Annotated in this window: 53 protein-coding genes, 2 tRNA genes and 4 pseudogenes (2 of these 59 running past the window's edge); 21 read left to right on the forward strand and 38 right to left on the reverse strand. The window is 59.0% G+C overall.

What is annotated here, in order from left to right; genetic code table 11:
- The 22 genes and pseudogenes from KZX66_RS04290 to dapA all read right to left on the reverse strand — a co-directional run.
- Positions 1–948: pseudogene (locus tag KZX66_RS04290) on the reverse strand (ImcF-related family protein); it reaches 2,151 nt to the left of the window's first position.
- Between the two features lie 260 nt (positions 949–1,208).
- A complete protein-coding gene (locus KZX66_RS04295; protein WP_248076750.1) occupies positions 1,209–2,369 on the reverse strand; it encodes a hypothetical protein in 1,161 nt (386 codons plus the stop codon).
- A gap of 2 nt (positions 2,370–2,371) precedes the next feature.
- Positions 2,372–2,653, reverse strand: a complete 282-nt coding sequence (locus tag KZX66_RS04300; protein WP_348983787.1) for a PAAR domain-containing protein — start codon at positions 2,651–2,653, stop codon at positions 2,372–2,374.
- 79 nt (positions 2,654–2,732) lie between these two features.
- Positions 2,733–3,503 (reverse strand): hypothetical protein, encoded by a 771-nt coding sequence (locus KZX66_RS04305; protein ID WP_248076752.1) that lies wholly within the window; start codon positions 3,501–3,503, stop codon positions 2,733–2,735.
- Complete coding sequence (locus KZX66_RS04310; RefSeq protein ID WP_248076754.1) at positions 3,500–4,273, reverse strand: hypothetical protein; 774 nt, start codon at positions 4,271–4,273, stop codon at positions 3,500–3,502. Before KZX66_RS04310 ends, KZX66_RS04305 begins: the two co-directional genes overlap by 4 nt.
- The gene (locus KZX66_RS04315; RefSeq protein WP_248076756.1) at positions 4,270–5,043 is read right to left on the reverse strand and encodes a hypothetical protein; all 774 of its coding nucleotides are present in this window, start codon (positions 5,041–5,043) and stop codon (positions 4,270–4,272) included. Before KZX66_RS04315 ends, KZX66_RS04310 begins: the two co-directional genes overlap by 4 nt.
- Positions 5,040–5,846, reverse strand: coding sequence for a hypothetical protein (locus KZX66_RS04320; protein ID WP_248076758.1), 807 nt, complete (start codon positions 5,844–5,846; stop codon positions 5,040–5,042). Before KZX66_RS04320 ends, KZX66_RS04315 begins: the two co-directional genes overlap by 4 nt.
- Positions 5,839–7,875, reverse strand: coding sequence for a lipase family protein (locus tag KZX66_RS04325; protein WP_248076760.1), 2,037 nt, complete (start codon positions 7,873–7,875; stop codon positions 5,839–5,841). The genes KZX66_RS04320 and KZX66_RS04325 overlap by 8 nt, the downstream gene beginning before the upstream one ends.
- On the reverse strand, positions 7,872–8,423 hold the full coding sequence (locus tag KZX66_RS04330; protein ID WP_248076762.1) for a hypothetical protein: 552 nt from the start codon (positions 8,421–8,423) through the stop codon (positions 7,872–7,874). The genes KZX66_RS04325 and KZX66_RS04330 overlap by 4 nt, the downstream gene beginning before the upstream one ends.
- A gap of 1,111 nt (positions 8,424–9,534) precedes the next feature.
- Positions 9,535–11,786 (reverse strand): annotated as a pseudogene (vgrG, locus tag KZX66_RS04335) (type VI secretion system tip protein VgrG); the annotation flags it as partial.
- A gap of 2 nt (positions 11,787–11,788) precedes the next feature.
- Positions 11,789–14,458 (reverse strand): type VI secretion system ATPase TssH, encoded by a 2,670-nt coding sequence (gene tssH, locus KZX66_RS04340; RefSeq protein ID WP_248076764.1) that lies wholly within the window; start codon positions 14,456–14,458, stop codon positions 11,789–11,791.
- 154 nt (positions 14,459–14,612) lie between these two features.
- Complete coding sequence (locus tag KZX66_RS04345; RefSeq protein WP_248076766.1) at positions 14,613–15,104, reverse strand: Hcp family type VI secretion system effector; 492 nt, start codon at positions 15,102–15,104, stop codon at positions 14,613–14,615.
- Between the two features lie 23 nt (positions 15,105–15,127).
- The gene (locus KZX66_RS04350) at positions 15,128–16,846 is read right to left on the reverse strand and encodes an OmpA family protein (protein WP_248076768.1); all 1,719 of its coding nucleotides are present in this window, start codon (positions 16,844–16,846) and stop codon (positions 15,128–15,130) included.
- Positions 16,847–16,853: 7 nt separating this feature from the next.
- Positions 16,854–17,537, reverse strand: a complete 684-nt coding sequence (gene tssL / locus KZX66_RS04355) for a type VI secretion system protein TssL, short form (protein ID WP_248076770.1) — start codon at positions 17,535–17,537, stop codon at positions 16,854–16,856.
- Positions 17,534–18,889, reverse strand: coding sequence for a type VI secretion system baseplate subunit TssK (gene tssK, locus KZX66_RS04360; protein WP_248076772.1), 1,356 nt, complete (start codon positions 18,887–18,889; stop codon positions 17,534–17,536). Before tssK ends, tssL begins: the two co-directional genes overlap by 4 nt.
- 22 nt (positions 18,890–18,911) lie before the next feature.
- Positions 18,912–20,450 (reverse strand): type VI secretion system contractile sheath large subunit, encoded by a 1,539-nt coding sequence (gene tssC, locus KZX66_RS04365; RefSeq protein ID WP_248076775.1) that lies wholly within the window; start codon positions 20,448–20,450, stop codon positions 18,912–18,914.
- 33 nt (positions 20,451–20,483) lie between these two features.
- Positions 20,484–20,987 carry a type VI secretion system contractile sheath small subunit gene (gene tssB, locus KZX66_RS04370; protein ID WP_248076937.1) on the reverse strand — a complete coding sequence of 168 codons (504 nt, stop codon included), beginning with the start codon at positions 20,985–20,987 and terminating at the stop codon, positions 20,484–20,486.
- A gap of 784 nt (positions 20,988–21,771) precedes the next feature.
- Positions 21,772–21,861, reverse strand: a tRNA-Ser gene (locus KZX66_RS04375).
- 83 nt (positions 21,862–21,944) lie between these two features.
- The gene (gene purC / locus KZX66_RS04380) at positions 21,945–22,658 is read right to left on the reverse strand and encodes a phosphoribosylaminoimidazolesuccinocarboxamide synthase (protein WP_248076777.1); all 714 of its coding nucleotides are present in this window, start codon (positions 22,656–22,658) and stop codon (positions 21,945–21,947) included.
- A gap of 27 nt (positions 22,659–22,685) precedes the next feature.
- On the reverse strand, positions 22,686–23,444 hold the full coding sequence (locus KZX66_RS04385) for an MBL fold metallo-hydrolase (RefSeq protein WP_248076781.1): 759 nt from the start codon (positions 23,442–23,444) through the stop codon (positions 22,686–22,688).
- Between the two features lie 4 nt (positions 23,445–23,448).
- Entirely contained in the window at positions 23,449–24,564 is a 1,116-nt protein-coding gene (gene bamC / locus KZX66_RS04390) for an outer membrane protein assembly factor BamC (RefSeq protein WP_248076800.1), read from the reverse strand.
- Positions 24,565–24,581: 17 nt separating this feature from the next.
- Entirely contained in the window at positions 24,582–25,460 is an 879-nt protein-coding gene (gene dapA / locus KZX66_RS04395) for a 4-hydroxy-tetrahydrodipicolinate synthase (protein WP_248076802.1), read from the reverse strand.
- Between the two features lie 272 nt (positions 25,461–25,732).
- On the opposite strand from dapA, the gene KZX66_RS04400 reads away from it, so the two are divergent.
- Together KZX66_RS04400 and KZX66_RS04405 are read left to right on the forward strand one after the other, a co-directional pair.
- Positions 25,733–26,293, forward strand: coding sequence for a glycine cleavage system protein R (locus tag KZX66_RS04400; RefSeq protein ID WP_003172487.1), 561 nt, complete (start codon positions 25,733–25,735; stop codon positions 26,291–26,293).
- 10 nt (positions 26,294–26,303) lie between these two features.
- The gene (locus KZX66_RS04405; protein ID WP_248076804.1) at positions 26,304–26,777 is read left to right on the forward strand and encodes a peroxiredoxin; all 474 of its coding nucleotides are present in this window, start codon (positions 26,304–26,306) and stop codon (positions 26,775–26,777) included.
- Positions 26,778–26,817: 40 nt separating this feature from the next.
- Here the strand turns inward: KZX66_RS04405 and KZX66_RS04410 are convergent, their stop codons facing one another.
- Entirely contained in the window at positions 26,818–27,888 is a 1,071-nt protein-coding gene (locus tag KZX66_RS04410) for an AI-2E family transporter (RefSeq protein WP_248076806.1), read from the reverse strand.
- A gap of 30 nt (positions 27,889–27,918) precedes the next feature.
- Complete coding sequence (locus tag KZX66_RS04415; protein WP_010212198.1) at positions 27,919–28,158, reverse strand: sulfurtransferase TusA family protein; 240 nt, start codon at positions 28,156–28,158, stop codon at positions 27,919–27,921.
- A 95-nt stretch (positions 28,159–28,253) separates the two neighbouring features.
- Between KZX66_RS04415 and KZX66_RS04420 the strand changes: the two genes are divergently transcribed.
- Positions 28,254–29,687 (forward strand): M48 family metalloprotease, encoded by a 1,434-nt coding sequence (locus KZX66_RS04420; RefSeq protein ID WP_248076808.1) that lies wholly within the window; start codon positions 28,254–28,256, stop codon positions 29,685–29,687.
- Positions 29,688–29,754: 67 nt separating this feature from the next.
- On the opposite strand, the gene KZX66_RS04425 is transcribed toward KZX66_RS04420, so the two are convergent.
- The 4 genes from KZX66_RS04425 to rpoE all read right to left on the reverse strand — a co-directional run bounded on the left by KZX66_RS04425 (position 29,755) and on the right by rpoE (position 33,604).
- Positions 29,755–31,188 (reverse strand): DegQ family serine endoprotease, encoded by a 1,434-nt coding sequence (locus tag KZX66_RS04425; RefSeq protein ID WP_248076810.1) that lies wholly within the window; start codon positions 31,186–31,188, stop codon positions 29,755–29,757.
- Positions 31,189–31,423: 235 nt separating this feature from the next.
- Positions 31,424–32,386, reverse strand: coding sequence for a MucB/RseB C-terminal domain-containing protein (locus KZX66_RS04430; protein ID WP_248076812.1), 963 nt, complete (start codon positions 32,384–32,386; stop codon positions 31,424–31,426).
- A gap of 16 nt (positions 32,387–32,402) precedes the next feature.
- Complete coding sequence (locus tag KZX66_RS04435; protein WP_003172479.1) at positions 32,403–32,990, reverse strand: RseA family anti-sigma factor; 588 nt, start codon at positions 32,988–32,990, stop codon at positions 32,403–32,405.
- Between the two features lie 32 nt (positions 32,991–33,022).
- Positions 33,023–33,604, reverse strand: a complete 582-nt coding sequence (rpoE, locus tag KZX66_RS04440; protein WP_003172477.1) for an RNA polymerase sigma factor RpoE — start codon at positions 33,602–33,604, stop codon at positions 33,023–33,025.
- Positions 33,605–34,068: 464 nt separating this feature from the next.
- On the opposite strand from rpoE, the gene nadB reads away from it, so the two are divergent.
- Complete coding sequence (gene nadB, locus KZX66_RS04445) at positions 34,069–35,685, forward strand: L-aspartate oxidase (protein WP_248076815.1); 1,617 nt, start codon at positions 34,069–34,071, stop codon at positions 35,683–35,685.
- Here the strand turns inward: nadB and KZX66_RS04450 are convergent.
- Together KZX66_RS04450 and KZX66_RS04455 are read right to left on the reverse strand one after the other, a co-directional pair.
- Complete coding sequence (locus tag KZX66_RS04450; protein WP_248076817.1) at positions 35,654–36,100, reverse strand: protein YgfX; 447 nt, start codon at positions 36,098–36,100, stop codon at positions 35,654–35,656. The genes nadB and KZX66_RS04450 overlap by 32 nt on opposite strands.
- On the reverse strand, positions 36,084–36,338 hold the full coding sequence (locus tag KZX66_RS04455; RefSeq protein ID WP_017736358.1) for a succinate dehydrogenase assembly factor 2: 255 nt from the start codon (positions 36,336–36,338) through the stop codon (positions 36,084–36,086). The genes KZX66_RS04450 and KZX66_RS04455 overlap by 17 nt, the downstream gene beginning before the upstream one ends.
- Before the next feature lie 140 nt (positions 36,339–36,478).
- On the opposite strand from KZX66_RS04455, the gene KZX66_RS04460 reads away from it, so the two are divergent.
- A complete protein-coding gene (locus tag KZX66_RS04460) occupies positions 36,479–37,420 on the forward strand; it encodes a folate-binding protein YgfZ (protein ID WP_248076819.1) in 942 nt (313 codons plus the stop codon).
- 35 nt (positions 37,421–37,455) lie between these two features.
- Positions 37,456–38,277: an HDOD domain-containing protein gene (locus KZX66_RS04465; RefSeq protein ID WP_248076821.1), complete on the forward strand. Its 822-nt coding sequence runs from the start codon at positions 37,456–37,458 to the stop codon at positions 38,275–38,277.
- On the opposite strand, the gene KZX66_RS04470 is transcribed toward KZX66_RS04465, so the two are convergent.
- Positions 38,278–39,663: a sensor histidine kinase gene (locus tag KZX66_RS04470; RefSeq protein WP_248076823.1), complete on the reverse strand. Its 1,386-nt coding sequence runs from the start codon at positions 39,661–39,663 to the stop codon at positions 38,278–38,280.
- The gene (locus tag KZX66_RS04475; protein ID WP_248076825.1) at positions 39,656–40,327 is read right to left on the reverse strand and encodes a response regulator; all 672 of its coding nucleotides are present in this window, start codon (positions 40,325–40,327) and stop codon (positions 39,656–39,658) included. The genes KZX66_RS04470 and KZX66_RS04475 overlap by 8 nt, the downstream gene beginning before the upstream one ends.
- 234 nt (positions 40,328–40,561) lie before the next feature.
- Between KZX66_RS04475 and KZX66_RS04480 the strand changes: the two genes are divergently transcribed.
- The 5 genes from KZX66_RS04480 to KZX66_RS04500 all read left to right on the forward strand — a co-directional run bounded on the left by KZX66_RS04480 (position 40,562) and on the right by KZX66_RS04500 (position 45,938).
- Complete coding sequence (locus KZX66_RS04480) at positions 40,562–41,854, forward strand: OprD family porin (RefSeq protein ID WP_248076827.1); 1,293 nt, start codon at positions 40,562–40,564, stop codon at positions 41,852–41,854.
- Positions 41,855–41,880: 26 nt separating this feature from the next.
- Positions 41,881–42,870 (forward strand): tripartite tricarboxylate transporter substrate binding protein, encoded by a 990-nt coding sequence (locus KZX66_RS04485; RefSeq protein WP_248076939.1) that lies wholly within the window; start codon positions 41,881–41,883, stop codon positions 42,868–42,870.
- 63 nt (positions 42,871–42,933) lie between these two features.
- The gene (locus KZX66_RS04490) at positions 42,934–43,392 is read left to right on the forward strand and encodes a tripartite tricarboxylate transporter TctB family protein (RefSeq protein ID WP_248076829.1); all 459 of its coding nucleotides are present in this window, start codon (positions 42,934–42,936) and stop codon (positions 43,390–43,392) included.
- A gap of 1 nt (position 43,393) precedes the next feature.
- Positions 43,394–44,908 (forward strand): tripartite tricarboxylate transporter permease, encoded by a 1,515-nt coding sequence (locus KZX66_RS04495; RefSeq protein WP_248076831.1) that lies wholly within the window; start codon positions 43,394–43,396, stop codon positions 44,906–44,908.
- Positions 44,901–45,938, forward strand: a complete 1,038-nt coding sequence (locus tag KZX66_RS04500) for an AbrB family transcriptional regulator (RefSeq protein WP_248076833.1) — start codon at positions 44,901–44,903, stop codon at positions 45,936–45,938. The genes KZX66_RS04495 and KZX66_RS04500 overlap by 8 nt, the downstream gene beginning before the upstream one ends.
- Before the next feature lie 3 nt (positions 45,939–45,941).
- Here the strand turns inward: KZX66_RS04500 and ung are convergent, their stop codons facing one another.
- Entirely contained in the window at positions 45,942–46,634 is a 693-nt protein-coding gene (gene ung / locus KZX66_RS04505) for a uracil-DNA glycosylase (protein WP_248076835.1), read from the reverse strand.
- 135 nt (positions 46,635–46,769) lie between these two features.
- On the opposite strand from ung, the gene KZX66_RS04510 reads away from it, so the two are divergent.
- A complete protein-coding gene (locus tag KZX66_RS04510; protein ID WP_248076837.1) occupies positions 46,770–47,882 on the forward strand; it encodes an enoyl-CoA hydratase/isomerase family protein in 1,113 nt (370 codons plus the stop codon).
- A gap of 47 nt (positions 47,883–47,929) precedes the next feature.
- Here KZX66_RS04510 and KZX66_RS04515 read toward each other — a convergent pair whose 3' ends face one another.
- Positions 47,930–48,295 carry a hypothetical protein gene (locus KZX66_RS04515; protein WP_248076839.1) on the reverse strand — a complete coding sequence of 122 codons (366 nt, stop codon included), beginning with the start codon at positions 48,293–48,295 and terminating at the stop codon, positions 47,930–47,932.
- A 317-nt stretch (positions 48,296–48,612) separates the two neighbouring features.
- Between KZX66_RS04515 and KZX66_RS04520 the strand changes: the two genes are divergently transcribed.
- The 7 genes from KZX66_RS04520 to KZX66_RS04550 all read left to right on the forward strand — a co-directional run bounded on the left by KZX66_RS04520 (position 48,613) and on the right by KZX66_RS04550 (position 53,642).
- Positions 48,613–50,235, forward strand: coding sequence for a methyl-accepting chemotaxis protein (locus tag KZX66_RS04520; RefSeq protein WP_248076842.1), 1,623 nt, complete (start codon positions 48,613–48,615; stop codon positions 50,233–50,235).
- 69 nt (positions 50,236–50,304) lie between these two features.
- Positions 50,305–50,517 (forward strand): cysteine-rich CWC family protein, encoded by a 213-nt coding sequence (locus KZX66_RS04525; RefSeq protein ID WP_248076844.1) that lies wholly within the window; start codon positions 50,305–50,307, stop codon positions 50,515–50,517.
- Positions 50,507–51,199: a pseudouridine synthase gene (locus KZX66_RS04530; protein ID WP_248076848.1), complete on the forward strand. Its 693-nt coding sequence runs from the start codon at positions 50,507–50,509 to the stop codon at positions 51,197–51,199. Before KZX66_RS04525 ends, KZX66_RS04530 begins: the two co-directional genes overlap by 11 nt.
- Before the next feature lie 304 nt (positions 51,200–51,503).
- Complete coding sequence (locus KZX66_RS04535; RefSeq protein ID WP_248076852.1) at positions 51,504–52,388, forward strand: alpha/beta hydrolase; 885 nt, start codon at positions 51,504–51,506, stop codon at positions 52,386–52,388.
- A gap of 122 nt (positions 52,389–52,510) precedes the next feature.
- Positions 52,511–52,584, forward strand: a tRNA-Gly gene (locus KZX66_RS04540).
- Positions 52,585–52,790: 206 nt separating this feature from the next.
- On the forward strand, positions 52,791–53,315 hold the full coding sequence (locus KZX66_RS04545) for a DUF3833 domain-containing protein (protein WP_248076855.1): 525 nt from the start codon (positions 52,791–52,793) through the stop codon (positions 53,313–53,315).
- A 21-nt stretch (positions 53,316–53,336) separates the two neighbouring features.
- On the forward strand, positions 53,337–53,642 hold the full coding sequence (locus KZX66_RS04550) for a DUF6482 family protein (RefSeq protein ID WP_248076857.1): 306 nt from the start codon (positions 53,337–53,339) through the stop codon (positions 53,640–53,642).
- 37 nt (positions 53,643–53,679) lie between these two features.
- Here the strand turns inward: KZX66_RS04550 and KZX66_RS04555 are convergent.
- Positions 53,680–53,796, reverse strand: a pseudogene (locus tag KZX66_RS04555) (MFS transporter); the annotation flags it as partial.
- Between the two features lie 52 nt (positions 53,797–53,848).
- Here KZX66_RS04555 and KZX66_RS04560 point away from each other — a divergent pair.
- Positions 53,849–54,010: pseudogene (locus tag KZX66_RS04560) on the forward strand (type II toxin-antitoxin system HicB family antitoxin); the annotation flags it as partial.
- A gap of 197 nt (positions 54,011–54,207) precedes the next feature.
- A complete protein-coding gene (locus tag KZX66_RS04565; protein WP_248076860.1) occupies positions 54,208–54,708 on the forward strand; it encodes a methylated-DNA--[protein]-cysteine S-methyltransferase in 501 nt (166 codons plus the stop codon).
- Between the two features lie 62 nt (positions 54,709–54,770).
- Here KZX66_RS04565 and KZX66_RS04570 read toward each other — a convergent pair whose 3' ends face one another.
- The 3 genes from KZX66_RS04570 to KZX66_RS04580 form a co-directional block, all read right to left on the reverse strand.
- Complete coding sequence (locus KZX66_RS04570; protein WP_005785958.1) at positions 54,771–55,298, reverse strand: DUF4142 domain-containing protein; 528 nt, start codon at positions 55,296–55,298, stop codon at positions 54,771–54,773.
- A 119-nt stretch (positions 55,299–55,417) separates the two neighbouring features.
- Positions 55,418–56,059: a LysE family translocator gene (locus tag KZX66_RS04575; protein ID WP_248076863.1), complete on the reverse strand. Its 642-nt coding sequence runs from the start codon at positions 56,057–56,059 to the stop codon at positions 55,418–55,420.
- Positions 56,060–56,146: 87 nt separating this feature from the next.
- Positions 56,147–56,700 carry the 3' portion of a LysR family transcriptional regulator gene (locus KZX66_RS04580; RefSeq protein WP_248076865.1) on the reverse strand. It continues 349 nt past the right edge of the window, so 554 of the gene's 903 nt are visible here — the last part of the coding sequence; its start codon lies beyond the right edge, outside the window; the stop codon is at positions 56,147–56,149.

The following is a 56,700-nucleotide window of genomic DNA, read 5'->3' on the forward strand; positions in this document are numbered from 1 at the left end:
GGCCTGGAGTTGCTCGTCACCGTGCAAGGCGTATTGCAGGGCAGCAAGCGAGGTGTGTATCTGGGCGATTTGCGCGCGGTTGCTGACGAAAGACAGCAGCAGTCCAGCCCCCCACAGCACGGCCAATCCCAAGGCCAGCGCATAGGCGGTTCGGTGTGCGCCCCAGCCCAGCCGACGGCCGCTGGCAGCTTTATCGTTGAGAACGCCTTGCCAGGACGTATGCACCAGCCAAAAGTGTTCGAGCGTGCTCTCAACAGGCGGCAGCGGCAGACTGAACCACAGGCCGCGTAACGGTACACCGCGGGAAAACTCGCCCAATAGCGGCGTCAGTACCTGGCGCCAACGGGCAATGCCCTCGGCCTGTAAATCGCGGGACAGCCGCAGGAGGAAGTCATGAGTCATGGCATCGTGCATTTGCGCCAGGCCCGCGCGGCGCAAAGGGTCGAGCAAGCTATCCAGGCTGTTTTCCAAACCCGGGGAAGTGAGTCGTGATGGCAGCAGACAACCCACGGGTTGGCTATCGCGACCGTCCTGAGACCATGCACTGTCGCCGACCTGCCATAGGTGCAACGGCAGTTGCCAACGTAAAGCACGGGCCAGGTTTTGCAGGCGACGGGCACCGGTGCTCATGGCGGTGGCATCGGTGCATTGGTCTTTGCTCAATGCCCAGACCACCCCATCGAGCGCACGCCTGCGACACAGGCCGCGCCACTATAAAAGCGACGCGTCTTGGGGGTCACCCTGAACGCTGCCGGCCCACAGCAGCACGGTGTTTTGGCCTTCCAGCCAATATTTCTTGGTCAGGTTCGGAGCGATGGCTTCAATTTGGGACGGTTCACCCACGACCCATAACAGACGGACTCTGCGACGCCAGAAAAATCCGTATTGGTGACGTAGTTGATCACGCAGTTCTGAAAGATCAACGCTCGGCTGGCGAGGCAACTTCATCTGCGCGTCTGAGGGCGCATAGACGTTATCCGCCTGTCCTTGTTCTCGGTGACGCTGTTTTTTCAGATGGGCCAACAAGCGTGGTGCAACATAGCCCACCAATGCGATGGTGATGACCAGTAACAAAGCCATTACCTTCTGCGCATTCTCGACTAAACCTATCCGTTCACCGAACGTCAACACCCCCCATCCCAGCACGATTAAAAGCGTGATGATCCATATCGTTGCCCCCACGAGGCGCCATGAATTGTTCCAAGCGTTCATGCCCACTCTCCCGTGGTAACAGTGCTGATCCAATGCGTCGTTCTTTCGCGAACCAACACCAGCACCGGCTGACGCTGATGCCGAACCAGCTCCACGCCCAGTGCGGTTACCAGCCAGTGACCGAGCGGCCCTGGCAACCCGCAAAGAGCCTCTTGAATCCACGCTTGCCCCACGTTGAGCGAACCGCCATGAGCCGCCGCAGTAACGAGTATTTCGCTGGTTAATGGCTGCCAACTCGCGTCGTCGGCCAGTAAAGCAGTTGCTTCTCTGGCCCTGATTTGCGTCTGCAGCAACTGCGGCAGTTCGCTGCCCAGCAGGTTGATATCCAACGGCATTGGCCGTAACAAACCAGCCGTTATCGGCAGTGTCAAAGCGTCTGCCAAGCGATCCGGGCACAGGAGCAACGCGGCAAGCCCATCGGAGTACCCTTCCTCGCCACTCACCTGGACGACCAGGATCAGTTCCATGGCCGTGCTGGCGGTTCTTAACGTTTCCTCGAGCCAGCGGTAAGACAACTCCCCCGATAGGGTGATTGTTGCAGGGAGCGTCCTGCTTAACGTGGCACTCCACACCTGCTGCAACGCATCACGCACGCTTTGGTATTGCGCGGCCCCCACATCGCTGAGCAAGGTCAGCCGCAGCGCCTGTCCCTCCGGTAACGTCTTAAGCGACGGCGCCAGGGCCTGGATCAGCATCTGCAATCCATCTCGAGCACGGTCTGGGTGCGCAGGTAAGGCTGCAATCCGTCGTGCTCGCCCTGTACAGGGAGGCAAGCCAGACGAACCTTGAGTCAATCGGCTGACAGACACCTGATCCGGCAGCAGCACACAACTGGCGCAAACAGCCATGTAGCGTTGAGCCCAGGTCTGCCAGGATTGCTGCGCCTCTTGCGCCTGCTCCTCAAGAAACCGGTAATGGGCCAAGGCCCTGCCATAGGTATAAGCACGAGCACCGAACGCCAGTACCCAGATCAGCAAAGGCGAACCGGAAAATACCCGGATATCGAATGCCTGCATGAACGGCATACGCCCGGAAGCATGCAGCAAGAACAGCAGTAAACCGGTAAGCCCCGCCAAAGCTGCCGCCCATAACCAACGTGACATCACCGGCGGCTCTGGCATATCGGCCACAGCGGCGGGTTGACGAGCCCAGCCCATGACTAACCCACCCCGCAATCGGGCGCACTGGAGATCAACGCGCAGCCGCATTCACAACGGCAGCCATGGACCACCATCTCCCGGTCTCCCTCAGTCCAGTCAGGGCAACCCTCGACGATCGGGTTAACGCCGTGCCCCGGCAGTGGGCAACGAACTTCATCACCGACCCATGCCACTCGCTTGCCATTAACGATCATCGTGGACGAGGCCGATATGACTTCGCCGCCACTGGTGGTTTTATCGCCCAACAAGACAAATCCTTGCGACATAATCACGCACTCCATGAGCTATTTACTTGAGCGCTCAACGCACTCAAGGGTTATTGAATAATTCGACCGGCTAACGCTGTGGAAAGAGTCAGTCTTAGTGACCCTCAGCGGCCAGGCGGATAGTTTGCAATTTACGGAAATTTGGTTTGGATCGACCGTCTGCCACAACACTTCCATCAGGGTACGTGAAAGTTGTGTGATTTCCCTTTCTCTTCTCTTTTGGCCCTGCCGAACTAACCAAAAACTCAGAGTGCAACACAGGTTCGAAATACACTACACGAGCCTGCATTGCTCGATAGCTAAGATACATATCCTCTTTGCTGGCTAGGTTAATGGTTTTTTTATATGCCCCCAAAAACTCTTCATCTACCCAAGGGTAGTAGTCCTCTTTGAGCATTAAATCCCCTTCTACTTTGATATTCGCACCACCCCGTGGCGAATTGTTATCGTCAAATATCACGACCACGCCACCTCCGACCCCAAAGGTCACGTTCTCGCCAAAACGTTCGGGATCAGCGTATTCCACACCAAAGGTCACATTCGCCAGATGCCAGCGGCACGCTCCTCCACCATCCTTGGGCAACTCAACTTGATATAGATCACTTTGCCCCTGGCGCTCCAACTCTTTGTAAACCGAATGGTGACCATCCCGTTCCGTGCGTTGCCCGCTGGCACCCGTGCCGATACTTTTGCAGGTGGCCGAGCGGTACATCACCCACATGGTTTCGGTTTTCAACTCCTTGGGCAGTTTTACGGTCACGGTTATTTTTTCGCTGTCGGCTGGCGGAGCAAGACTGTAATCCTGGCGGCAACCACTGAGGCCCACGAACAAGGCGATAAATGCAGCAAAATGACCAAGTTTCATTTGCCCTCCGCAGCCAGGCGGATGGCTTGCAGTTTGCGAAAATCAGGCGTGGAACGACCATCTGCCAAGACGCTTCCGCCGGGATAGGTGAAGCTTATAAAGCTTCCGACCTTGTGTACTTTTGTTCCTTCAGAATTAACCAAGAAGTCCGAATGCAAAACTGGTTCGAAATATATTTGACGCGCTTGCACTGCCTGATAACTGACGTAAATATCACCTTTACCTGCCAGCCTAATCTGTTTTCTATACCCCCCAAGAAATGCTTCGCTCAACCACGGATAGTAGTCCTCCCTAATTTTCAGATCACCCTCAACAATAATCGGCAACCCTGAACTTCTCATCGGGCGATTATTATCAAATTTCACCAAAACACCTCCTCCACCTCCAAACGTCACGTTTTCGCCAAATCGAGTCGGATCAATATAGGCAACACCAAACATCACATTGCTTATTTTCCAACGGCACGCACCACCACCATCTATTGGCAACTTTGCTTGATAGATATCTGTTTGTCCTTGACGTTGCAACTGCACTTCAATTCCATTACGTCCATCCAACTCTATACGTTGGCCGCTAGCACCGTAAGTAACGCTTTTACACGCGCCCGAGCGATACATGACCTCCAATGTTTCGGTTTTCAGCTCCTTAGGCAGTTTTACGGTCACGGTTATTTTTTCGCTGTCGGCTGGCGGAGCAAGACTGTAATCCTGGCGGCAACCGCTGAGGCCCACGAACAAGGCGATAAATGCAGCAAAATGACCAAGTTTCATTTGCCCTCCACAGCCAGGCGGATGGCTTGCAATTTACGGAAATTTGGTTTGGATCGCCCGTCTGCCAAAACACTGCCGTCGGGATAAATAAAAGTTGTGCGATTCCCTTTTTTCTTCTCTATCGGTCCAGCCGAGCGAACCAAAAATTCAGAATACAGAACAGGCTCAAAATATATTATTCGAGCCTTGGGCGAATAGTAACTAAGATAAATATTTTCCTCGCCAGCCAATCTAATAGTCTTTTTGTACCTCCCAAGAAACTCCTCATCGAGCCAAGGATAATAATCTTTCTTTATTTTCAAATTTCCATCAACCTTCACTGGCAACCCTGAGCTTCTCATAGGGCGGTTTTTATCAAACCTCACCAAAACCCCTCCCCCACCTCCAAACGTCACGTTTTCGCCAAATCGAGTCGGATCAATATAGGCAACACCAAACATCACATTGCTTATTTTCCAACGGCACGCACCACCACCATCTATTGGCAACTTTGCTTGATAGATATCTGTTTGTCCTTGACGTTGCAACTGCACTTCAATGCCATGACGTCCATCCAACTCTATACGTTGGCCGCTAGCACCGTAAGTAACGCTTTTACACGCGCCCGAGCGATACATGACCTCCAATGTTTCGGTTTTCAGCTCCTTAGGCAGTTTTACTGTCACGGTTATTTTTTCGCTGTCGGCAGGTGGCGACAGGCTGTAATCCTGACGGCAACCGCTGAGGCCCACGAACAAGGCGATAAATGCAGCAAAATGCCCAAGTTTCATTTGCTCTCCGCAGCCAGGCGGATGGCTTGCATCTTTAGAAACTTCGAATTCGGACGACCGTCGGCCACTACGCTTCCGTCGGGAAAGATAAACTTAACGTAATTGCCCTCCTTCTTCTCTTTCACTCCAACCGAACGGAGCACGAAATCAGAATGTAGGACTGGTTCGAAGTAAACCTTACGAGCTTGTAAGGCCTGATATTTCAGATACAGATCACTCTCACCAGCCAGACTAATATACTTTTTATATCCACCAAGAAAAGATTCGCTAACCCAAGGGTAATAGTCCTTCTTTATCATCAAATCCCCATCGACTTCGATGTCGGCTCCGCCGCGTGGCGAATTGTTATAGTCGAATATCACGACTACCCCACCACCACCTCCGTCAATAACGTTCTCGCCATAACGTGAGGGATCGGCATAGACCACGCCAAACGTCACATTCGCCAGATGCCAGCGGCACGCGCCACCTCCATCCTTGGGCAACTCAACTTGATAAAGATCGCTTTGACCTTGGCGCTCAAACTCCTTGTAAACCGAATGGTGACCATCCCGTTCCGTGCGTTGCCCGCTGGCACCCGTGCCGATACTTTTGCAGGTGGCCGAGCGGTACATCACCCACATGGGTTCGGTTTTCAGCTCCTTAGGCAGTTTTACTGTCACGGTTATTTTTTCGCTGTCGGCAGGTGGCGACAGGCTGTAATCCTGACGGCAACCGCTGAGGCTGAAAAATACCGCACACAAAACTAATGGAAACCGGAGGGCACTGGTGTTGCCCTTTAGCGAAGCGATGGACTTAACCATAGGTTTTCTCGTAATAAGCCTGTGGGTCGGCGATGGCATCGAAACGCTCCAGCGCCTCGGTGCCCCCTTCGGTTTGGTGTGTGACACGCAAGGCGCGGTCCATCAGGCGCTGCAAGTCGAGGAAAATACGATTGCGGGTCAGTTCGTCCTCGGGAATGCTGTCGCCGTGCTCCTCCATCTGCCGTTCAAACTCGCGTCGTCGTACCTGCCGTTCCAACAGTGGATTGCGCTCGGGATTGATCGATTCCAGCAACTGGTTATGGATGTAGGGTTGGTACTGCGACATAAAGTGGTCGCCAATGCGCAGCATTCGACCGACCGCAGTGTTGCCGTAGCGCGGGAAAAACCGGGCGCGGCTCTCTGCGTCGAGGGATGTATTGAGGCGTTGGGTGGCCTGATCGGCCTGTTGATCATTGGCCTCGCTCAGGCTGGGAACCAGATACAGCTTGGCTTTTTCCGGGAGCTCGGCAGTGATGACACTGCGATAGGGTGTGCCATCCGGTTTGCGGTAAGCAGGGTATGGCGTGATTCCCTGCTGGAGGTGCTGTTCGGCCCGGAAGAACATGGCGATCTCGCCGTGATGACTGAAGGGGTCTTCGTGCTTGAAAATGCTGCCGAGCGCGGCTTGACGCACAGACCAAGTCAACCCCATCAACGTGCCCATCGGGCCGTAGACGTCATACAGATAGTTGTCCAGCGCGGCTTCGGGCGGGACCCGAGGGATAAGGTCGGTGTCATTGACATGGCGAAAGTGCCAGAGGTCGCCTAAAAACTGTACGGCGTGGAGGGTGAACGTGCGGGGCATGCCGTAGGTGTAGAGCAGAGGATTTTGTGATTTTAATGAAGCTGCATGTACCAGTCCGAGGGCTCCACCCAGACTGTGGCCGCAGATGAACAACTCCTTGTCACGAGTTTCGAGTGGAATCGCCTCCCCCAGGTCCTTGGCAAAGATCTTTCTAGCAACCTCATATGCATCGCGAAACCCCATATGCACACTGCCCACAGGAGTCAGATCAGCACAGGGAACCTTAGGCTCGCAAGCAGCCAAAACTTGCGGCTTTACCGGGCGAAAAGTCGCATCGGTACTCAGATCAGCGAGACCATCCATTTCAGTACCCCGCCAGGCCACCAGCACCTGGGATGCACTGATCGCGTAGAACAACTGGGTATGACCTTCCGGTGGGTCTGCCTTAGCGGTGTCCAGGGGCTCGACCTTTACATAGCGATCGTTGAACGGAACATCGCTCACCAAACAAGGCCAAGCCTGGCCGTTATCCAGCACCCGCGGTGTGCGCGACAAGTCCAGGCATTGCTGTTCGAAAAGCTCCTTGACGGAACCCGGTTCACTTTCGGGCAGGGAGCTATACGCCAAAATGCTCATCAACCCCAGGTTGTAGGCATTGGCCAGGCTGTACTCAGACTGGTGGTGCAACACCAGCGACCATGCACGAAACGGACAGACTTCCAGTACATGCCGACGTTCCAGTTCCCCACCGCTGACGGTGAAACCCTGGAACTTGCCATCGGGGAAGTGGTAGGCGGGAAGTCCTTTGCTATCCGCCAAGGGCGGTGCAAAATCCGGCGCCTCATCGCACAGTTGGCCAATGCGCAGGTAGTGATATTGATGGCCCGCGGCGAGCGCCTTTTTCTCGATTGGCGAGAAGCCCGAGCGCTGCGGACCATACAAGGGGGTCCGTTCCCCCACACCTGGCCGGGGCGGCTCGGCACGTTCGGCGCGCAAGCGACGGGTCTGCAACAGCTCGGCCAACGGGTTGGCCTCTATCAGCAGCGTGATGGGCAACGGATGCAGACCGTCGATGCGTATCACGCCTTGAGCATCGCTACGGCCTGCGAACTCGGGTACCAGCTTTTCGCGAGTGGCCTCGTTCACTGCGCGATAAGGCAGGTTCGCCAGGGGCTCGCTGAGCTCATCCAGCAACTGGAACTCAATCCAATGCTGTTTCTGTTTGCCGCAGATAACCTCTTTGCGCGGGTTGAGCGTATCGGTACGGTGCGAGAAGTCGTTCATTTATTAACCCCTCCCCTGCTATGCCGCTCTATTACCTTTGCATTTCGTGCTCCATCGCACGCCGGAACGATCTGACTACCATCGGCCAACTGGGTGTATTGAAGATATTCCACTGCACCCGTCGCGGTTTTCTTTATACAAAATACAACCTTGCGTGAATCAGTTGGACGATAGGCATCGTTCAACCTGAACACGTAGGTTTTGTCGGCTTCCAATACCAACGGGTATTCATTGCGCCCATAACTCACTAACGGCTCATATCCGGCCGGTGTCATACCATATGAAAAGCACTCGCCTGGCTTCAATATCAGCGGTGATGCGCCCTCCCTGAGTGTCAAACCCCAGACACCCATTTTATTAGAATAACTTTCCGACAACGTCACCCATCCCACTGCCAGCGAGGCAGTTGAATCATTGCGCAAACAGATGGCTGGCCGACCATTTAGCGAAGCTATGTTCGCATACTCTTCACGCCCCAAAACTGTTGCATGCGCCGTCACTCCGCAAACGCACAACATAAAAAATACTATTAACTGATCAATTTTCATCTTTGTCCACATCCGTTGTTTGCGGAAAATTGGCCTTGCTCGCAGGGTCAAGCAAAAAACTTTCAATTGTCTTTGCTAGCAACACTGGATTTTTTGTCGAATTCGACGGATTCCATACACTGTTTGGCTTCTGCAACACGCAAATCATGTAGTAGTCGGACACGATCTCCCCCTGCTGCTCCATGTTGTAATCGGAGAATTTTCTGTCATCCGCCAATAGATACTTATAAGCCTTAGCCCCCTTACGGGTGACTTTCAAACCGGCGACTTTTACGTCATACCCAAGTTGGTACTGCCAGACATGGGTCATTTCATGCATGAATAGCGCTTTATCCCTAGGGTCAGCGGTATCGGAAAAATCATCCCTGTACAATCCCGTTTTCCTTGGGTAGTACATTTCACCGTTGGGAGTTACTGCGGTATTCTGAAAATAACTGAATAGCCACCACGGGCCGTGATGCACTTTAACTCGTGTGTAATCAATGGCGTCCTTAAAAAGCGTTCCCGCCATAGCAATTTCGCCTATTGTCAAAGAACGCTTTCTGCCTTCCGGTAAAGAAACATCCTTTGTGGAACTGCCCACGTCTATATCCGTAGTTGAGATATCACTTGACGTCAGATCAATCTCCACCGACTCGTGAGCATTTTGCGCGGCACAACAGAGCGCCTTAACAGGTTCAGAAGGGTAAAGTGTTATTTGCGTGATAGGTGTCGGCAGCTCAGTCGCGAAGCGTTGCGTATAACCCTTTGCATCGGTCACCCCCTCAAATATTCTTCCGTCTGCCAGCGTGGCCGAGTACTTAAGGTTACTTGCTAACTGACCCTCGGGACCGAGCAGGCGAAGTTGCTCGTCATACGTGACTGAATTAGGAAATTCAATCTTCAAGTCTCCCGGCAGTAACGTATGGACGCTCAGCGTCTCTCCGTTTTTGTCGGTAACTCCGCTGAATACCTCACCTTGCTCGGTGGTTATCCGATAGTTGGAGAATGGCGACGGTGCCTGGGCTGCGTATTTCACGGTATAGCCGCCCGAGTAGCCGCCGGGCAACGATGAGGTCGGCATATTAAGGTTGGCGCTGCCCAGCTTTTGCACGTGGGGCGCCTTAAAGTAGATGTTGCCAGGCGCACCCAGTTCTATATCGCCGTCCTTGAGGCGAATGTAGGCACCTGCGCATTTAAGCACCAGTTCTTGTGGCGCACTGATTTCTATCCGGCCCTCGATACTTTCAATATTGATATCGGTCTTTGCCTGCGCGTGGAGGCTGCTGCCCTGTGCGTGCAAGTGGACTTTGCCTTTAGCCGCCTTGATTCGCAGGTCGGCATTTTGGGCAAACATACTTATGCCCCCCTCGGCGGCGGCAGTAATGTCCTGCCCGGCACTGATATCAGTGTTGCCCCTGCCATGATGCCCACGCTCTCCCCAACGGAAGACAGGCATAAGGCCCTGGGGCTGAGCACACCAATTCCGGCCGGGGCATGCAGCAACACACCGGGTTGCCGTAATCCCGCAAGCCGCTCTCGAAGTTCGAATTGACTATTGGTGTCGCCGGGAATTGCCTGAGCAATGCGGGCTGCCTCGGCCATGGTGCGAGCCAACGACAACGCACCCTCCAGTTGTTCAATGGCGGCCGCCATATGCAGTTGCGCGCCTAGCGCCTGGCCTTGTTCATCGGCACTGATAAACAAACCCTTCCCGCCACGAACCGCCCCCCAACCGTCGGTACGCAGCTCAAACCCTTCGCCGCGCTTTTGCTTCGAGGCATTCACCAGATGGCCAAGGTTGAGCTGGCTCTTGCCACTGTGCTCTGTGCTGAGCTTGATGTGCTCCTGCCCGCGGGTGTCGTCCATGCGCAGTTTGTTGTTGGCCGGGGTGCGCAGTACGTTGCGCTTTTCGTTGCGCAGGGTCACGTGGTCCACATGCCGGCTGTCGTGCATGGCATGGGCGATGTAGGGACGGTCCGGGTCGCCCTGTTCGAAGGCGATGGCCACTTCGGTGCCGGCAATCAGTGGTAGATGCAGGCCGTGGGTATCGCCAGCGTAAGGCCGGGCCAGGCGTAGCCAGACGCTTTCTTCGCCGGCCTTCCAGCTGTCGCGATCGAACAGGAAGTTCACCCGGTAGCGCCCTTCGAGGTCGATATTCGCGTAGGGGTCGTTGGCCTGCGGGCTGGTAACGCGGGCCGGAACGGTGCCGGCGATTTGGGGTTTGGCTTTCAGTTCGGGGCGAAAGCACACGGTTTCTGAATAGGGGATGGCTTCAAAGGAGGCGATGAAGCTGCTGTCACGGGCGGCGGTGGTAATCAGGCCGGTGATCACTGCCCCTGGTGTAAAGGCCTGCGGCGCGTCGCCGGAGACCTTGAGCACCTGGCCCGGTGCCAGGGTGGCGCTGCTGCTCACGCCACTGAGTTGGGTCTGCCCGTTCAGATAACGTTCGTGGCGCAGGCGCGCGTAGAAGTAGCCGCTTTCGCTCTGCAGGTCTTCGTCCTGATCCAGCCGATCGCCGAGGGCGGTATAGGGTTCGGCGTAGTGGTAGGCCTCGCCGTAGGTCGTCGTGGCGCCCCGGCTCTGGTCGATTTGCCCGCTCAGGTGGGCGCTGGCATCGCGATGGTGGTAAGCCCGGAAATGCACCTGCTGCTCGACTACCTGGTGCTGCGATTGCAGTTGCCACACCGCATCCTGCCCGCTGCTGCCCAGCCCGGATTGCGGCCGAAGGGGCAGCTGGACGTCGAATTGGTAGAGGCGTTGATCGTCGCAGAACTCGATCACATCGATACCCAGGCGTTCATCGCTGGTGAAGCGGTACCAGATGCCGACCTCGGCCAGCAGGCGGGCGATAAAGGCCAGGTCGCTTTCGCCGTATTGCATGACCTGTTCGCGCCTGGGGTATTCACGCTTGAGGCTGAACAGGAAGTCCTGGCCTTCCAGTCCGTGGCGACCGCGCAGGATGCTCTCGACAATTTCCGGCACTGATTGGTGCTGGTAGATACGGAACTGCCGGCCGCGACCGAGCAGGGCCAGGCGCGGCTGCAAGGTGATCTCATAGGAGGCCTGGTCATTGGAGCCGGACTGGCGCTTGAAGCCGGTGACCACGCCATGCAGGGTGCGCAGCGGTTTGACCTCCGGTGCGCTGAAGCCTAAAGGCGGCGGTTTTAGCGGCGGGGCGTGCAGGCTGAATCTGGCGTCCTGGCCAAGCAGGCTTGCTGCGGCCAGGTCACGTTCGGTGCTGGTGAACTCGACGCGATAGGTGAAGGGCTGACTCAGGTGTTCCTGGCCTTCAAAAGCCAGCACATCGAGCCGGGCCTCGACGTTGCGTACCTTCAGCGTATGCCGACTGTGATCAAAGAAGTGTCGCAATCCACTGGACATGCTCATACCTCCAGAGCGACGGGCTGCGCCGTGTCTTGAACATCGGTGAAGTGCAGGCTGATACCGTCGTCGTCGCTGTAGCCGAGCCTCACTCCATGGGTGCGCTGCTGCGCCGCCCGACGCTCCAGCAGTTGCTGGCTGATAACCGGCAGAATTTGCTCGTTGAGCAGGCTGTCGATATTGCGCGCGCCTGAATCGGGCAAGAGGCAGGCGGCAACCAACGCATCGTTCAGGGCGTCGTCAATCCGGCACTCCAGTCCGTAATGGCGTTGCAGGCGCGTGGCGACCTGGGCCAGCTTGATCGCCACGATGCGCTTGAGTGCGTCGGCTTGCAGCGGGCGATAGATGAGGGTTTGAAAGCGTGCCAGCAATGCGGGCTGAAAGTGCTCGCGCAAGATCGGGCGCAGCCGTTGATGCAGCACGCTGTCCGGTGCATCCGGTTGTTCCTGCGCACAGGTTTGCAGCAGGTCGCTGCCAAGGTTGGAGGTCATGAGAATGACGGTGTTGCGAAAGTCGATTTCGCGCCCTTCGCCATCGCGCATGAAGCCGCGATCAAAGACTTGATAGAACACACTCAGTACGTCGCGATGGGCCTTTTCCACCTCGTCGAGCAGCACAACGCTGTAGGGCCGTTGGCGCACGGCTTCGGTGAGCACACCGCCCTGGCCGTAACCGACATAGCCGGGCGGTGAGCCTTTTAGCTGGCTGACGGAGTGGGCTTCCTGGTACTCGGATAAGTTGAGCGTGATCAGTGATTTTTCGCCGCCGAACAGGCTGTCGGCCAGGGCCAGGGCGGTTTCGGTCTTGCCCACGCCGCTGGTACCGACCAGCAGGAACACGCCCAGCGGCGCCTTGTCATCGGTGAGGCCGGTTTTAGCCGCGCGCAGGCGCTGGGCCATGGCGCTCAGGGCCGGGGCCTGCCCGATGACACGCTCGCCCAGTTGCTGCTCCAACAACAGCAGATTGGCCTGTTCATCCTTGAGCAAACTGCCCAGTGGCACCCCGGTCCAATCGGCAATAACTTGCGCCACGCTACGCGCGTCGACATCCAGCGACAGCAGCGGCTGGTTGCCCTGGACATCGCTTAACTGCCGTTGCAACTGTGCGCAGCGCTCGCGCTGCGGCGGCTGCGCCTGACGCGCATCAATCAGTTGCAGGGCCAGGTCAAGCTCTTGCTGGTATTGCTGCTCCAGATTGATGTACTGGCGTTGCAGCTCGGCATGTTGCGCGGCAATCACTGCCAGGCGCTCATCAGCACCGTTGCCGCCAAGCTGCTGATCCTGCTCGAGGGCTTGGCGCTCCAGTTCCAGCGCCACTTGCCGGGCACTCAAGCGAATCAATACCTGAGGTTCGCAGTCCAGGCTCATGCGCACCCGGGCGCTGGCGGTGTCCAGCAGGTCGACTGCTTTGTCCGGCAGCTGGCGCCCGGTGAGGTAGCGCCGCGACAGGCTGACCGCAGCCTGCACGGCCGCATCCTGAATGTGCACGCCGTGATGGGTGGCGTAGCGCCCTTTGAGGCCGCGCAACATCAGGCTGGCACTGGCATCATCCGGTTCATCGACCTTGACCATCTGGAAGCGCCGCTCCAAGGCCGCGTCGCGCTCGAAATACTGCTTGTACTCGCTCCAGGTGGTCGCAGCGACAGTGCGCAACTCGCCACGGGCCAAGGCGGGCTTGAGCAGGTTGGCCGCGTCGGCGCCGCCAGCCTGGTTGCCGGCGCCGATCAGTGTGTGAGCTTCGTCAATGAACAACAGTATCGGTTGCTCGGATTGCTGCACGGCGTCGATCACGGTTTTCAGCCGTTGTTCGAACTCGCCTTTGACGCCTGCGCCAGCTTGCAATAATCCCAGGTCAAGGGTGCGTACGCTGACCGATTTGAGACTGTCCGGCACCGTGCCGTGGGCGATGCTCAACGCCAGGCCTTCGACCAGTGCCGTTTTGCCAACGCCAGGCTCGCCCACCAGGAGCGGGTTATTCTTGCGCCGACGGCTGAGGATATCGATGACCTGGCGGATTTCGTCATCACGACCAAACACCGGGTCGATCTTCCCGTCCACTGCCTTTGCGGTAAGGTCCTGAGTGAATCTGTCCAGCACCGCCTGCAACGCATCATCCTTTTTCACGGCATTGGCAGGGAGCATGGGCGGCTCAACCGACGACGTTGCAGGATCGTTCAACGATCCTGCCCCCTGCAGGTCGGCGCGCTCCTCGGAGGTCTGCTCCAGTAGCACCGTCAACCGCTGCAATTGAGCCTCACTGAGGCTGAGCAAGGGCCATGCGGCTTCACACACCAGCAAGCTGGGGGTTTCCATCAACGCACTCAGCAGGTGGACAGAGCGCAGGCTGTCGTTGTTGCCTTCCAGCGAGGCCCGCAACCAGGCGTTCTTGATCAGTTGCTGCAACGGTTCCGACAGCTGCGGCTTGCTCTGTACGCTACGTGGCAGACCATCGATATGCTCCAGCAGCCCGTACCACAGCGTTTCCATATCCCACTCGTAACGACGCGCGATCACGGTCAGATCACCGTCTCCCTGCCCCAGCAACTTGAGCAGCCAGTGCTCAATGGTGATGTGCGCGTGCGCACGGTTCTGGCACAGCGACGCCGCTGCACTCAATGCCTGGGCGCAGTAAGGGTTGAGACGGCGAAGCAAGCGGGTGGAATGGGCTGCCATACGGTTACATCCTTGTTCGGGGATCTGGGTGTGTCATCGATAAAACCGGCCGAGGAGTTGCAATTCGATGTGTTTGGCTGAACGCCCGCGAACGGACGCTCAGCCCAGCACACCGGGAGCAGCGGGCAAGAACCCACCTGCTGCTCCGCACGCATCAGGCGCTCTGACGTTCATTCCAGGAATCGGAGTGGATGATGTTGCCGTCCTTGTAGGTCCAGGTGACCTTCTCGTAGCGCAACTCAATCTGTTCGAGGTGGTTGTGCTTCTCTTTGCCTGGGTCTTTGACGTCGTGCATTTTCGGTGCGACTTTCACCACCTTGACGTTTTCCAGCTTGGTGATGAAGTACTCGACTTCCTGCCCGGCGTCGTCGATGCGGTACCACTTGAACTCAGCACTTTTGAGGGTTTGGCCGGTGGTCACGGCCTTGTAAAGGTAAGGGCTGGACGCGTCGATTTCCTTGGAGAACAGAAACGGGGTGTGTACCCGCGTACCGGTCAACTTGCCGGTGTTGTTGTCGGTGGGGATATACAGGCTGTGGTCCTGGGCAACGACTTCGATGCTGCCTTCGCGCTTCTGCACATCCACCGAACCTTTGATGTTTGCGCCGCCGTCATCTGTCAGCCAGAGGTAAACGGGAATTGCCATGTGAAACTCCTTTTCTCGGGAATTTAAATGTCGCTGGATGCGACAGGGGGTTGTCTGTCCGGCCCGGCGGTAGAGAGCGCGCACGCACCTGCCTCGGGTACCAGACGGATATCAACGCGGCGGTTGGCTGCACGCCCCGCCTCGGTGTCGTTATCAGTGATCGGTTGGCTCGCGCCAAAGCCCTGCACAGCAAAACAGCTGTCGGGAATGCCACCCATCTGCTGCATCCAGGCATGTACGGCGGCGGCGCGGGCATGGGATAGGCGAAGGTTGTTCTGCGGATCACCGGTGGCATCGGTATGCCCGGCGATCACGATCAGCCAGCCTGGCTGCGCCTTGATGTCGACCAGCGCCTTGATCAGGATCTTTGTCGAACCCGGCTTGAGCTGGGCGCTGCCAGTGGCGAACAGCGACAGACTGTCCAGCCGCACCGGCTTGGCAATGCGCATGGGGGCCGCAGCGGGCGCAGGTTCAACATGAGCGGCCAGTACCGCCAGCAACGGCGCACGAAGGCGTTCTGCGCGATACAGGCCCAAGCCGAATGCAGGGGGCACGCCGTGACGGTAGTACGCGTCCAGACGCTGGGCGTCCTGACGAAGAATGGTCACAGCCTCTTCACGCCAGAGGAATTCTTTTTGCTCACGCTGGGTCGGCTGGGGAATGGCGGAATAACGCCGTAAATCATCACTGACTTGGCGTACCAGCAGGGTGTTCTGCCATGCCGAGCTTGCAAGTGCCACGGCAGCGGCAAGGGCAAACAACCACAGGGCTGCGACACTTGCGCGCTGCACAGGAGTGCGTAGCGGGCCGAGCGGGAACAGGTTGAGTAAAGAATCCGGGAAAGGCAGAACCGCATCCTTCGATGCTGATCGGCGGTCAGTCAGCGCCACTCGACTGCACAACCATTGCCGCCACAGATTGCCCTGCGCGGCGCAGGGCAAAGCCGGTACCAGCCTGACCGCACAAACCGTCGCCAACCCTGGGGAGCGGCGAGTGGCGAGGTACGGCAGCACCGCTGCGTGCAACCAGGCCACGAGACTGTTCAGTTGTACACCGGCATGCATCCGCGCCGACTGTACGGAGGAGTCTGCGCTGTGCTGCTGCCACTGATCCAAGCTGACACAGGCACCCGCATCCCGCACAAGAACGTCAGTCCGGCCATTGACCCAAGTGAACCAAGGATTCTCGCCCTGCGAGGTTTGCAGGTAGCTCACCAGCAATAACGGCAGTGCAATGCCGCGTTTACGTACCAAAGACAATTGGTGACTGAAGGCCCGCACCTGACCGGCGAGTACAGCACCATCACTGTGCGCACCGGGATTAACGGTGAACATCACACTGAGTTGCCCACCCCAGCTTGGGCGTAACGCCAGGATCCCATCGGTGAAGGCCAGCAGTTGCTCCAGGCTTGGAACACGGATATAGCAACCTTGTTCGGTTACGCGCAAGGCCATTTGTTCGGCCGGAACCCTGCCGAACAAGCCATCCTGGCCGTCACCGCAGACCAGCACGACAGGATGGCGAAAGGCTGCCGCAGGCAGGAGTCTGTTATCAACCGATGAAACCAATGCACGGCGTTGGGCTACACGACGCCCCAACAGTACCCAGGCCCACGCAACACAAGCCACTGTGATCAACACACCCAACGCTCGCACCCACAGGCCGAGTGGAATGATGACCAGCAAAGCGAAGGTCAGAGCGCCCGCCCACAGGCAAAGGGCTCGATGCAGGTTCAAGGTCATCTCGCCCTTACCCCTGATCCGGCAAGAGCGAGGCAACAGCGTCGCTCAACAGATGATCCAATCCCCACCAGGTGGCTGTCAGCAATAAGCCCACGGCCACCATGTGGATCAGCGGTGATCGCAGCCAAGCCAAACCTGCAATGACCTCACCGCCACCCGGCTGCGTTATCAAGCTTTGACTGACGTTAAGCGGCGTGGTCCGTGCACCGAGAGCAACCAACAACTGCTCGCGCTCAGGATCACTCAGGTCACGGTAGCGTCCACGAAAGCCCAACATCAATACCCGCTGAAAGGCCGTCAGCACATGTGGATCCGGGGCGGGCTCGCGCAAGACTTCGCGCATGTCCTCATACAGAAATTCACCCGCCTGATGACGATTGAAGAACTTGGTCTGCAGCGGTCCGCTGGCCCAGGAGGCGTGCTCGTCACCTTCGGCGCAAGTGAGTACGGTCTCATCAAGTAACGCGCACTGAGCGTGACTGATGTGGTCGATGCTGCGCTGACTCAGGCCCGACACTTTCAACTGCTGCCGAACGTGCTCAACCTGCTCGACACACAGTTGCGACAGGTCCTGGCTGCGCGTCACGGAGGCGCCCTGGCGCAACTCGACCACCAGCAGGTAGGTGTCCTGCAACAGCGCATCAATATCCACAGCCGCCGCTGTGCGTTCTTTGGAGGCAGTCAGGTTCATGAGCGCAGCACCGCAAACAGTTCAAGCTTCACGTCGGCCAAAGTGCTTGGCACATAGAAAGCGCATACCCCTTCGTCCAGCACCGCCTGCCCCTTGGAATGATCGAGGTCCAACGCGAAATACTGGTTCTCCAGGCGCAATGGAATCGCCGCCGGCACATGGCTGAGAGAGTGCAGTGGAACGCCGTCGAGTGCAGCGTTGACCAAGTGATTGACCTCGTCAGGCGTACCGATCTTGCACAGGCGTGGGAACTGGTCCTGCAACTGCGCGGCGGGCAATCGGCAACGCACCGACAGATAAAAATCAGCCCCCTCACGCTCGCGCAGGCGCGGGTCGTTCAGCGTGACCTGCCAGCGATTGGCGCCCTGCTCGTCCAGCTCCAGGGCAATCACCCGCGACGGCAGGCTGGCTTCCAGCAACAGGGAAATGGTGTGCATCAATGGCGGGAACACAGCCTCCAAAGACTCGTGCCGGTAGGCTGGAATCTTGTCGACATCGTGCTCCAATGAGAACGTCAGCAGGCTGCCGGCCAGCTTTATCAGTTGCTGATAGACCTGCTCGGGGTGTCGTGCGGGAAACGCCTGAAGGTCCGACAATACCGGTTGATAGGTATTCAAGGCATTGAGCAACCAGAACAGCGACACATCGGCCACGGCAAAATCGGCCATGCGTTGGTTGCTTTCTCGGCGCATGCCCATCAGCCGTTGCCGCTTGGCCGATAACTGCGTCAACAGGTTGTCCAACTGGTTTAACAACCCGGCATGGGCAGCGAAGCTCAGCAGCGGCGGCACATAGGCCGGGTCGAGGCTCCAGGCGCCCTGCCCGTCACGCACCAGTCGCGCGATCGGACAGGTCACGTAATCAGCATTGTCATCACGATGCAGGCGCAGGCTCAGCGCGTGCTCCATCACACCGATTGTCTGAACCTCATCCGCATAGATGTCTTGTACCTCACACCACGCCTGGCGATAACGCATCGGGCGATCAACTCTGCCGCCCTCAAACAGGCAGTTGTTGCCATTGGCCTGCTCCAGCGGCAAGGCCAAGTGCAGCAACGCGTGCTGATCGTCATCACCCAACAACTGCGCCAGCTCCAAGGCTGGAGGCAGGCGATCTACTTGCTCAGTGTCGATCCAGGTACCATCGGGCATGCGCGCACGCAACTGGGTCGCCTTGAGTTTGCCCAGCCGCAAAGCCTCCAGGTCAAAGCCTGCGACCTGAACACCCCAGGGGTGGGCCAGCGTCAGACGGGCGAGCTGCTCGTTGGCCCAAGCCTCCCAGCGCGCCTGCTGCTGGAATTGCTGCGGGCACAGCAGCGCCCCGGCAGCCCATAGAGGGCGATCGATTTTCATGGCATCGTTCCCTACGACTGAGTCAGGCTTTGGCCTTGGGCATCTGCGAAACCAACGACAGGTTCACGTCCATACCCTCGACCTGGAAATGAGGCACGGCGTACAACTTGATACGGAAGAAGCCGGGGTTGTCCTCGATGTCTTCCACCGTCACCTTCGCATCCCGCAGCGGGTGTGAGGCCTGCAGGTCATCGCCGGGATCAGTCATTTCGGTCACCAGCCCGCCGATCCATTTATTGAGTTCCAACTCCAGCAAACGACGGTCTTTGGTGGTGCCGATGTTTTCGCGCTGGATCACCTTTAGGTAGTGAGCGATGCGCGATAACAGGAAGACGTAGGGCAAGCGGGCGTTGATGCGGCTGTTGGCGGTGGCGTCAGGGGTGTCGTACAACGCCGGTTTCTGGACCGAGTTGGCAGAAAAGAAGCACGCGTAGTCACGGTTTTTGTAATACGAGAGTGGAATGAAGCCGTGGTTGGCAAATTCGAACTCGCGAGTTTCCGGAATCATCACCTCGGAAGGGATCTTCACCTGATTGCCGGTGCCCAAGTCATACAGGTGAATCGGGAGATCCGTGACCGCGCCACCGGACTGAGGCCCACGAATCTGCACACACCAACCATTGGCGATGAAGCTCTTGACCATGTTTGCAGCAAAGGAGAAGGCTGCGCTCACCCACAGGTACTTCTCGTGGTCAGGCCCTTTGACACTTTCGCCATAGTTGAAACTGCGCACAGGAGCGGTGTCCGGCCCGTAAGGCAAACGGCCCAGCACCCTTGGCGTGAGCAGGCCGAGGTAGCGCGCATCATCGCTCGCAGCCAAACTGTGCCACTTGATGTATTCGGCACGATCCAGGTAGTTTCCAATGTCCTTGATAGCCGCGACGTCCTCCATGGTTTTCTTGCCGAAGAATGCCGGCCCGACGGAACCAATGAATGGCATATGCGCCGCGGCAGCCACCTTGGAAATATTGCGCAACAGAGTGATGTCCTGCGGCTGGTTATCGAATTCGTAGTTGGAAATGGCAGCGGCAATGGGCTCACCACCCGGCGTGTCGTACTCCTGGGTGTACGTATGCGCGTAGAGACCGCTCTGGGCAATTTCCGGCGCATCGTCAAAGTCCTGCACCAAGTGATCTTTACTGACATCCAACAACTCAATTTTCACGTTCTGACGAAAGTCGGTCTGATCAATCAGCGACTTTGTGCCACGCCAGATAGACTCAACACGTTGAAAGTCTGGATGATGCATCACCGCATCCAGTTGGCGGCTTATTTGAACATCCAAGGATGCGATGTGCTCATCCAACAGCGTCTTGTCCAGACGCTCAACTTTCTGCGACGATTCTTTGAGCACCTTCAAGAACACACTGACTGCAGCGGTGACCCGCTCATCGGCAGAAGCCTCCGACAATGCTTCCGTACACTGAAACATGTCAATATCCCCCAGTTCTGAAACCGGGCTCAAATTGATCTTACTGAACAGTGAACTGTAGACACCGCTACTTTCTTCAGACAACACAACAGCGTCGCGCGATTGCACGTTAGAGCTTTCAACAGACATTTGATAACTTCCTTTTAAGCGAACCGAGGCAGATTAACAATCGTTGCTTGGCGCCAGTGCAGCCAGCTCAGCGCGAAGCTCATCGCTCAATGCGTCATCCTTCACGATATTTTCCAGCTCGTGGCGGAAGGTGGCGTTATCCAACAAATTGGACTTGAGATCGCGCAGCAGGTTGCGCATGGCCAACAAGGCTCGCAACTGCGGGATCTGCCGTACGACTTGCTCCGGTTCGAAATCCTTCATGCGTTGAAACTTCAGTTCGACAGAGGCTTCTGAGTCGTCATGAGCCAGGGTATTGGCCACCGCAAACTTCACACCAGGAGAGAACTCAGCCATGACACTGTCGAAATTGTTTTTATTGATACTGACCTTGCTTCGCTCGGACAGCGAGCGTTGTTCTTTGCCGTTGCTGTAGTCACCCAACACCATCAGCTTAAGTGGCAGTTCAACTTTTCTTTGCGCGCCACCGGTGTGCAGGTCCAGCTTGATATTGACACGTGCTTTAGGCACTTCATTCTGAAAGCTATTCGAAGCCATGACCCATTCCTCCAGGTACTTCTTCAACAGCAGTTACTGCTGCAAAGTCAGCAAGACTGGAACCCATGTTCTCTACTGGCGCTACACAATGCACCAAAACAAAGTACATAAATTCCACTTCATGAGGTCAAAGTGCTAAAAACCGTGCACTTAAGTCCTTCATCGCCAGAATGAGACATCTCAATCAAACTTTGCTAGCCCCTGAAGCGTGATCGGGAACTTTCGACAAGCCATTGGCGAATTTTCCCACAAGCAGTCCAGATTGACTCTATTCCACTTGCTGGCTCACCAAAGGTGTCACATACGAAATGAAGCGTGGACATCAAACTGACAAAACCACTCCCCTATCGAGGGTCTTTTTATCTCTATCGAAAGATTACTCTTACACCTCTGCCAACCAGTTCCGACATCTCTTTCCGAAAAAGCTCGCAATAGCAAAAAATGACGAGCCCATTTGCCCGATAAACGTTATCTATTGAGATGCTCAGGGCAAGAAGCCCACTTCTCCCTTCATCTCGTGAAGAATCAGGATCATGTCAAACGACTCATTTCCTCCCCCACTGCGTACCGCCCCCAACACGTCCCTGCGACCTCGCCAGCTCAATCGAGAGGAAGAGCGGCTGGTACGTTACTACCGCTCATTGTCGGACCAGGACCGTGAAGCAGTACGCTGTTTACTGTTTGCGGTCAGAGAAACCAGCAAGGTCCGAGCGCGCTAGTTTGCCGGACAACAGAAACGAAAAAGCCCCGTAGCTTATTCAGCTACGGGGCTTTTTCTGTGTAATGGCGGAGAGATAGGGATTCGAACCCTAGGTACCGGTGAAGGTACAACGGATTTCGAATCCGTCCCATTCGGCCACTCTGGCATCTCTCCAACGGCGCGCATCATAACAGCATGATTGGTGGATGCAAAGCGCGGAAGCGATTTTTTTCCGTGCTATCAGATGCTTGCGTCGATTAAAGCGGTACGCCGAGACGATTGGCGACTTCTTCGTAGGCTTCGATGACGTCACCGAGGCCCTGGCGAAAGCGGTCTTTGTCCATCTTCTTCTTGGTGTCTTTGTCCCACAGGCGGCAGCCGTCCGGGCTGAATTCGTCGCCCAGGACGATGGAGCCGTCGTGGAACACGCCGAATTCCAGCTTGAAGTCCACCAGCAACAGGCCTGCGTCGTCGAACAGCTTGCTCAGCACGTCGTTGACCTTGAGGGACAGCTCCTTCATGCGCGCCAGTTGCTCAGCGGTGCCCCAGCCGAACGCCACGACGTGGGATTCGTTGATGAACGGGTCGCCCTTGGCGTCGTCCTTCAGAAACAGTTCGAAGGTGTAAGGGTTGAGCTTGATGCCCTCCTCCACACCCAAGCGCTTGACCAGGCTGCCGGCGGCGTAGTTACGCACGACGCACTCGACGGGGATCATGTCGAGCTTCTTCACCAGGCATTCGTTGTCGCCCAGCAGTTTGTCGAATTGGGTCGGAATACCGGCCTCTTCGAGTTTCTGCATGATGAAGGCGTTGAACTTGTTGTTCACCATGCCTTTGCGGTCCAGCTGTTCGATGCGCTTGCCGTCGAACGCCGAGGTGTCGTTGCGAAACAGCAGGATCAAGCGGTTAGCGTCATCGGTCTTGTAAACCGACTTGGCTTTGCCGCGGTAGAGTTCTTCACGTTTTTCCATGATGGGCTCCGCTTTGAGTGAGGTGGGCTAGGCGATGTGTCGCCAGTCGAGCCCTGAATCTTGATCGGCCAGTTGCAGCCAGTCCGGGTCGCACCCAAGGGTGTCGACAAAACATTGCCGGGCAAGCGTCGGCAGGTTGTTCTTGCTGCTCAGGTGGGCCAGGACCAGGTGTTGCAGGTCTTGCCAGCCCAACTCATACACCAGGTACGCTGCCTGATGATTGTTCAAATGTCCCAGTTCGCCGCCGACCCGCTGCTTGAGAAAGTACGGGTAGTGACCACGAGCCAGCAGGTCTCGGCAGTGGTTGGACTCGATCATCAACGCATCGAGGTCGCGATAGCCGTCCAGCACCTTGCTGCAATAAGAGCCCAGATCAGTCAGCACACCGAACCGTCGCTGCCCGTCACTGAAGACGTACTGCGTGGGCTCTTGGGCGTCATGCGCCACGGCAATCACATCGATGCTCAGTGCACCGATCTGCAGTTGCTCACCACCGGCCAGGAAACCTGCAGGTTCAATGGGTTTGCGCATCCCGCGCAAGGTACCGCGACTCAAGTACACCGGAAGATTGTAGCGCCGAGACAGCAAACCCACGCCATGCACGTGGTCGGCATGTTCGTGGGTCACCAGGATCGCGCTCAGCTGCGCGGGGTGAACCCCCAGCCGCAGCAGGCGCCGCTCGGTTTCTTTTAACGAGAAACCACAATCGATCAGTACGTACGTGTCGTCATGGGCGACCAGCGTGCCGTTCCCTTGGCTACCGCTACCGAGAACAGCAAAACGCATCGGATCAGCCCAGGTTGTCCTGAATCACGCCCAATACTTTGCGCGCTGTTTCAGCCGGAGCAACGGTATTGATGTTTTTCTCGACGGTGACTTGTACGGTCTCGCCCACCTTGCTCAAACGAACCTGATAACGCTCGGCGCGGGTCTCGATTTCTTCCTTGGTCGGCTTGCTGCCGAACAATTTGCCGAAGAAACCTGGCTCGTCGTCTTTGCGCTCGGCCTTTTCAGCCACGTTGATGTAGTACAGGCCCAGGCTGCGGTTGATATCTTCAACGCGCCAAGGCCCCTGCTCCAACGCGCGGCCGACGCTGGCCCAGGCACGGTCCAGGTCTTCACCCAGGTTCAGCACCACGTTGCCACTGCCGTCCTCGGTGAGGCTGACACGGCTTGGGGTGTCGTAATCACGTGCGGCGAGCAGGGAGACGGAACCACCCTTCTCGGAGATACGGCTCATGCTGGCCAGCATTTCGTCGACGAGTGCCGAGTCAACGCCGGTGTTGACCGAGCGGTTGGTGAAATCGACGTTGGCGGTGCTGCCGGCAGGACGCTCGGCGCTCACCACGTAGACTTCACTGGTATTGCGCTGCACGCCTGGCTCGATGCGCACCCGTACACGGGCTTCGCTGTCGGCAGCTACACCGCCAGCCTGCAGGCGCTTGGCCATGGTGGCGGACAGTTCGCTGCCCTGCTGCCATGCGGTGGTGAACTCGCCGGTCTGCGGACGCTGCTCGTCGATGCGAAAACCGTTGTCCTGGAAGAACTGCACAGCCACCGGCCAGACTTCTGCAGGCGGGCGCTGAGCCACGATCCAGCGCGAGTCACCGCTCTTCTGCAGGCTGTAGTCGCTGGCATCGGCCACGGCCGAGATCGGCTGTGGACGTGGCACGACGTACTCACCTTTGGCGGTGTCGTCGGCGACGTTGCGCGGAATCGGCAGCAACGGGTCAAGACGCTTGGCCACGTTGACGTTCGGCGGCAGTTGCATCGGTTTGGTGGGTTGTGCTTCCAGGTAATCGCTGCCGCGGTCACGGAAGTAGCCTTCCGGGCCCCAGACCCAACCGCAGCCACTGGTGCTGGAGATAATCAAGGCAAGTGCGGAAAGTCCGGCCAATCGCTTCATGCGTAGTGCTTCCTCAATTAAACCAGGACGCCGGACTGGCGCAGGGCCTGTCGCAGCGGTTCGTGACAGGCTTCGCTGAGACGGGTGAGCGGCAGACGGATACCGTCCGGCATCAGGCCCATTTCAGTCAGCGCCCATTTCACGGGGATAGGGTTGGATTCAATAAACAAAGTCTTGTTGAGCGGCGTCAGTTTCTCGTGAATCGCTCGGGCAGTAGCGGCCTCACCCTTGAGGGCGGCGGCGCACATGTCGCTCATGGCACGCGGGGCCACGTTGGCGGTCACGGAGATATTGCCCTTGCCGCCCAGCAGGATCAGCTCGACAGCGGTGGCGTCATCACCGGAATACAGCAGGAAATCGCTGCTTACGCCAGCCAGGATGTCCTTGGCACGCTGCAGGTCGCCGGTGGCCTCTTTAATGCCGATGATGTTCGGCACGGTGGACAGGCGAATTACGGTCGCGGCCTGCATATCGCACGCGGTACGGCCGGGCACGTTATAGAGAATCTGCGGGATGTCGACGGCTTCGGCGATGGCCTTGAAATGCTGGTACAGGCCTTCCTGGGTCGGCTTGTTGTAGTACGGTGTTACCAGCAGGCAGGCGTCGGCCCCGGCCTTCTTGGCGTTTTTGGTCAGCTCGATCGCTTCACGCGTCGAGTTGGCGCCCGTACCGGCGATCACGGGAATACGGCCGGCAACGCGCTTGACCACGAACTCGATCACCTTGATGTGTTCTTCCACATCGAGAGTGGCCGATTCACCTGTGGTGCCGACCGCAACGATGGCGTTGGTGCCTTCTTGCAGGTGGAAGTCCACCAGTTTGCCCAGGCTGTCCCAGTCGAGATGACCTTGTGCATCCATGGGTGTGACCAGTGCCACCATACTGCCCGCAATCATGCAACCGCTCCTGCCGGAAAAAGAGAGCCGTAATGGTACTGGCGCCAAGATGCTTGCACAAGCGAAGTACCACGTGAGGATGCGTTCTGGCGCAACTAAACGATGAGCAATGCCATCATTGGGCACAAGTGCTGGTTTCAGCACGGTGAAATCCAGCCGATCACGCAATGAAAACGCCACCTCCTATCCCTTGGCGACGCTTTTCGCTACCCTTGATCCTTTGATCGATACGGCCCTCACAGTATCGACCGCTCATCGTTTAGGAAGGCTGCATGTCCACCCCCACAGTTCGCGAACAATTCCTTGTTATCAGTGCCCTCGGCGCCAACCCCATGGAGCTGACCAACGTCCTGTGCCGCGCCAGCCATGAAAACCGCTGCGCCGTCGTGACTTCCCGCCTGACCCGCCACGGCGAGTGCAGCGCGCTGGTGTTGCAGATCTCCGGCACCTGGGATGCCCTGGCGCGCCTGGAGACCGGCCTGCCGGGCCTGGCCAAGAAGCACGACTTCACCGTCAACGTGGTGCGCAGCGCCGCACTGGAGAATCGCCCGCAGGCCCTGCCTTACGTGGCCTACGTCAGCTCTGCCTACCGCTCGGATATCGTTAACGAGCTGTGCCAGTTCTTTATCGACCATAACGTCGAGCTGGAAAACCTGACCTGCGACACCTACCAGGCCCCGCAAACCGGCGGCACCATGCTCAACGCCACGTTTACCGTGACTTTGCCGGCCGGTGTGCAGATCAGCTGGTTGCGCGACCAATTCCTGGATTTCGCCGATGCCCTGAACCTCGACGCACTGATCGAGCCATGGCGCCCACAGAACCCAATGTAAGGAAGCTTTCATGGCGGTAGTCATCGATACACCGGTCGCCGATTTCGGGGCCCAGGCCACCAGCGGCCAGACCTTCAGCCTTGCCGCACTCAAGGGCAAGCAGGTCGTGATCTACTTCTATCCGAAGGACAGCACCCCGGGCTGCACCACTGAAGGCCAGGGCTTTCGCGATCACTATGCAGCGTTCCAGGCGGCCAATACCGAAGTGTTTGGTGTATCGCGCGACAGCGTGAAGTCCCACGAGAACTTCAAGGCCAAACAGGCATTCCCCTTCGAGCTGATCAGCGACAAGGATGAGGCCGTCTGTCAGTTGTTTGATGTGATCAAGCTGAAGAAGCTGTACGGCAAGGAATATCTGGGTGTTGATCGCAGCACCTTCCTGATCGACAAGAATGGCGTGCTGCGTCAGGAGTGGCGCGGTGTGAAAGTGCCTGGCCATGTTGACGCTGTATTGGCCGCCGCGCAGGCCTTGAACGAGGCCTGATCGGGTCAGCGGGGGAGCCAGGCTCCCTCCTCGCTCCCATTCAGAGTAAAGGCGCCACCACCGGCTCTCGCCGCGGCCAAGCGTCCAACACTGCCTTGAACAGCGTTGCCAGGGGAATCGCAAAGAACACCCCCCAGAATCCCCACAACCCGCCAAACAACAACACTGCACAGATGATCGCCACCGGGTGCAGATTGACCGCCTCGGAGAACAGCAGCGGAACCAGCACGTTGCCATCCAGGGTCTGGATAATGCCGTACACCGCCATCAGGTAAATAAACTGATCGCTCCAGCCCCACTGGAACAACGCGATCAACGCCACCGGCACCGTCACCACCACCGCGCCCACATACGGCACCACCACCGAAATGCCGACCAGCAACGCCAGCAGGGCGGCGTAATTCAGGTCCAGGGCGATAAAGGCGATGTACGTCACACCGCCGCAGATAATGATCTCAATGACCTTGCCACGGATGTAGTTGGCGATCTGCCGGTTCATTTCCTCCGCCACCCGGGTAATCAATGCCCGTTCACGCGGCAAGTAGCCACTTACCCAGCGGCCGATCATCGCGCGATCCTTAAGGAAGAAAAACACCAGGATCGGCACCAGCACCAGGTAGATCATGATGTTGACCAGCAATGGCAAACTGGACAGGGAAAAGGTCAGTGCCCATTGCCCGAACTTTCCGATTTCACCGCGCGCCACTTCAATGGCCTGCAGCACCTGCTCATCCGATACCAAGTGCGGGTAGCGCTCCGGCAACAGCAGCAACAGCGACTGCCACTTGGCAAGCATGCCCGGCAACTCGTTGAACAGGGTGATGAATTGGTGCCACAGCAGCGGCAACACCACCACGATAAACACCACCAACAGCCCCATGAACAAGGCAAACACCAGCCCCACCGCCGCGCCACCCGGCAAGCGCAAGCGCTCCAAGGTGGTGACCAAGCCCTGCATCAAATACGCCAATACCATCCCCGCCAGGACCGGCGCGAGCATACCGCCCAAGGTGAGCACGGCCGTAAACGCCAAGAACAGCAGGACGGCCAGCACAACGGCTTCTTCATCGGAGAAGTAGCGCTGGATCCAGTCTCGTAACACTTTGAACATCAATCAACCTCGGACATAGGGACAAACCATTCAGGCCTTGCGCAACCAATAACGGTACACACCGGCGGCGTCTTCTTCGTGCAGCAGGGTGTGGCCGGCCAACTTGGCGAATGTGCGGAAATCTCGCTGGGAACCTGCGTCCGTGGCGATCACCTTAAGCACTGCGCCACTGGCCAGTCGATTGAGCTCCAGCTTGGCCTTGAGCAACGGCAAAGGACAATTGAGGCCGCTGGCATCGAGTTCGGCATCAAAGGCTACAGCGTCAGTCATGGTTTTACTCCGGGCATCGGTTATGGGTGCGTAGAATATCTGGTCCGACGCTCGGTGTCCGGCTACAGTAAGGTCTTTGTCGAAAGGCTTTGTGCATGACTTTTTTGCGCCCCACCCTGCTGACGCTGGCTTGCCTGCTGGCCTCCCCAGGCTTCGCTGACGACCTGCCGTCGCTTGGCGACGCCAGTTCTGCCATTGTCTCGCCACAACAGGAATATCAACTGGGTCGTGCGTGGCTGGCCTACCTGCGCGGGCAGGTTTCGCAATTGAACGACCCGCAGCTCAAGGACTACGTCGAAACCAGCGTGTACAAACTGGTCGAGACCAGCCAGGTCAATGACCGGCGCCTGGAGTTCATCCTGATCAACAGCCCGCAGCTCAACGCCTTTGCCGCGCCAGGCGGCATCGTTGGCGTGAACGGCGGCTTGTTTCTCAACGCCCAGACCGAAGGTGAATATGCCTCGGTGATGGCCCACGAATTGGCGCACTTGTCCCAGCGTCACTTCGCCCGAGGCGTTGAAGCGCAGCAGCGCATGCAGCTGCCGATGATGGCCGCCCTGCTCGGTGGCATAATTGCGGCAGCGGCCGGCGCCGGCGATGCGGGGATCGCGGCGATTGCCGGCACCCAAGCCGCGGCCATTCAGGAGCAACGACGGTTCTCCCGACAGAATGAGCAAGAGGCTGACCGCATCGGCATCCTCAACCTGGAAAAAGCCGGCTACGACCCGCGCTCCATGCCCGCCATGTTCGAACGCCTGGGGCGCCAGTACCGCTTCGACGCCAAGCCGCCGGAGTTTTTGCTGACACACCCGGTCACCGAATCTCGGATTGCCGACACCCGCAACCGCGCCGAACAAGCCAAGCCAGGCGGCAAAGAAGACAGCCTGCGCTATCAACTGATCCGCGCACGGGTGCAGCTGCAATACGAAGACACATCAGGGCTCGCCGCCAAGCGCTTCCAGGCGCAACTCGACGAAAACCCGAAGAACGATGTCGCGCGTTATGGCTTGGCCATCGCCCAGATCAAATCCTCACAGTTCAAGCTGGCACGGGACAACCTGCAACCTTTACTGGCCAAGGCGCCCAACGACATCACCTACAACCTGGCGCAGATTCAGCTCGATATCGATAACAACCGCTTGCCCGATGCCCAGCAACGCACCGACCGGATGCTGACCCAATACCCCGGCAACTATCCGCTGAATCAGATGCGTGTAGACCTGCTGCTCAAGCAAAACCGTACCGCCGATGCTGAAAAAGCGCTGGACGGCTTGCTCAAGTCTCGCCCGGACGATCCGGACGTGTGGTACCAGGTTGCCGAGACGCGCGGCTTATCCGGCAACATCATCGGGCTGCATCAGGCGCGCGCCGAGTACTTTGCTCTGGTGGGCGACTTCCAGCAGGCCATCCAGCAACTGGATTTCGCCAAGCGGCGCGCGGGCAACAACTTCCCGCTGTCGTCACGTATCGATGCGCGTCAACGTGAGTTGATCGAACAGGAACGCCTGGTTAAAGGGATGATGAGCTAAACCCATCGCCCAATGAAAAGCCCCGCTCTCGTTAACCGAAAGCGGGGCTTTTCATTGGGCTAGCAGATTACTCGGCCAGCTTGAAGGTGATGAAGCTGGCACGGCCTTGACGCAACACACGCATTGATACCGAGCGGTTCTTCGGCAGCGCCTTGGCGATGTCGGTGAACTGCTTGGTGGTGTCGATCGCCTGGTTGTTCAGGTGGGTGATCACGTCGCCTGGCTGCAGGCCGATCAAGGCGGCGGGGCCGTCCTGGACTTCCTTGATCACGACACCGCTTTTGAGATCGAAGGTCTTCTTCTGCTCTTCAGTCAGCTCGACCACAGCAATACCCAGACGGTTGCTGCTACGCTCGGCGCCTGGCTTAGCATTGCCCAGGGCATCCAGCGTTGCGCCTTCCTCGGGAATCGCACCGACGGTTAGCTCAACGTTCTGGCGCTTGCCGTCACGAATCACTTCCAGTTTGGCTTTGCTGCCGGCTTTGAGCGCACCCACCAGATGCGGCAAGTCTGCCGACATGACGATAGGTTGGCCATTCATGCTCAGGATCACGTCGCCGACTTGCAGGCCGCCTTTAGCCGCAGGGCCGCCGTCCTGGATCTGTGCGACCAGCGCACCAGCCGGCTTGTCGAGGCCGAAGGACTCAGCGAGGTCTTTGTTCACCTCCTGGATCACTACGCCCAACCAGCCACGGCTGACCTTGCCACCGCTTTTCAGCTGATTGGAAACATCCATGGCAACGTCGATCGGGATCGCGAACGACACCCCCATGAACCCACCGGAACGCGTGTAGATCTGCGAGTTGATCCCGACCACTTCGCCCGCCAGGTTGAACAACGGACCACCGGAGTTACCCGGGTTGATCGGCACGTCGGTCTGAATGAACGGCACGTAGTTTTCGTTCGGCAGGCTGCGGCCGATGGCACTGACGATGCCCTGGGTCACGGTGTGGTCAAAGCCGAACGGCGAACCAATGGCGACGACCCATTGCCCGGCCTTAAGGTCCTGGGACTTGCCCAGCTTCAATACCGGCAAGTCCTTGCCTTCAATCTTCAACAGCGCGACGTCGGAACGCGGGTCGGTGCCCACCAATTTGGCTTTGAGCTCACTGCGGTCAGCCAGGCGCACCAGGATTTCGTCGGCGTCGGCAATTACGTGGTTGTTGGTGAGGATGTAGCCATCCGGCGAAATGATAAAGCCAGAGCCCAGGGACTGCGCTTCACGCTGACCACCGCCACGCGGGGAGCGCGGTTGCGGCATGCCGCGCTCGAAGAACTCGCGCAACATCGGCGGCAGACCCTCCAGGTCGGGCATCTGCTGGTTCGACACTTTGCGATCCGGCAGTTTCTGCGTGGTACTGATGTTCACCACGGCCGGCGAGGCCTGCTCAACCAACTGGGTAAAGTCAGGCAGCTCGGCCGCTTGCGCAGGTAAAGCCTGACCCAGCACCAGTACCGTGGCGACAATGGACAAGTAGGATTTCAAACGTGGTATCGACATACAGCTCCCGTTACGACGAGCAGGGTTGAGCGACAGGGTTCAATAAGCGCCGGAGACTACGACCGACGTCTTCGTTCCGCGAACGAAACAAGGCCAGGGCCAACAGACCCTGACCTATAAAAAACATGGAAGAATTTTGCAAGTGAAAATGCTGATCCGGACATTTCATGTTTCCGCACAGCCAACCCGGCGTAGACACACATTGAAAGACCTGGATGAACATAGGATTAACGACTCACGGCTTGGTGGTCGCGTTTTTCTCAGCACGCACCGACAGCGCAATGCGCTCGGCGGTACCGATCGGAATTTCACCGACGACCGTGACCATCATCGCCCCGTCCACCGTATTCAACCGACGAGATACAGCAACCGTTGGGCCCAGCTGCGTGCGGGTCTCGGTCACACTCACATCACTGATCGGCTCTAGAAATACCGAGAAACGCGCCAGCCCGTCTTCATACATCAAGCTGTCGACTGTGGCTTTGGTATGGATGTCTTTACGGGTCGTGCTGTTGGTCAACTCAAACCCCGGGGGCAGCCACTCCAAGTGCCACGCCACGCTAGACTCGCTCTGCGGCGACTGAGCATCAGCGACGGAGATCGGGTTGCAGTCGCTAGTGGGCTGCAAGTCGCGCTCTTCGGGTGCGGTCGAGGTATTCAAGCGAGTGAATTGAAAGCGCTCCAACAACTGCCCTTGCTCATTGAGCAACAGCGACTTGAGCGGCAGTGCGGTGTCACGATCCAGGTGCAACTCAAAACCGTAGCGGTATTGGTCACGCGGCGTGATCGACACAATCACTGCATTACGACCGGCCACGCGGGATTTACCGACAACAGCCAGTTCGTAGAATTGATTGAGTTTTTTTGGATCAAGTGCACGTGAAGGCGCATCACGCGAATTACCGAGGCCGGCGACAAGGGTGCCGCTGACACACTGGGTACGGCCATCTACACGCACAACTTCCTGGGCAGAACCATCAAGCTGCAAAAGCCGCTCGCGGACCTGACCGTTCTGGACGCGATGCCAGATGTCGTGGGTAGAAAAACTGCCGTTCCGTTCGTAAACGAACGTCCCTGCGAAACTTTGCTGCTGCTCTGCACGCCCAAGCCGTGTCAGCCAGTCTTGGGCTTCATCGGCATGGGCGGGGAGTGCAAACCAGCCACTGAGCAAAAGCGTAAGGAGCGGTATGGCGCGCATAAAGCTCCTTAATGGTTCAGCGGTTTTCCAGACTTGCTGCACGTGCGTATGGCAGAGCACTTTCAGTGCCTTTCAAAGCCGATTCCTGTGCATGTTGGCGCAGGTAGCCTGGAAGGCGCTGGTCTTGCCAGCCGGATTGCCCTTGAAGCACACCATTGGCCATAGGACCGGTGGTGTCAGAGCTTTCCTTGTAGCCGGCCAATACCGCTGGGCCTTTGACTTGCGGACCGGCCATGACCGGTTGCTGAGTTTGCTGAGCCAGTTCGGCACCGGCGATTTCGTCCTGATTGTACAGGCGAACACCAGCCAGAACTGCAACAGTCACCGAGGCAGCGACTGCCAGGCGACCCAGGCTACGCCAAGGACCACGAGCAGCTTTTGCCGGAACGGCTTCATCGGCCAGCGCAGCAGAAACAGCCGCAGCAATATCCAGACGAGGGATTAGAAGATCCTTGTGCATCACCGCCCGAGCGACTTGGTAACGAGACCAGGTATCACGGGTTTCGGCATCATCAAATGCGTTGAGCACTCGACGAAGTTCCAGTTCATCCGCTTCGTTATCCATCACTGCGGACAGCGATTCCTGCAGGGCATCACGACTCATGGCGGTTCCTCTCTTGGCTGTCGCCGCTGTCTTTAGTTTTCCTGCAACAACGGTTGCAAGGCTTTGTCGATGGCTTCCCTGGCCCGGAAAATCCGTGACCTTACAGTCCCCACCGGACATTGCATGACGCTCGCAATGTCTTCGTAACTCAGACCATCGAATTCACGTAAAGTTAACGCCGTACGCAAATCTTCTGGCAGTTGCTGAATTGTGCGATGAACGGTGCCCTCGATCTCGTCGCGCAGCAATGCACGCTCCGGCGACTCGAGATCTTTGAGGCCGTGATCACCATCGTAAAATTCTGCATCTTCTGAACTTACATCACTATCCGGTGGGCGGCGTCCGCGAGACACCAGATAGTTCTTCGCCGTGTTGATGGCGATGCGGTATAGCCACGTATAAAACGCACTATCGCCGCGAAAGTTGCCTAGCGCACGGTACGCCTTGATAAAGGCTTCCTGTGCGACGTCCTGCGCTTCATGGGTGTCGTGCACAAACCGCACGATCAACCCGAGAATTTTGTGCTGGTATTTCAGCACTAGCAGATCAAATGCACGCTTGTCGCCGCGTTGGACGCGCTCAACCAGCTGCTGATCCTCTTCCTGGGTTAGCATGAACACTCCTCGTTGAACTTGAAGGAGGCTTGCATAACTAAACGATCAGGCTTGCAAACATAGACTCGGACTTTTCGCAAAAGTTCTCCCCCTCCAAGCAAGTTTCCGGCATGCACTGATTTGGCACACACGAAAAACGCAGCGCGGGCAGCGCCGGCTGCGCGAATAATCTTGTCGCCGGTTTTCTGACGCGTCCAATGCTCCCGACGGGCCAATAAACTCAACCTTTTCCCAGCTTTCGGGCAACCTGCTATTGAGTCAGGGCTTATGCAAAAAGTTCCCGTTTCAATAACCGGCCGATTTTACCCATGCCGTTCACCGTAATCTCAGATTGCCACGAACGCCCGGCTATTGTGCCGCTCCCCCCCTCTATATACTAGTGGGCCGTATGACCCTTTGATTCGCCGATCCAGGCGTCCTGTTTGCGCCACCCCCTATGGATCGCTTTTTGCGGAATCCTTCAAATGAGCCAACAGTTTCAACACGATGTTCTGGTGATCGGCAGCGGTGCAGCCGGGTTGAGCCTTGCGCTCACGCTTCCCAGCCACTTGCGCATCGCAGTACTGAGCAAAGGCGACCTGGCCAATGGCTCGACATTCTGGGCCCAGGGCGGTGTTGCCGCCGTGCTGGATGACACTGACACAGTGCAATCCCACGTCGAAGACACCCTGAATGCCGGCGGCGGCCTGTGCAACGAAGATGCGGTGCGTTTCACTGTCGAGCACAGCCGCGAGGCCATCCAATGGCTGATCGACCAAGGCGTGCCCTTCACCCGTGACGAGCATGCGGGCCGCGATGACAACGGCTTCGAGTTCCACCTGACACGCGAGGGCGGCCACAGTCACCGCCGCATCATCCACGCAGCCGACGCCACTGGCGCCGCCATCTTCAAGACCCTGCTGGACCAAGCGCGCCAACGTCCCAACATCGAATTGCTGGAGCAACGCGTTGCTGTGGACCTGATCACCGAAAAGCGCCTGGGCCTGGAAGGTGAGCGCTGCCTGGGCGCGTACGTGCTAAACCGCGCCAGCGGCGAGGTCGACACTTACGGCGCGCGCTTCACGATTCTTGCCTCGGGCGGCGCGGCCAAGGTCTACCTCTATACCAGCAACCCCGACGGCGCCTGCGGGGATGGCATCGCCATGGCCTGGCGTTCGGGCTGCCGGGTGGCCAACCTGGAGTTCAACCAGTTCCACCCGACCTGCCTGTATCACCCGCAGGCCAAGAGCTTTTTGATCACCGAAGCCCTGCGCGGCGAAGGTGCACACCTGAAACTGCCGAATGGCGAACGCTTCATGCAGCGCTTCGACCCGCGCGCCGAACTGGCCCCTCGCGACATCGTAGCGCGCGCCATCGACCACGAGATGAAACGCCTGGGCATCGACTGCGTGTACCTGGACATCAGCCACAAGCCCGAAGCCTTCATCAAGACTCACTTTCCAACGGTGTACGAGCGCTGCCTGGCGTTCAACATTGACATCACCAAAGGCCCGATCCCCGTGGTGCCCGCCGCGCACTATACCTGCGGCGGGGTGATGGTCGATCAACACGGTCGCACCGATGTACCCGGCCTGTACGCGATTGGCGAAACCAGCTTCACCGGCCTGCACGGCGCCAACCGCATGGCCAGCAATTCGCTGCTCGAGTGTTTTGTCTACGCCCGCTCGGCTGCGGCCGACATCCTCGAACAACTGCCGCGCATACCGGTGCCAGCCACCCTGCCGCGCTGGGACGCCAGCCAGGTAACGGACTCGGACGAAGACGTGATCATTGCGCACAACTGGGACGAGCTGCGACGTTTCATGTGGGACTACGTGGGTATCGTGCGCACCAACAAGCGCCTGCAACGCGCTCAGCACCGAGTGCGATTGCTGCTCGACGAGATCGATGAGTTTTACAGCAATTACAAAGTCAGCCGTGACCTGATCGAGTTGCGCAACCTGGCCCAGGTGGCCGAGTTGATGATCCGCTCGGCCATGGAACGCAAGGAAAGCCGTGGCCTGCATTACACCCTCGACTACCCGCAGATGCTCCCCGAGGCCCGTGACACTATTCTGGTGCCAACCACCTACGGCGGCTGAACTTCAGGCGCACCCGCAGGCGCCGATGCACATCGGCGGCCTGCGAATCTTTCGGTACACAGATACAGCGCACCCGCCATTCACCTTGCGCCCGGTAACGCAGCACTACGATCAACGGCAAGGCCAGGCTGTCAGGCCGCAATTGCACGCTGTACCACCCCCGCTCAGCGCTGAATAACTGCCAGCCGTCCTCATCACGGCGCAGGCCCCGGATCGACGAACGGTGGGTTAACAGGATATGACGCGGCAACACCCAGGCAGCATGCGCCAGGCACAACACGAGGCCCAGGCTTGAAAAAGGCAGATTGCCAAACAGCAAGGCACCCAGCGCGAACAGCTGGGCCAGCAGGTACGCCGCCAGCAACAGCCGTGAGGCCTGCCAGCGGCATTCAAAGCGATTACTTGGGCTGGACACGATCCAGAATCATCCGAACCATGCGTTGCAGCTCAGGATCTTCCGATTCAGCGCGCTCCATGAACCAGCCGAACATGTCCTGGTCTTCGCACGTCAGCAGCCTGACGTAGAGATCGCGGTCCACCTTATCAAGGGTCGCGTACACCTCTTTAGTGAAAGGTACCAACAACACGTCCAACTCGAGCATGCCACGACGGCTGTGCCAGTAGAGGCGATTGATTTCTACGTCTTCGACCATGGAGCGCTCCTCAAATAGCACGCAAGTATACAGGCCCGACAGCGGGGGACCAGTCGGCTTTGGTCGCGCCATATCGAAACTATCCATTTGCCGGGCGCCCCTCTATGATGCACCCATGACTTTTTGACCTGCGATGACCCATGGCTGACTCTGCTTTTTTCTGCCCCCTGTCCCACGAAGGCGTTCTCGCCGTCCGCGGCGCCGATGCTGCCAAATTCCTGCAGGGACAGCTCACCTGCAACCTCAATTACCTGAGCGACACCCAGGCCAGCCTCGGCGCGCGCTGCACGCAAAAAGGCCGCATGCAGTCGAGCTTCCGCATCCTGCTGCAAGGTGATGGCGTGCTACTGGCGATGGCCAGCGCGCTGCTCGAGCCGCAACTGGCCGACCTGAAAAAATACGCCGTATTTTCCAAGTCCAAACTCACCGACGAAAGCGCCGCCTGGGCGCGCTTCGGTGTCACCGATGGTGAACTGGCCCTGACCAGCCTGGGCCTGGAACTGCCGGCCGAGACCGACAGTGTGGTGCGCACCGACGCGCTGATCGCCATTCGCGTGTCGCCTGGCCGCGCCGAACTCTGGGTGCCAGCGGAGAAAGCCGAAACCGTGCGCAGCCAATTGGCCGCACAGTTAACAGAAGCAGATCTGAATGAATGGCTGCTGGGCCAGGTTCGCGCGGGTATCGGTCAAGTGATGCCCCAGACCCGCGAACTGTTCATCCCGCAGATGCTCAATCTGCAGGCCGTAGGCGGCGTCAGTTTCAAGAAAGGCTGCTACACCGGCCAGGAAATCGTCGCGCGCATGCAGTACCTGGGCAAACTCAAGCGCCGCCTGTACCGCCTGAGCCTAAATGCGGCGCACATGCCCGAGCCTGGCACCCCACTGTTTTCCCCCAGCCACAACAGCTCGATCGGCGAAGTGGTGCTTGCTGCAAAAGCTGACCAGGTGATTGAACTTCTGGCGGTATTGCAAGCCGAAGCAGCCGATAGTGGCGATGTGCACATAGGTTCATTGGAAGGCTCGGTTTTGCAACTGCTTGATCTGCCTTACACACTCGATCGCGATCGAGAGATCCAACGTTAGTTGCCGTACTTTTCGCAACACCCTAGAGAGCATGAATGAACAAGCTGGCGGAAAGCGTCCAACAGGCTTTGGTGGCGGCCATCGACAATGATGACCTGGTTCTGCCGACATTGCCGGAAGTGGCCTTGCAAATCCGTAAGGCCGCCGAAGACCCGGAAATCAGCATCAGCCATCTGAGCAAGGTCATCGGTCGCGACACTGCCCTGTCGGCGCGCCTGATCAAAGTGGTCAACAGCCCGTTGATGCGCGCGACCCAGGAAGTCACCGACCTGCATACCGCCATCACTCGACTGGGCACCAACTACAGCAGCAACCTGGCCATCGGCCTGGTGATGGAGCAGATCTTTCACGCCCGCTCCGAGGCGGTCGAACAGAAAATGCGCGATGTGTGGCGCCGCAGCCTCGAAGTGGCGGGCGTCAGCTATGCACTGTGCCGCAGCCACAGCCAGCTCAAGCCAGACCAGGCGGCGCTGGGCGGCCTGGTGCATCAGATCGGCGTGCTGCCAATCCTGACCTACGCCGAGGACCACTACGAGCTGCTCTCCGACCCGGTCAGCCTCAACGACGTGATCGACAGCATCCACCCACTGCTCGGGGACAAGCTGCTGAGCGGCTGGGATTTCCCCGAAATGCTCGCAAAACTGCCAGGCCAGTACCTGAACCTGGAGCGTGACTCCGCGAGCCTCGATTACATCGACCTGGTCCAGATCGCCGTCATGTACTGCCACCGCGGAACTGACCATCCATTGGCCGAAATCGCGATGTCCGCCCTGCCTGCGCTCAAAAAGCTGCGCGTCGACCCCTACAGCGACAAGCTGCGTGCCGAATTGGATGAAGCACGGTCGATGTTCTACTGATCAACCCGCGATAAAACTCACCCGCACCTTCAGCCCCGCCTGCTCGCCATCGTGCAGGCTGATCTGGGCCAAATGCGCGCGGCAGATCTCGCCAACGATCGCCAGGCCCAAGCCCGACCCCATGCCCTGCTGACTGCGCCGGTAAAAGCGCTCGAACACTCGGTCGCGCTCATCCGCCGGGATCCCCGGGCCGTCATCTTCCACTTCCAGCACTGCCGGCGCCGTGACCCGCAAAATCACGTTGCCGCCGGGTGGCGTATGGGCCAGGGCATTGTCCACCAGGTTACTGAGCAGCTCATTGAGCAACGTCGGTTCGCCGCGCAACCACACCGGCTCGTCAGCCTCCAGTGCCAGCGCTACGCCGCGTGCATGGGCCAACGGCGCCATGGCCATGCCCAGCTCACGGGCCAGTTGGCTCAGGTCCAGCAACTGCGCGCCGCCTTCAGCGATTGCCCGGGCACCGTTTTCGATGCGCGCCAAAGACAGCAATTGATTGGCCAGATGAGTCAGTCGATCCGTGTTCTGCGCCGCCGTTTCCAACGTACTGCGCCAGGTAGCAGGGTCTTCGGCGCGCAGGCCGAGTTCCAGCCGTGCCTTGAGCGCCGCCAGCGGGGTGCGCAATTCATGGGACGCGTCGGCAATAAACTGCGCCTGGCGCTCGAACTGACCGCGCAGGCGTTCGGTGAAGTGATTGAGGGAGCGCACCAAGGGTCCGAACTCATGCTGCACCTCAACCAGCGGCAACGGCCGCAGGTCGTCAGGCTGACGCTCTTCTACTGCCGTGCGCAGGCGCTCCAGCGGGCGCAACGCCGCGCTGACGGCAAACCACACCAGCAACAATGCGCCGACGGCGAGCATCCCCAAACGCAGCAAGGTGTCGGCCATCAGGCTGCGCGCCATGCTTACGCGGGCCTCATCGGTTTCGGCCACGCGGATTTCCGCCATCCCGTTCATGTTCGGTTCGGAGACCGCCTTGAGCAGGCTGACCACACGTACCTCCTGACCCTGATACATGGCGTTGTAAAACCGCGCCAGCGCCGGGTAATCATCAGTTCGCGGGGTGCCGGGCGGCGGGCCGGGCAGGTTCTCGTAGCCGGAGATCAGCTTCTGGTCGATGTCATTGACCTGGTAATAGATCCGCCCGGCGCTGTCGTAGGCGAAGGTGTCCAAGGCCACATAGGGCACGTTGGCGCTGAGCGTACCGTCCACTTGGGTCAGGCCGGCGGCGATGGTCCGCGCCGAGGCCAGCAGCGTGCGGTCGTAAGCGGTGTCGGCCGCCTCGCGGCCGTTCCAGTAGGCACTCATGCCACTGGCCAGCATCAACAGCACTAACAGCAGCGCCAGGTTCCACAGCAGGCGCCAGCGCAGGCTGCTCGGCTTATGCATCACGGGCTTCCAGCAGGTAGCCAAGGCCGCGGAAAGTGACGATAGCGATAGGTTGCCCGTCGAGCTTCTTGCGCAGGCGGTGCACGTAGATCTCGATGGCGTCGGGGCTCGCCTCTTCGTCCAGGCCAAACACCTGGGACGCAAGCTGCTCCTTGCTCATCACCCGCCCCGGACGCGCGATCAAGGCTTCAAGCACGGCCTGCTCGCGGGAAGTCAGGGTTAACAGTTCGCCGCCGACGGTGAACCGCCGGGTGTCGAGGTCATACACCAGTACGCCGCAGGTTTGCTGGCGCTCGCCACCCAGCACGCTACGGCGCAGCAGCGCCTTGACCCGCGCTTCCAACTCCGTAAGTTCGAACGGTTTGGCGAGGTAGTCGTCGGCGCCCAGGTTCAGGCCATGCACCCGGTCCTTTACGTCACTGCGCGCGGTCAGCATTAACACCGGCAGATTTTTTCCACGTGCCCGCAACCGCGCAAGCACCTCGAAACCATCCATGCGCGGCAGCCCCACATCGAGGATAGCCGCCGCGTATTCCTCGCTGCTCAAGGCCAGGTCCGCGGCCACCCCATCGTGCAACACGTCGACGGTCAAACCCGTGCTCTTGAGCGCTTGGGCGACACTTTCGGCGAGCTGCAAATGGTCTTCAACCAGGAGGACACGCATGGATTTTTACCTCATTCAGGGGTGGTCGACACCACGCTTGCCGGGCAGTTTACAGGCGCCGCCTGCCCTGTGAAGCCCGAAAACATTGAAAGGCAGCTGAAAGGTTAGTGAAAGCTTCGCCCTTTAGCATCCAGACACGGTGGGTCCTGCCTGCCGAGCGACCTCACCGGCCGCGCCCGAAAAACGCCTCGATGCGTTTTCGTCAAAATAAGAACAATAACGGAGTGCACCACGATGCTGTCGACACAGCCCCAGGCTTGCCCGCCTGTTCGATTCTCCCGCCGTACCCAGACCGCCCTCGCCAGTGCCGCTGCCCTTGCCGGCTTTACGCCGCTTAGCCAGGCTGCCTTCTTCGAAGACAGCAGCGCGACCCTGGAAACCCGCAATATGTACTTCAACCGCGACTTTCGCGACGGCACCAGTGCGCAGCAATCCAAGCGTGACGAATGGGCCCAGGGCTTCATGCTCAACCTGCAATCGGGCTACACCGACGGCACCGTCGGTTTTGGCGTGGATGCGCTGGGCATGCTCGGGGTCAAGCTCGACTCCAGCCCCGACCGCACCGGAACCGGCCTGCTGCCGACCCACGACGATGGGCGCGCTGCCGACGAGTACTCCAAGCTGGGCCTGACCGGCAAAGTGAAAATCTCCGCCACCGAGCTGAAGATCGGCTCGCTGATGCCGGAGCTGCCGATCCTCAAGCCCAACGATGGGCGTATCCTGCCGCAGACCTTTAACGGTGGCCTGCTGACCTCCAAGGAATTCAAGAACCTTGTGTTCACCGGTGGCCGCCTGGACAAGGCCAAGGACCGCGACGACAGCAACTATGAGGACATCGCCCTCAACAACAAGAACAGTCGCTTCCTCAGCGGTGCCACCGGCAAGCACTTCAACTTCGGTGGCGTGGACTACAAGTTCGCCGACAAGATCACCGGCAGCTACCACTTCGCCCAGCTCGACGACGTGTATCGCCAGCACTTCCTCGGCCTGGTTGCCGCGCGCCCCATGGGCCCCGGCACCTTCGCCGCCGACCTGCGCCTGGCCATCAGTGATGACACCGGTGCCGCGCGCGGCGGCAAGATCGACAACACCTCCCTCAACGGTCTGTTCAGCTATGCCCTCAACGGCCATAAGCTCAGCGCCGGCTACCAGCACATGTCTGGCGACAGCGCCTTCCCCTATGTGGATGGCAGCGACCCGTACCTGGTCAACTTCGTTCAGATCAACGACTTCGCAGGCGCCGACGAACGCTCCTGGCAAGCGCGCTACGACTACGATTTCGCCAAGCTGGGCATTCCAGGCCTGAGTTTCATGAGCCGTTACCTGTCGGGTGACAACATCAAGCTCAAGAACGGCGAGACCGGGCGGGAGTGGGAACGCAACAGCGAGATCAAGTACGTGGTGCAGAGCGGAACGTTAAAGGACGTGGCCGTGCGCCTGCGTAATGCCACGTACCGCTCCAACTATTCAGCCCGTGATGCGGACGAAATGCGCGTACTGGTCAGCTACAGCGTCGCGCTTTGGTAGTAACAACTCATAACAACAAGACGGAGATCACCATGACCTATTCATTGCGTAAATTGGCCCTCGCCGCCGGCTGCATGCTGTTCGCCGGCCAACTGCTGGCCGCCGACGAACCCAAGCGTCCGGAATGCATCGCCCCGGCCTCCCCTGGCGGCGGTTTCGACCTGACCTGCAAACTGGTGCAAAGCGCGCTGGTCAACGAAAAATTGCTGAGCAAACCGATGCGGGTCACCTACATGCCCGGCGGCGTAGGCGCAGTGGCCTACAACGCAGTGGTCGCGCAGCGCCCTGCCGACGCCGGCACGTTGGTGGCCTGGTCCAGCGGTTCGCTGCTGAACCTGGCCCAGGGCAAATTTGGTCGTTTCGACGAAAGCGCCGTGCGCTGGTTGGCGGCGGTCGGTACCAGCTATGGTGCGATCGCAGTCAAAAGCGACTCGCCCTACAAGAACCTCGACGATCTGGTCAAAGCCTTGAAGAAAGATCCAGGCAGCGTGGTGATTGGTTCCGGCGGCACCGTCGGCAGCCAGGACTGGATGCAAACCGCACTGATCGCCAAGGCTGCCGGGATCAACCCGCGTGAGCTGCGTTACGTCGCCCTCGAAGGCGGCGGCGAAATCGCCACGGCTCTGCTCGGCGGTCACATCCAGGTGGGCAGTACCGACATCTCCGACTCCATGCCGCACATCCTCAGCGGTGACATGCGCCTGCTGGCCGTGTTCTCCGAGAAGCGCCTGGATGAGCCGGAAATGAAAGACATCCCGACAGCCAAAGAGCAGGGCTACGACATTGTCTGGCCGGTGGTGCGCGGCTTCTACCTTGGGCCAAAAGTCAGCGATGCCGACTACGCCTGGTGGAAAGACGCCTTCGACAAACTGCTGGCCTCCGAGGAGTTTGCCAAGCTGCGCGACCAGCGTGAGCTGTTCCCGTTCGCCATGACCGGTCCGGAGCTGGACACCTACGTGAAGAAACAAGTGGCTGACTACAAAGTGCTGGCCAAAGAGTTCGGCCTGATCCAGTAAACGCCCCTCCTTCCTTACGCGGCCACGCCCTCCTCCACAGGCGGCGTGGCCCAGGAGTTCGACATGCTTTTACAACGCATTTTTGCCGCAGTGCTGCTGCTGGCCTGTGCCGGCCTGGCGCTGATGGCCTGGCCGTATCAGGCGGCGTTTTCCTACGAGCCGGTGGGGCCTCGCGCCTACCCGCTGCTGATGCTCGGGCTGATGAGCCTGGCGCTGATCTACATGCTGTTTCGCCCGCAACCGACCCGGCACACCGAAGAAGAACCGGCGTTGGACCGCGATACCCTGGTCAAGATCGGCATCTGCGTCGCGCTGCTGCTGGTCTTCGCGGCAACGTTCGAACCGCTGGGCTTCATTCTCAGCAGCATGTTGATCGGTATTCCGATGGCACGCTTGTACGGGGGCCGCTGGTTACCGGGTGCAGTGATCATCACCTTGATCAGTGTCGGCCTTTATCTACTGTTCGATAAAGCCATGGATGTCCCGCTGCCCCTGGGCCTGCTCAACGTTCTGGAGAACTGATATGGATACTTTCGGCTATTTGGGCCAGGGCTTCGGCGTCGCGTTGACCCCCTACAACCTGGTGACCGCCCTCTGCGGCACCTTGATCGGCACCGTGGTTGGCCTGTTGCCAGGCCTGGGCCCGATCAACGGCGTGGCGCTGCTGATCCCCATCGCATTCGCCTTGGGCCTGCCGCCGGAATCGGCGCTGATCCTGCTCGCGGCCGTGTACCTGGGCTGTGAATACGGTGGTCGCATCAGCTCGATCCTGCTGAACATCCCGGGCGAAGCCTCCACCGTGATGACCACCCTGGACGGTTACCCGATGGCTCGCAAAGGCCTGGCCGGCGTAGCGCTGTCGTTGTCGGCGTGGAGCTCGTTCATCGGCGCGCTTATTGCCACCTGCGGCATGGTGCTGTTTGCGCCGCTGCTGGCCAAATGGGCAATTGCCTTCGGTCCTGCGGAATATTTCGTACTGATGGTGTTCGCGATTGTCTGCCTGGGTGGTATGGCCGGCGACAAACCACTGAAAACCTTTGTGGCGGCACTGATCGGCCTGTTCCTCTCGGCGGTGGGCATCGACGCCAACAGTGGCGTGTACCGTTTTACCGGCGACAACATCCACCTCACCGACGGCATTCAGTTCGTGGTGCTGGTGCTGGGCCTGTTCTCCATCAGCGAAATCCTGTTGCTGCTGGAAAAAACCCACCGGGGCCAGGAAGCCGTCACCGCCACCGGCCGCATGATGTTCAACGTCAAGGAGGCTGCTTCGGTATTCCTGGTGAACATCCGCTGCGGCGTGCTGGGTTTCATTATGGGCGTACTGCCAGGTGCTGGCGCGACACTGGCCAGCGCGGTGGCCTACATGACCGAAAAACGTATCGCCGGCGCTTCGGGTGAATTCGGTAAAGGCGACAAACGCGGCCTCGCAGCGCCGGAAACAGCAATCGGCGCGGCGGCCTGTGGTGCGTTGGTACCGATGCTGACCCTCGGCGTACCGGGTTCAGGCACCACCGCGGTGATGATCGGCGCGCTGTCGCTGTACAACATCACCCCCGGTCCCCTGCTGTTCCAACAGCAACCGGACATCGTCTGGGGTCTGATCGCCTCGTTGTTTATCGCCAACGTCATGCTGGTGATCCTCAACATCCCGATGATCCGCATCTTCACGCGTATCCTCGCCGTACCAAACTGGGCGCTGGTGCCGGTAATCGCCATCATCACCGCGATTGGTGTGTACGCGGTGCATGCCACCACCTTCGACCTGTTCCTGATGATTGGCATCGGCATCTTCGGCTACATTCTGCGCAAACTGGACTTCCCGCTGTCGCCGTTGCTGCTGGGCTTTATCCTCGGTGGCCTGATGGAGCAAAACCTGCGCCGCGCGCTGTCGATCTCCAACGGTGGGCTGGAAATTCTCTGGTCGAGCCCGATCACCTTTGGTGTCTGGGTGCTGACGGCAATCATGCTGCTGGTGCCGCTGCTGCGTATTTGGCGCAAACGTGCCCAACAGCGTCGTGCCGTGGCCGATGTCTGAGGTCACCTTTAAGCAATGGTGGGGAACACCGCTGGTCGGCCTGGCCGGCGGTTACCTGGCCAGCCTCGTCGGCTGGCCATTGCCGTATATGGTCGGCTCGTTGCTGGCGATCATTCTGGTGCGCTGCCTCACACCCTGGCAGTTGGCCGAGATACCCGGCGGGCGCAAATGCGGCCAATGGGTGGTGGGGATCGGCATCGGTCTGCACTTCACCCCGCTGGTGATCGAGCAGGTGATGAGCCACTTCGGCCTGATCTTCTTCGGTGCACTGGTGACCAGCCTGTCGAGCGTGGTGGGCGTGTGGCTGATGCGTCGCAGCGGTGAAGACCGTGCCACTGCATTTTTCTCCAGCATGCCCGGTGGTTCCGGTGAGATGGTCAACCTTGGTTCACGCAATGGCGCGGTGCTCAGCCGTGTCGCGGCGGGGCAAAGCCTGCGGGTGCTGGTGGTGGTGCTGTGTGTACCGGCGATCTTCAAGTATTTGCTGGAAGGCGGCGCCCCCCAGTTCCACCCTGCGCCGGTGAGCTGGGCCTGGCTGGCGCTGCTGTTTCCCCTCGGCGCGCTGGTGGCGTGGGGCTGGCAGCGCTTGCGTCAGCCCAACCCTTGGCTGTTCGGGCCATTGCTGGTGAGTGCCACCGCCAGCGTGGTGTGGGACCTGCATATCGGTTTGCCCGACGGCGGCAGCCAGATCGGCCAATGGCTGATCGGCAGCGGTTTGGGCTGCCACTTCAATCGCGAGTTCTTTCGCCGGGCCCCCTCGTTCATGGGCCGCACCTTGATCGGCACGGCCTTGACCATGGCGCTCGCAACATTGGCGGCGATGGGCTTGAGTGCCCTCACCCACCTGGACCTGCGCTCGTTGACCCTGGGCATGATGCCCGGCGGTATTGCCGAGATGAGCCTTACGGCCGAGACCCTGCAGCTTTCGGTGCCGCTGGTAACGGCGATGCAGGTGATGCGTTTGTTGTTTGTGTTGTTTCTGGCCGAACCCTTGTTCCGCCATTGGAACCGCCAGCCCGAGAAAACCTGAGCCTCAGAGTGGCGGCAATCGCCACTCAATCGGCGTCTCGCCATTCTGCTCAAGAAATTTATTGGTGCGGCTGAAATGCCCGCAGCCCAAAAAGCCCCGATACGCCGACAACGGTGACGGATGCACCGATGTCAGCACCAGATGTTTGGTGGCGTCGATCAGCTTCTGCTTGCCCTGGGCATGGGCGCCCCACAGCAAAAACACCAAATGCGGTTGATGCTCGCTGACCACTTCGATAATCCGATCGGTAAAAAACTGCCAGCCCTTGCCCGCGTGCGCATTGGCGTTGGCGCGCTCTACGGTCATGGTGGTGTTGAGCATCAATACACCTTGGTCGGCCCAGCTTTGCAGGTAGCCGTGGTTGGGGATGTCGATATTCAGGTCGCGCTTGAGCTCTTTATAGATATTGACCAGGGACGGCGGCGCCGGCACGCCCGGCTGTACCGAGAAACACAGGCCGTGGGCCTGGCCGGGGCCGTGGTACGGGTCTTGGCCGAGCACGACCACCTTGACCTTATCCAAAGGCGTTGAGTTGAGCGCGTTGAAAATCAGCGGGCCCGGCGGGTAGATCTCTTTGCCGGCGGCGTGCTCCTGGCGCAAAAACTCACGCAGTTGGGCCATGTAGGGCTTGTCGAACTCATCACGCAGGGCGTGTTTCCAGCTGGGTTCGAGTTTGATACGGTCGCCTTCGGTCATGGTGGGGTCATCGTGTAAAAAAGAATGCGCGAACCCTAGGAAAGCCGACCCCGCTTGTCAATTGATCTGACACACCACCGGCACTTTCCTTTGGCGCGACCATACTGATCTCTCACCTTCTCGATTGAGGCCACGATGAATCTGCATTTCGAAGAGCTGACCGGCAGCGCCGGTGCCCGTATTGGCATCGCCAGCCTGGACGCTGAAAAGTCCCTCAATGCCCTCTCCTTACCAATGATCCTGGCCCTGGGCGAACGCCTGGATGCGTGGGCCAAAGACCCGAACATCGTCTGCGTGCTGTTGCGTGGCAACGGCCCCAAGGCATTTTGCGCCGGTGGCGAGGTGCGTAGCCTGGCCCAGGCGTGCCGCGAGCAGCCGGGTGAAGTCCCGGCGCTGGCCGCGCAGTTTTTTGCCGCTGAATACCGCCTCGACTACCGCCTGCACACCTATCCCAAGCCGGTGATCTGCTGGGGCCACGGTTATGTGCTGGGCGGCGGTATGGGCCTGCTGCAAAGTGCAGCGGTGCGCATTGTCACGCCCAGCAGCCGGCTGGCCATGCCCGAAATCAGCATCGGCCTGTATCCGGATGTAGGCGCCAGTTGGTTTCTGTCGCGCCTGCCAGGCAAGCTTGGTTTATTCCTCGGCCTCACCGGCGCGCACGTCAACGGCCGTGATGCACTTGACCTGGGCCTGGCCGACCGCTTCTTGCGCGACGACCAACACGACGAACTGCTCGACGGCCTGTTGCAACTGAACTGGCAGGAACAGTCCGCGCTGCAACTCAACAGCCTGCTCAAATCCCTGGCCCAGGAAGCCCTCAACCAGCAACCCGAAGCCCAATGGTTACCGCGCCGGGCGCAGATCGACGAGTGGCTGGATGTGGGCGATGTACGCGGTGCCTGGCGTGCCTTGAGCCTACTGCGCGATCACTCCGACCCGTTGCTCAGCCGGGCCGGTAACACATTAAGCGAAGGCTGCCCGCTGACCGCGCATCTGGTGTGGGAACAAATTCAACGCGCGCGCCATTTGTCCCTGGCCCAGGTGTTCCAGATGGAATACACCCTGAGCCTCAATTGCTGCCGCCATCCGGAATTCAGCGAAGGGGTACGCGCCCGTTTGATCGATAAGGACCAGACGCCCCACTGGCATTGGCCGGACATCAATACGGTGCCGGAGGCCGTGGTACAGGCGCATTTCAACAAGGCGTGGGAAGGCCGGCACCCGCTGGCCGACTTGTCCGACTACTGAGCATTGCCCGCCCACAAAAAAGCGGCGCTTGCTGCGCCGCTTGCCTGTCAACGGTGGCCGCCGCGGCCACCTCCATGGTCGCCACCGCGGCCGTGCCGACCATTGCCCCCATGATCGCCCCAGCCCTGGTTCGGGTACGGCCGGTAACCGGCCCTTGGCCCTGATGGGTAGTAGCGCGGTGCCGGCTGGTAATAACGCGGCGCAGAGTAGTAACGCGGTGCGGGCGCGTAATAGCGTGGCGAGGGGTAATAATCACGACGGTATTGATAGGCCGGACCACCCCCGTAGTAATACGCCGGCGCCGGTGAGGTGTAGACCTCGGATCGATAGTAGGTCGCGCCTCCATCGTAGTAGGGCACACAGGCGGTAAGGGTCAGACCGAGTAAAGCGCTGAGCAGCAGTCGTCGATACATGGCGGCCTCCTGGACCGCGGAAGAGCACCTCCAGCGACGCGGGAGGGCGGCATTCAGCTTTCACTGAATGACGAAATATCTGACATCAAAAACCGAATCTGGTGCCTTTTGGTAACAACTTGATACATGAACGCAGCAGGTGTTAGCGCTGACGCTGAGCACAGCTATCAATAGCTGTTAACCATCAAGTTACTTTATCGATTCACTAAATTCAGTTGGGCCGAAACTTTCTCGATTGCGACGATGTCACTATGCCATCGCACCAAGCCAGGGAGGCTCTAGCGTGTGTCCCTCGCCACTATCGCCGGATCCGAGCCATGAAAATTTCAACCAAGCTGCTGCTTTCTTTTCTACTGTGCGCCCTCGTCACCCTCGGGGTTGGGCTGTTGGGCATCAAAGGTGTTGTGCGGCTGGCCAACTCACTGGAAATGGCGTTCTCCAACAATCTCGTATCCGTCAGCAGCACGTCTGCCACCCTCAATGGCCTGGTCGCCCACAACCGTGGTTTGTACCGTTTGATGGATGCCAGCCAGGGTGACGTGTCCCAACAAGACCGCGACCGCGTGCGCCAGGACATCGCCAACGAACTGAAGAACAGCCAGGCCGCCTATAACACCTACCGCGCCACGGCGCTCGAAGATGACGAACGAGCGGCAGGCGACAAACTCGACCAGATCTGGCCCGCCTACATCAGCAGTTCGGACAGCATCATGTCGATGCTCGACAGCGGCCAGGTTGACCAAGCCCGAGCGCAGCTCAACAGCACCAACAATGAACTGTTCCGTCAGGCCCGCGCGCTGATCCGCGTGATGATCGAGTCCAACAACCGCCAGATCCAGGAAGGCGCCGTCGCCGCCGATGAGCTGCGTGACAGCGCGTTGACCTGGATGATCAGCGGCATTGTCCTGGCCTTTATCATCGCCCTCATCATCGGTGTGCTGATCACCCGCCTGATCACCCGGCCTATCGCCCAGGCGGTCGAGAACGCGCAGCGCATCGCCAAGGGCGACCTGACCCAGGCCATCGTCACCAACCGCACCGATGAAGCCGGGCAATTGCTGATGGCGCTCTCGGATATGCAGGGCGGCTTGAAAAGCACCCTCCTGGAAATCGCCAACGCCTCCGACCAGCTCGCGTCTGCCGCCGAGGAGCTGAGCGCGGTCACCGAAGAAAGCAGCCGTGGCCTGATCCGCCAGAATGACGAAATCCAACAAGCCGCCACCGCCGTCAACCAGATGACTGCTGCCGTGGACGAAGTCGCAAGCAATGCCGTGTCCACCTCCGAAGCCTCACGCCAGGCCACCGCTGAAGCCGAGGACGGTCGCCAACAAGTGCAAGAGGCCGTGTCCGGCATGAGCTCGATGGTGGTGGAGATTAACGAATCGACACAATCGGTCGAGGACTTGGCCAATCAGGTGCGCGAGATCGGCAAGGTAATCGATGTGATCCGCAGCATCGCCGACCAGACCAACCTGCTGGCGCTGAATGCGGCGATCGAAGCGGCCCGCGCCGGCGAACAAGGCCGCGGTTTTGCGGTGGTTGCCGACGAGGTGCGGGCCTTGGCCCATCGCACCCAGACCTCCACGGTCGATATCGAGAAAATGATCGGCGCGGTGCAGGTCGGCGCCGATGGTGCGGTAGCGGCCATGAACAAAAGCATGACCTGGGCCAACAATACCCAGACCCTCGCGCAAAACGCCGGTCAAGCGCTGCAACGCATCACTGCCAGCGTGGCGAAGATCAACGAGCGTAACCTGGTGATCGCCTCCGCCTCCGAAGAGCAGGCCCAAGTGACCCGCGAAGTGGACCGTAACCTGCTCAACATTCAGGACCTCTCGACCCAGACTGCCGCCGGCGCCAATCAGACCAACGCGTCCAGTCAGGACCTTTCCCGCCTGGCCACGTCGTTCAATGTGCTGGTCAGCAAGTTCCAGCTGTAAGTAGCCTGCCGAGGGTTGGCGCTGTATCGTGCAGGTCCAAGTGAACCTTGCCCGATGCAGCCCCAGCCAATGACCACACCAACCCTCTGCCCCGCCTGCGGCGCTCGCAACGACTGCACCCTGGCCGACCCGCGCACGGTCGACCAACCCTGCTGGTGTTACAGCGTCACCGTCGATCCTGCGGTGCTCCAAGCCTTGCCTGAGGCATTACGCAACAAGGCCTGCCTGTGTCCGCGTTGCGCGCGGGTCGGTGAACAATTGCGCAATCGCGATGCGGGTTGATCGGTTCCTCAGCAACTTGCCGCGTTTCAACCGTCAGCAGGTTCGCCTGCTGCTGGCTGAGCGGCGGGTGAGCGTCGATGGAATGGCGGTCAGCGACCCACACCATGAGGTGCGCGAGTTCAGCCGCGTGTGCGTTGATGACGAAGAGATGCAGGCAGGTAAACCGGCGCGTTATTTCATGCTGCACAAGCCCAAGGGCTGCGTGAGCGCCACAGCGGACCCACAACACCCGACAGTGCTCGACCTGTTGGATGAAATGGATAAGGACGAACTGCATATCGCCGGGCGTCTGGACTTCAACACCACCGGGCTGATGCTGATCACCAACGACGGCCAGTGGTCGAGGCGCCTGACGCAACCGACGACCAAACTGCCCAAGATCTATCTGGTTGAAACGCAAGAGCCTATCGGTCCTGAATACGCGACTACTTTTGCCGCGGGCCTGTACTTTGCGTTTGAAGACCTAACCACCCGACCCGCCGTGTTGGACGTGTTGGGCCCCACTACGGCGCGCCTTAGCATCGTCGAAGGCCGTTACCATCAGGTCAAGCGCATGTTCGGGCACTTCAACAATAAGGTGATTGCCTTGCATCGCGAGCGCATGGGGCCGCTTGTGCTGGATGCTGAACTCGCGCCCGGCCAATATCGAGCGTTGACCGATGAGGAAATCCGCCAGGTGTAATGACCGTTCGGCCGGTGATGGCAAAAACCTATTTGCGCGACTTGCGACATCCTCAACCTGTGCTTGACTGCACATCACCAGCCAACTTATGACTGGCGAGTCGCCTATAACCTCCAAGAGACACCTTGCCCTCGCCCGCGCTTGATCTGCGGGCCCTCCAGGCAACCAGCCCGCCATAACAACACCCGCCGGCCAGCCGTTATCGGACCGACATGGGCCTCATTCTCCAGGCGTATGCCTACCTGTCACAAAGCTCGTGCAGAGTTATCTGCGCGCCCTACCCGCTTGCCAGGAGTCTTACGACATGAGGCCGGAAATCGCTGTGTTGGATATACAGGGTCAGTATCGGGTTTACACGGAGTTCTATCGCGCGGACGCTGCTGAAAAGACCATCATCCTGGTCAACGGCTCCATGGCCACCACGGCATCCTTCGCCCAAACCGTGAAAAGCCTGTACCCGCAGTTCAATGTAGTTTTGTACGACCAGCCCTACGCCGGCCGCTCCAAAATCCATAACCGTCATGAGCAAATGCTGACGAAGGAAGTCGAGGGCCAGATTCTGCTGGAACTGATCGACCACTTCGCCGCCGAACACGTACTGTCATTCTCCTGGGGCGGCGCCGCCACTCTGGTCGCCCTCGCCCAGCGCCCCCGCCGCGTGGAAAAGGCCGTGATCAGCTCGTTCTCACCGGTGATCAACGCGCCCATGCGCGACTACCTTGAGCGCGGCGTCGACTACCTCGGCAACCTCGACCGCGACCGCGTCGGCCACCTGGTCAACAGCACCATCGGCAAACACCTGCCATCGCTGTTCAAACGCTTTAACTACAAACACGTGAGCAGCCTGGCCGAACACGAATACGGGCAGATGCACTTCCACATCAGCCAGGTGCTCAACAGCGACCGCCTGTGCTACCTCAAGGCGGCCAAGGCCATCGACGTACCCGTGCTGTTCTTGAACGGAGAATGGGACGAATACACCAGTGCAGAGGATGCCAGACAGTTCGGCAACTACGTGACCAACAGCAGCTTCAGCACCATCCAGGCGACGGGGCATTTTCTGGATATGGAACACAAGGCGGCGTGCCGGGACAGTCAGCAAGCGGTCGTCGGCTTTTTGAAAGCGCAGCGGCAGGTCAGCCGATTGCGTTGTCACAGCAGTCAGACACAGCACGCATTTGCGATTTGAAATGATGATTCACTGCGATGCACATTGTGGCGGGCAAGCTTGCTTGCTCACCACAACCTGCACATTTTCAAAGAAAAACTTCAAATCCCGATGAAGTTCTGGTACAAAGTCAGCCGCTCTGAGCGGGTATAGTTTAGTGGTAGAACGAAAGCTTCCCAAGCTTTAGATGAGGGTTCGATTCCCTCTACCCGCTCCACTCTCATTTTGTTCTCGCGTCAGGATGCTGCTGACATGGGAATGTAAAAAAACCGGCTAAATGGCCGGTTTTTTTATGGCTGCGATTTGAGTTCGAAGCATCTGCCACAGAATTTGCGCCTCAAAACCTGTACAAATCCATAATTCTGTACAAGTATCAAACCTTGAACACCGGCATCACGCCGCGTGTGATCAAGGGGCCAGGCAATGCCACGTCTTCTGGTTTCATTGTTCCTGATACTCAGCCTATGCAGCTGCACAGGCGTTGGGGTAGACCACTATGCCGACCAAAAACCAACGTTGGACCTGGCGCGCTTCTTCAGTAAACCCGTCAAGGCCTGGGGCATCTTCGAGAAGCGCTCGGGTGAAGTGGCCAAGCGCTTCGAGGTGGACATCGCCAGCCGTCGCGAGGGCGATAACCTGATTCTCGACGAACACTTTCTTTACAGCGATGGCACCCGCCAGCGCCGCGTATGGACGCTCACACCCGACGGCCCCGGGCGCTGGCGCGGACGCGCCGGTGACGTGGTCGGCGAGGCCATTGGCGAGATCGCCGGGAATGCATTGCGTTGGCGCTATCGCCTCAACCTGCCGGTGGATGGCTCGGTGTACGAAGTGAGTTTTGACGACTGGATGTACCTGATGGACGAAGACACGATGATCAACCGGTCTAGCATGTCCAAGTTCGGCGTGGAGTGGGGCCAGGTCACGTTGTTCTTTCGTCGCCAATAAACCCGAAAGCGAAGGTGAATCATGAATGTGCAGAGGCTGACCGAACTGGCCGGAAAAGGTGAAGTGCGCGGGCTGGAGCTGCTGTCACTGGAGGGTGGTTTCTACATCGCCCGTGTGAAACTCGACAACATAGAGATGACGTTGCTGGACGACAACGGCAAGCCGATGCGTATCCGCTCCACCACGCATTTACGCGACCTGTTGCAGCACGTTCCGCCGTTCCCGTGTGAACTGGTGCAGCAATGTGCGCATGATGAAATGTGCGGGGTTCGTGATGGCCCCATTGGTGCGCTGCGCATCCCTTTTTCCCTGGGGACTGTTTTTTAACAGGCATGGCGCCATGAGATAGCCCCCACGGCACCGGCCGAATGGCGATAGAGATCACAACCAGCGTCAGCCAAAACAGGGTGTACAGCGTACACAAAGCCGCCTGCCCAAGGTTGAACGGCAGCAGGCCGAGGTACAAACCCACGTAGGTAAACGCCGTATGTGCCGTTGCTGGTATTGACCCCGACTGAAACAAAAAATGTGCTGACGTCACCAAGTACCTGGGCAAGGCGCAGAAACTCAACATCACCCTGCCGGGTTATCTGCTCAATCGCATTGACGAATGCGTTCTGCACCACCCGGAAGAGAAAAGCCGCTCGGGGTTTCTCGCGTCCGCAGCGCTTAAGGTGCTGCAACAGGATCGGTAGGATCAGACCTCACCGAACTGAACGAGGGCTCGTTGACCGTGGGACACCCGCTCGCTACTCAGGACCAGGCTTGCGTTAGCGTTCCCCCTATTCCAGGCCCTGAGACATTTGATCGCAAGAAACGTAGTTTGCATCCTGAAGGGGGGCGCTACAGTCACCACGTCATCTTTAACAGCCGCCCCTTGAGGAGCCCGCTCATGCCCTGCGAATACACGCTCATGCCCTCCCCTGTCGGCCAGCTCACGCTGGTGGCGCGCGATGACAAACTCAGTGCGATTCTGTGGGAGTGCGAACGCGCCAACCGTGTGCGCCTGGGCGAGTTGCGCGAGGCCAACGACTGCCCGGTGCTGCTGGAAACCGAGCGTCAGTTGCAGGAGTACTTCGCCGGTACGCGCAGTACGTTCGAGCTGGAACTGGACTTCACCGGCACTGACTTTCAGAAACAAGTGTGGCAGGCCCTGTTGACCATCCCCTTCGGCGAAACCCGCAGCTACAGCCAGATCGCCCGGCAGATCGGCAACCCCAACGCCGTGCGTGCGGTCGGTGCCGCCAACGGGCGCAATCCCATCTCGATCATCGCCCCCTGCCATCGCGTGATCGGTGCGTCCGGCGGGCTGACCGGGTTCGCGGGAGGCCTTGCGGCCAAGCGGTATCTGCTCGCCCTGGAAGGCACGGGGCAGGCCGAGCTGATGTACTGAGCCCCATAAAAAACGGCGGTTGGATCTGATCCAACCGCCGTTTTGCCTTTATGCAAACAGCCTCAACCGTCGCCTTGATGCCCTTTGCCATAAGTCGAAGCCAGGGCTCGGGCTTTCTGCAGACGCTCCTCCAATTTGGGCAGCGTCTCATCTACCAAGGCTTTGATTTCAGGGACGTCCGAGGCCGCGCCTTCCTTCTTGAACAGGGCGATGGCGTCCTCGTTTTCCTTGACCTGTTGCGCAGTGTAGGCCGCGTCGAAAGAGTCGCCGTCCTTTAATTCCGGCATCAGGGTCTCAGCTTTGTCGACGATCTTTTCCCGTGGTGCCACCGGCAGGTCGAGCTTCTTGGCAATGGCCGCCAGGTGCTGGTTGGCAAGGGTGCGCTCATTGATCACCTCGATGGTGTAGTCCTTGATTTCCTGGGACGAGGTTTTGGCGTGGGCCATGCGACTGGTTTCGATATCGGCCATGCCTTTGGCCGAAGCCTGCTCAATGAATTCAGCAGGCGACTGGGCGAAAGCATTGCTGGCGCCGAGGCCCAGCAGCATCGCAAAACTGGCGGTGCGTAACCGGATAGCCATGCGGCTCATGATGGGTTCCTCCAGGGCAAAAATGAGTGCGGGGAATACACACCCGCCCTGAATTCGAATTTTCAACGTGGCAAAGGTTTAGAAAAAACTTGCCCGCGCGACGAACGGTCGATGTTCTCTCAAGCCGGTCTACTGCCAAACAGACCAGGCAACGCGTGCGCCAGCGCATTGATGGCGAAGCCGATAAACATGAGACCGCAGAGCTTTGTGATGAGGATTTCATGACGCTGGTACACCGTGCGCACGCGCTGTGCGCCGACCACACCGATCAGGATCGCGTAGGCCAGCGTGCCACCGATAAAGCTCAGGAAGATCAACCATGGCAGCATCGACCAGGTCAGCAGCTCGGCCCGGCTGGACAGCAACGCAGTAAAGGTGGCCACCGCCACCGGGTAAGCCTTCGGGTTGGTCAGGCCAAACAGAATGCCGTGCCAGAACGGATGCCGCGCTGCCCCCTGAGGCGCATCGCTGCTGCGGCGCTGGGTGCGTATCGCGCGCCAGCCAAGCCAGAACAAGTACAGCCCGCTCAGCACGCCGAGCACATCGAATGCAGTGCTGCCGACTTCCCGCGCGCCGACAATCGCAATCAGCGCCGTACTGCACCACACCACGTCACCCAGCAAATGCCCACACAAAAACCCCGCGCCGGCGCGACGCCCACGGGCAGCGCCGATACCGAACACGGCCAGGACGCCGGGGCCAGGGGTAATGCCGTAAATAAAGCCCGAAGCAAGGACAGCGAGCAGCAGAGATGGGGTCATGGGCGCGACTCTGAAGAGTAATCAAGTGGATGAATTCTGCATGTTCTCGCCGTTAAAAACGACCACGCTGATTGCCCGTACCAAGGTCTACGCCAACACACCCTGCACGCGCCCGATCAACCACTGCAGCCCCGAATCGCCTCCCCGCCGCGCATGCCAGGCCAGCTCGAACGCAAACGAGGGAATATGAAACGGCGGCGGCACGGCCAACAATGGCGGATCGATATGCAACAGCCCTCGCGACGATACGGTCAGGATCAGGTCCGTGCCCTCGATCAACTGCGGCGCCACGCCCCAGTGCGGCAGGCTGATCGCCACATGCCGCCGCTCACGAATGAGGGTCAACGCCCGTTCGATTTCCGGGGTTCCGCTGCCACGCATCTCCAACAGCACATGGGGTCGCGACAGGTAGGTGGGCAGATCAAGGGTGGCGTTTTCTGGCAGGCTGTTGCGGTCCACCAGGCAGGTGTAGTGCTCTTCGAATAACGGCGTCGTGCGCAGTTGCGCGGGCATGTCAGGGAACACACCCGCCGCCAGGTCGAGGTCGCCATTGAGCACGCCGTCCACCATGCCTTCGCGGCTGGCCTGAATAATCTGCAAATCGATGCCCGGCGCTTCAAGGCGTAGCATGCGGACCAATT

The sequence above is a fragment of the Pseudomonas sp. EYE_354 genome (genome assembly GCF_023148575.1).
GTDB lineage: Bacteria > Pseudomonadota > Gammaproteobacteria > Pseudomonadales > Pseudomonadaceae > Aquipseudomonas.

Coding starts and splice junctions, on each gene's coding strand:
- KZX66_RS04295 (WP_248076750.1), bottom strand. CDS start 2,369: ATGGGCTGGGCTCGTCAACCCGCCGCTGTGGCCGATATGCCAGAGCCG.
- KZX66_RS04300 (WP_348983787.1), bottom strand. CDS start 2,653: ATGGAGTGCGTGATTATGTCGCAAGGATTTGTCTTGTTGGGCGATAAA.
- KZX66_RS04305 (WP_248076752.1), bottom strand. CDS start 3,503: ATGAAACTTGGTCATTTTGCTGCATTTATCGCCTTGTTCGTGGGCCTC.
- KZX66_RS04310 (WP_248076754.1), bottom strand. CDS start 4,273: ATGAAACTTGGTCATTTTGCTGCATTTATCGCCTTGTTCGTGGGCCTC.
- KZX66_RS04315 (WP_248076756.1), bottom strand. CDS start 5,043: ATGAAACTTGGGCATTTTGCTGCATTTATCGCCTTGTTCGTGGGCCTC.
- KZX66_RS04320 (WP_248076758.1), bottom strand. CDS start 5,846: ATGGTTAAGTCCATCGCTTCGCTAAAGGGCAACACCAGTGCCCTCCGG.
- KZX66_RS04325 (WP_248076760.1), bottom strand. CDS start 7,875: ATGAACGACTTCTCGCACCGTACCGATACGCTCAACCCGCGCAAAGAG.
- KZX66_RS04330 (WP_248076762.1), bottom strand. CDS start 8,423: ATGAAAATTGATCAGTTAATAGTATTTTTTATGTTGTGCGTTTGCGGA.
- tssH (WP_248076764.1), bottom strand. CDS start 14,458: ATGGCAGCCCATTCCACCCGCTTGCTTCGCCGTCTCAACCCTTACTGC.
- KZX66_RS04345 (WP_248076766.1), bottom strand. CDS start 15,104: ATGGCAATTCCCGTTTACCTCTGGCTGACAGATGACGGCGGCGCAAAC.
- KZX66_RS04350 (WP_248076768.1), bottom strand. CDS start 16,846: ATGACCTTGAACCTGCATCGAGCCCTTTGCCTGTGGGCGGGCGCTCTG.
- tssL (WP_248076770.1), bottom strand. CDS start 17,537: ATGAACCTGACTGCCTCCAAAGAACGCACAGCGGCGGCTGTGGATATT.
- tssK (WP_248076772.1), bottom strand. CDS start 18,889: ATGAAAATCGATCGCCCTCTATGGGCTGCCGGGGCGCTGCTGTGCCCG.
- tssC (WP_248076775.1), bottom strand. CDS start 20,450: ATGTCTGTTGAAAGCTCTAACGTGCAATCGCGCGACGCTGTTGTGTTG.
- tssB (WP_248076937.1), bottom strand. CDS start 20,987: ATGGCTTCGAATAGCTTTCAGAATGAAGTGCCTAAAGCACGTGTCAAT.
- purC (WP_248076777.1), bottom strand. CDS start 22,658: ATGGAAAAACGTGAAGAACTCTACCGCGGCAAAGCCAAGTCGGTTTAC.
- KZX66_RS04385 (WP_248076781.1), bottom strand. CDS start 23,444: ATGCGTTTTGCTGTTCTCGGTAGCGGTAGCCAAGGGAACGGCACGCTG.
- bamC (WP_248076800.1), bottom strand. CDS start 24,564: ATGAAGCGATTGGCCGGACTTTCCGCACTTGCCTTGATTATCTCCAGC.
- dapA (WP_248076802.1), bottom strand. CDS start 25,460: ATGATTGCGGGCAGTATGGTGGCACTGGTCACACCCATGGATGCACAA.
- KZX66_RS04400 (WP_003172487.1), top strand. CDS start 25,733: ATGTCCACCCCCACAGTTCGCGAACAATTCCTTGTTATCAGTGCCCTC.
- KZX66_RS04405 (WP_248076804.1), top strand. CDS start 26,304: ATGGCGGTAGTCATCGATACACCGGTCGCCGATTTCGGGGCCCAGGCC.
- KZX66_RS04410 (WP_248076806.1), bottom strand. CDS start 27,888: ATGTTCAAAGTGTTACGAGACTGGATCCAGCGCTACTTCTCCGATGAA.
- KZX66_RS04415 (WP_010212198.1), bottom strand. CDS start 28,158: ATGACTGACGCTGTAGCCTTTGATGCCGAACTCGATGCCAGCGGCCTC.
- KZX66_RS04420 (WP_248076808.1), top strand. CDS start 28,254: ATGACTTTTTTGCGCCCCACCCTGCTGACGCTGGCTTGCCTGCTGGCC.
- KZX66_RS04425 (WP_248076810.1), bottom strand. CDS start 31,188: ATGTCGATACCACGTTTGAAATCCTACTTGTCCATTGTCGCCACGGTA.
- KZX66_RS04430 (WP_248076812.1), bottom strand. CDS start 32,386: ATGCGCGCCATACCGCTCCTTACGCTTTTGCTCAGTGGCTGGTTTGCA.
- KZX66_RS04435 (WP_003172479.1), bottom strand. CDS start 32,990: ATGAGTCGTGATGCCCTGCAGGAATCGCTGTCCGCAGTGATGGATAAC.
- rpoE (WP_003172477.1), bottom strand. CDS start 33,604: ATGCTAACCCAGGAAGAGGATCAGCAGCTGGTTGAGCGCGTCCAACGC.
- nadB (WP_248076815.1), top strand. CDS start 34,069: ATGAGCCAACAGTTTCAACACGATGTTCTGGTGATCGGCAGCGGTGCA.
- KZX66_RS04455 (WP_017736358.1), bottom strand. CDS start 36,338: ATGGTCGAAGACGTAGAAATCAATCGCCTCTACTGGCACAGCCGTCGT.
- KZX66_RS04460 (WP_248076819.1), top strand. CDS start 36,479: ATGGCTGACTCTGCTTTTTTCTGCCCCCTGTCCCACGAAGGCGTTCTC.
- KZX66_RS04465 (WP_248076821.1), top strand. CDS start 37,456: ATGAACAAGCTGGCGGAAAGCGTCCAACAGGCTTTGGTGGCGGCCATC.
- KZX66_RS04470 (WP_248076823.1), bottom strand. CDS start 39,663: ATGCATAAGCCGAGCAGCCTGCGCTGGCGCCTGCTGTGGAACCTGGCG.
- KZX66_RS04475 (WP_248076825.1), bottom strand. CDS start 40,327: ATGCGTGTCCTCCTGGTTGAAGACCATTTGCAGCTCGCCGAAAGTGTC.
- KZX66_RS04480 (WP_248076827.1), top strand. CDS start 40,562: ATGCTGTCGACACAGCCCCAGGCTTGCCCGCCTGTTCGATTCTCCCGC.
- KZX66_RS04490 (WP_248076829.1), top strand. CDS start 42,934: ATGCTTTTACAACGCATTTTTGCCGCAGTGCTGCTGCTGGCCTGTGCC.
- KZX66_RS04495 (WP_248076831.1), top strand. CDS start 43,394: ATGGATACTTTCGGCTATTTGGGCCAGGGCTTCGGCGTCGCGTTGACC.
- KZX66_RS04500 (WP_248076833.1), top strand. CDS start 44,901: ATGTCTGAGGTCACCTTTAAGCAATGGTGGGGAACACCGCTGGTCGGC.
- ung (WP_248076835.1), bottom strand. CDS start 46,634: ATGACCGAAGGCGACCGTATCAAACTCGAACCCAGCTGGAAACACGCC.
- KZX66_RS04510 (WP_248076837.1), top strand. CDS start 46,770: ATGAATCTGCATTTCGAAGAGCTGACCGGCAGCGCCGGTGCCCGTATT.
- KZX66_RS04515 (WP_248076839.1), bottom strand. CDS start 48,295: ATGTATCGACGACTGCTGCTCAGCGCTTTACTCGGTCTGACCCTTACC.
- KZX66_RS04520 (WP_248076842.1), top strand. CDS start 48,613: ATGAAAATTTCAACCAAGCTGCTGCTTTCTTTTCTACTGTGCGCCCTC.
- KZX66_RS04525 (WP_248076844.1), top strand. CDS start 50,305: ATGACCACACCAACCCTCTGCCCCGCCTGCGGCGCTCGCAACGACTGC.
- KZX66_RS04530 (WP_248076848.1), top strand. CDS start 50,507: ATGCGGGTTGATCGGTTCCTCAGCAACTTGCCGCGTTTCAACCGTCAG.
- KZX66_RS04535 (WP_248076852.1), top strand. CDS start 51,504: ATGAGGCCGGAAATCGCTGTGTTGGATATACAGGGTCAGTATCGGGTT.
- KZX66_RS04545 (WP_248076855.1), top strand. CDS start 52,791: ATGCCACGTCTTCTGGTTTCATTGTTCCTGATACTCAGCCTATGCAGC.
- KZX66_RS04550 (WP_248076857.1), top strand. CDS start 53,337: ATGAATGTGCAGAGGCTGACCGAACTGGCCGGAAAAGGTGAAGTGCGC.
- KZX66_RS04565 (WP_248076860.1), top strand. CDS start 54,208: ATGCCCTGCGAATACACGCTCATGCCCTCCCCTGTCGGCCAGCTCACG.
- KZX66_RS04570 (WP_005785958.1), bottom strand. CDS start 55,298: ATGAGCCGCATGGCTATCCGGTTACGCACCGCCAGTTTTGCGATGCTG.
- KZX66_RS04575 (WP_248076863.1), bottom strand. CDS start 56,059: ATGACCCCATCTCTGCTGCTCGCTGTCCTTGCTTCGGGCTTTATTTAC.